The organism is Haladaptatus sp. CMSO5, assembly GCF_036689885.1.
GTDB lineage: Archaea > Halobacteriota > Halobacteria > Halobacteriales > Halococcaceae > QDMS2.
Genome location: NZ_JBAHVW010000002.1, coordinates 173,015 through 223,694, shown reverse-complemented (window position 1 = coordinate 223,694; position 50,680 = coordinate 173,015). Strand labels below are relative to the sequence as shown.

Here is a 50,680-nt window from a genome sequence, read left to right as displayed (position 1 = left end):
GCGATGCCGCCGTTCGCCTGGATGTAGCGAATCTGGCCGGTGAAGCCGTGGTCCTCAAGGTACTCGTCGACGCGTGCGACGTACTGGTCGAGCGTTGGCTTCACGTAGGCGTTGACGACGGTCGTACTCGTCCGGGTGTACTCTCTGATTTGCGGGAGGACATCCACTGAAAGCGAGGTGTACACGTCGGGGAGTTCCTCTGCGAGAATCTCGCGCACCCGCTCTTCGTGAGCGGGGTTTTCGAACGACCAGACGAGCGAGACGGCGACGGCGTCTACGTCTTCCTCGCGGAAGTGTTCGATTGCCGCGTACACGTCGTCTTCGTTCAGCGGTTCGTGTTCCTCGCCGCCAGAGAGCATGCGCCCGCGGACGGGCATTCGGAGATGGCGTGGGACGAGCATTTCGGCCATCGGGTAGGCCGTGTCGTAGCGGTGGCCGTCCTCTTTGTGGCCGAGGCGGATTTCGAGCGAATCCTCGTGGCCCGCCGTACAGATGAGGCCGGTTTTCGCGCCAGTGTGCTCGATGAGCGCGTTGGTCGCCACGGTCGTCCCGTGGATGATGATGTTGATAGATTTGAGCAGCCCCGACACGTCGGTGTCGAGGTCGTCTGCAATCAGTTCGATGCCGTCCATCACCGCACGCGATGGGTCGTCGGGCGTCGAGGGCGTCTTGTAGACGTTCAGCGTGCCGTCGCCCGCGAGGACGAAGTCCGTGAACGTCCCGCCGCTGTCGATACCGAGTCGGTACATCAGTTCTCACCCTCCGCGCTCGCGCGCAGCGTTGCTGTCTTTTCCATATCAATCGTCCCGTCGTCGTTCACCGCGACACCGTACTCTTCGGTCGCACCGAGTGGCGTGACAATCCCGTTTCGCAGGTCTTCTTCCACCATCTCGACTGGGCGGGTCTTCGGGTCGCCCACACCGCCGCCGCCGGGGTTGTAGTTGATTGCGCGCTCGCCCGGAGAAACTTCGATGATGGTGTTCTCACGATACTCGTCTACGTCGCCGTCGGCGTGCAGATGCTCAACCCGCCCGAGTTTCGGCTCGGTGAGCGTGTTGTAGGAACCGAGTGCGTTCGGCGTCTCGTTTTTCCGCCCTTCGCCCCACATGATGACCTGCATCTCGTGGTCGCGGGGTTCGACCTCCCAGATGGTGCCACAGCCACCGCGGTGGTGGCCCGCACCGCCACTGTCCGGGCGCAGCCCGTACTGGTGAAGGATGAACGGGTACATGTGCTCCATAATCTCGACGTCACCGCTCGACAGCGCGCCGAAACAACAGAGCGGGCCCCGAGAGTGCCAGCCGTCGTCGTCGTTCGACGCGCCCGCACCGCTGATAATCGACGCGAGCACCATTGTCGTGTACGGTTTTCCGCTATCGGGTTTCGTGCCCGCAATGTTCACGCCGCTCGTGTGACCCCACGAAGCAACTGCTCGGTCAGGAACCGCATGTTCGAGCGCGGTACGGACGGCGTCTGTGATGGTCTCACTCGGCGTCGTCGTACAGTTGACGTGCGGTGCCGGTGACTGCGCGTTCGTCATCGTACCCGGTTCGCCCACGTCCGCGGTGATGGGCCGGTAGAGCCCCTCGTTGTACGGTGGGTCGAGTTGCATGAACATCATGAATCCGAGGTAGATGCCGCTGACCGAGTTCGCCTCATACGAGTTGATGTAGTACGGTAGCTGTGGTGGCGATTCGAGTTTGACATGCGCCTCGTCGCCGTCGATGGTGACGTGTGCCGTGATGTCTATTTCGCCAAGACCGTGGCCCGAGTCTTCGAGCGGCACCGTCCCGGTGTAGGTGCCGTCAGGAATCGTCATCATCTCTTCGCGCATCTGTTCTTCGGCGCGGTCGAGTAGCTGGTCGAAGCAGGCGTTTACGGTGTCTGCGCCGTAGCGCTCGACGAGTTGGACGAGGTGGCGTTCACCGATTTGAACCGCACCGAGTTGGGCGTTCAGGTCGCCCTTCCAGTCTTCTGACGACCGCACGTTTGCAAGCAATAAGTCGCGCACGTCAGTTCTGAGTTCGCCACCGTCCCAGAGCTTGATGGGCGGAATCCGGAGGCCTTCTGCGTAAATTTCGGTCGCCTCGGGATTGTAGCCACTCGGAACTGGCCCACCAATGTCCGTGACGTGGCCCTTCGAGACGGTCCAATACATGAGTTCGTCGTCTACGAACACCGGCTTGTACATACAGCAATCAAGAATGTGACTGCCCTTGTGCGCCGGGTCATTGTGGTACATCACGTCGCCGGGTTTTACGTCATCTGCGAACCGCTCGATGATTCCTTTCGTCGCGGGCATCAGACTGCCGAGGTGGATGGGAATGTCCTGCCCTTGAATGAGCATCTGGCCTTTGGCGTCGAACAGCGCGTTCGAGTAGTCGCGGGCGATGTTGAGCACGCTCGACCGGGCGGTGTGCATCATCGTCGTCGTCATCTCCCGCTGGGCCGTCTCCAGTGCGCCCTGGACGACCGAGAGGGTAATGGGGTCTATCTCTCTTTGTTTCACAGTTAATGACTCGCATACTCCTAAATAGGTTTAGCGGCGCACGCAACCCAAAAGCAGTGTATCGATTAGTTGCCTTGTTGGTACAACTCGCCGTAGCCTTTGATGAGTTTTGGCTCGGGTGGTTTGTACGTCATGACCTTGCTCGTGGACTTGCCGAGTTGCACGAGCGACTCTGCGAGCACGGCGGCCGCGCCGACGCTATCGACCACGGGAACCGGAAGTTCGGCTTCGAGCGCCTCGTCTAAGCCACCCATCCCGGCACAGCCGAGGCAGATAGCTTCTGCGCCGTCTTCTTCGATTGCCTGCCAGCTCACTTCGAGGAGGCCTTCGACGGTGGCCTCGCGCGCCGTCTCGGTCTCGATGACAGTGAGGTCGGTACACCGGACGGAGGCACACTGCGATTCGAGGCCGGTCTTTTTGACGGCGGCTTCGATGAAGTGTTTCGCCCGCGGGAGGATGGTCGCCACCGAGAACGTCGCACCGAGCATGTTCGCGACGTACATCGAGGCCTCTGCGATGCCGACGACCGGCTTTTCGGTCACTTCTCTGCAGGCTTCGATACCGGGGTCGCCCCAGCAAGCGACGATGAACGCGTCGAACTCTTCGTCCGTGTCGTTCAGGATTTCTTCGACCAGTCCGGGCACAGCGAGGTAGTCGTCGTAGTACGATTCGATGCTCACTGGCCCGCGCTCGGGCGAGACGGCGACGACTTCGGTCGTGTCTGCAGTGTAGCGGTTTGCGACCCGACCGATGTTTTCGGTCATTTCGAGGGTCGTGTTCGGATTGATGGCTTTGATTTTCATGTGCTTGCCAGTCACGGGCGGTTGCCCATGCGCTGTGTTGACAATTGAGCCAAGAGCAATAAATCGTTCGTGCGCCGCGTTACTCGTCTTCGAGGTCTGCTGGCTGGGTCCCGATGCCGTCTGGCCAGCCCGTCGGCTTCGCGGCGCTTGGCTGTGCGTACTCGCGTTTGAGCACCATCGGCGTGCGTTCGAGCGAAAGGACGAGGTCGCCGTCCTGATTGTAGGCGCGAAGTTCGACGGTGACCATCCCGACGTGGTCGCGCGATTTGCTCTCGCGTTTTGTGAGCACTTCGCTCTCTGCGAACAGGGTATCGCCGTGGTACACCGGGCCGTGATGCCGGATGTCGTCGTACCCGAGGTTCGCCGTCGCGTTCGCGGAGATGTCGATGACGCTCATGCCCACCGCGAGTGCGATGACGAACGTGCCGTCTACGAGAATCTCGCCGAACTCGGTCTGTGAGGCGTACGCCTCGTTGAAGTGCATCGGGTTCAGGTTCATCGTGATGTTCGTGAACCAGATGTTGTCCGTCTCCGTTACTGTGCGGCCGTAGGGGTGCTTGTAAATGTCGCCAACTTCGAAATCTTCGTAATACCGTCCCTGCCATCCAGCTACCAGTCGCCGTGCGTGTGCGCTGTCCTCTGTCATCTGTGTCACTCCTACCCACGCTGGCCTGCTATAGGAGGTTTTCCATCGTGACAGTGCTTAGCCCGTCCAGTCGAATGCCGTTTCGGTGTCGAGCGGAATGTGGCCGCCGTCGGCCGTCGCCTGTGTGAGATACTCACGGAGTGCGTCGCGGTAGTCGGGATGTGCGCAGTTTTCGATAAGTGCGTCTGCCCGCTCGCGCGGCGAGAGCCCGCGCAGGTCAGCCACGCCCTGTTCTGTTACAATCACCGAAAGGTCGTGTTCGGTGTGGTCTACGTGTGGGACGGCGGGGACGATTCTCGAAATCGCGCCGTCTTTCGCCGTCGAGGAGAGCGCAATGACCGCGAGCGTGCTGTTGCGGCTGAAGTCGCCGCTGCCGCCGATACCGTTTATCATGTGTCGGCCGCCAAGGTGCGTCGAGTTTGCGTTGCCGAAGATATCGACTTCGAGCGCGCTGTTCACGCCGATGACGCCGAAACGGTCAATGAGCGTCGGGCTGTTCGAGATATCCGCATTTCTGACGATGACCGACTTCGCGTATCGGTCGATGTCCTCGAACAGCCGTTTCTGGCCGTCGGCACTCAGTGCGAGCGACGCTGCGCTCGCAGAGGCGAGGCTGTCTTCGTCAATCATATCGAGCAAGCCATCTTGGATGACCTCGCCGAAGTACGAGACGGTGCGTTCGCCGAAGTCGAAGCTCTTGAACGACGCCATGAGTGCATTACCGAGACTCCCCACGCCGAACTGCAGATTTACGTCGGATTCGTACAGGGGATTCACTTCGATTTCGGTTTCGAGGAATCCGGCCAGATTCGCGGCGATGTCGCGATCTACGTCGTTTGGCGCGCGAAACTGGTAGGGTTTGTCCGGGCGGTCTGTCTCAACAACGAAGTCGAGTTTTCCCGGGTCGAACGAAATCTTCGCCGCACCGATTCGGTCGCCGGGGCCGTCAATCGGGATGGGTTCGCGGTTCGGGGGCAACTCTCGTTCGTACACGTCGTGAAGCGCAGCCAGAGAGAGGGGCTGGGCGTGGTTGAGTTCGACGATGAGTTTCTTCGCACTGCGAACGTACGAGAGCGTGTGGCCGATGGAGGTGGTTGGAATGAACCAGTCTTCGCCGACGGCGACGGCTTCGACGATGGCGACGTCCGGGTCGCCAAAGTGCCCTAACAACACCTCATCCCCGAGTTTGGAGATGTGTCGGTCGTGAAAGGCGATTGTTCCGTCGTTGACTGCGGCGCGAGCGCTTGCGGTCGCCTGATACGGAAACCGGCGGGCAATCGCGCCCGCCTCCACGAGGGCGGTGTCGATTTCGTCGCCCACACTCCCCCCGCTGATCAGGGTGAGTGCGAGGTCACGGCCGCTTTCTGCAAGGGCGAGGGGGACCGCTTTCGGATACCCAGCGCGGCCAAACCCACTCACAACGACCGTGGCGTCATCGCTGATACTCGCCGCTGCCGCCGCAGGCGACCCGCTCGGTAGCTGTCCCGTCTTGCGTTGTAGATTGCGTGTCATTAGTGTCTCTCTGTCGCGGCGGTGGGCGGACGAGTTTAGCCACTGTTCGCCACTCGGCCGTGCGATTGTTATGCATAGTCAGTGCGAATAGGGGTTAAGCGTTTGTGTCGAGCCAGATTCTACGCAACCCTCGGGGCAAGGTAGCAAAGTGCATAGATTTATTGATGCCCACACAAAGCAACGTCCGATGGTGGACATTCCGACCGATACGGTCGAGTTATCGGAGCAACAGCGATTGGTACGAGACAGCATACGCGACATCTGCAGCGAGTTCGACGACGAGTACTGGCGTGCAAAAGACGCGAACAACGAGTATCCACAGGCGTTCGTCGACGAGTTGGCTGCGGGCGGTTGGTTCGGCATTCTCATCCCCGAGGAGTACGGCGGCGTCGGGATGGGGACACCGGAAACCGTGGTAATGATGGAGGAGATTGCCGCGAGCGGCGGCGGGTTTGCCGCAGCACAGGCCATCCACGGCGGGATTTACAACAGCGTCCCGCTCGTGAAATACGGCAGCGAGGCGATGAAAACCGACCTCTTGCCCAAAGTCGCCGCGGGTGAGAAGGCGATTCAATCGCTCGGGTTGACGGAGCCGAACGCTGGGTCTGATTCGACCTCTATCGAGACGACGGCCGTGAAAGAGGGAGACGAGTATGTCATCAACGGCCAGAAAATTTGGATTTCTCGCGTCGATGCGAGCGATTACCTCGTCGTCGTCGCCCGGACGACGCCGAAAGCCGAGGTTGAAAAACGCACTCGCGGCATCTCGCTGTTTCTGGTCGACATCTCGGAGGCAGAAGCGGCGGGGCAGTTAGAGATGAAAGAAATCGACAAAACTGCGAGCAACGCCGTCCACGCTTTCGAACTCTGGTTCGAGGGGCTTCGCGTTCCGGCGGAGAACCTCATCGGGGAGGAAGACAAGGGCTTCTATCACCTCTTAGACGGCCTGAACGAAGAGCGGCTGGTTATCGCCGCAGAGTGTCTCGGGCTTGGCGAACTCGCAATCGACCGCGGCGTTTCCTACGCTCGCGAACGCGTGGTGTTCGACCGACCAATCGGCTCGAATCAAGCGATTCAACACCCGCTCGCAGAAGCCTACGCGCGCGTCCAGGCGGCCAAACAGTTGACCTACAGCGCTGCGAACATCGCGGAGAAGGCCTCGGGCCGAGAAATCGGTGCTCAGGCGAACATGGCGAAGTTCCTCGCCGCAGATGCCGCATTCGAGGCCGCCGACGCGGCGGTACAGTGTCACGGCGGCTTTGGCGTCGCCCGCGAGTACAACGTCGAACGCTACTTCCGGGAAGCCAGACTGACCCGCCTCGTCCCGATTACCCAAGAACTCGTCCTCAACTATGTTGGGACGAAAGTGCTCGGATTGCCACGTTCGTACTGAGTTCAACATTTGCGTCGCATCGAACACCGACAAGCAAGAGTGTTCAGCGATGCCGAACAGACCGCTGTCTGATGTGGGCCCACACTATGTACGAACAGCATCCTCAGTTCCGATGTAGAATGGTGGCACCGTTCTATCAATCTCAATATTTGCGGAATTTGTTCGAAAAAATCGGAGATATGCATAGCGTTATCCATCCACATTCCGTTCAGTACTGCCGAACACGAAGGTAGGCGATTTGGTGCAGCCAGCGTGTTAATTTGGCACAGTCAGGGCGGAAACCTTTTGTCCATGTGTGGTATGGTTTTCCATATATATGCCCAAAACGCCCACTACAACCGATAACATCAAATCGGTAGAAACGGCGTTCGCCATCATGGAACTGCTCGCAGAGAGCCAACAGACCGGGGTGACCGACATCGCCACGGAGCTTGAGCTCGCAAAGAGCACCGTCCACAACCATCTCACGACCCTGAAGAATCTCGACTACGTCGTCCGTGAGGGGGAGAAATACCGGCTGAGCTGGCGTTTTCTCAAACTAGGCGAGGAAATTCGGGACAACCACCCGAAGTATCGGCTGTTTCAACGGCACACCGAGAATCTAGCGTCACACTTCGAAGAGCGCGCTCAGTTCATTGTCGAGGAAAACGGCAAAGGTGTCTACCTGTTTCGGGAGACGGGAACGCACGCGGTCCGAACCGATTCTGGCGTCGGAAAGCGCATCTTCCTTCACTCCACTGCCGCGGGCAAAGCGATACTGGCCCACCTGCCCGAATCACGAGTACACGACATCATCGAAACGTGGGGGCTACCACCAGTGACCAGCTATACGATCACCGATCGCGAGGAGCTCTTGACAGAGCTGGGGACGATCAAAGAACAGGGGTGCGCGTTCAACCGCGAGGAGAATTTAGAGCGGCTGAACGCCGTGGGAGTTCCCGTGAGAGACCCAGATGGTGGCGTAATCGGGGCGATGAGCGTGTCCGGCCCGTCTCACCGTCTCAAAGGCCAGTATTTCGAACAGGAGATTCCAGACTTTCTGCTCGGGTTGGCGAACGAAATCGAACTGAACCTGGCCTATCCGCGCTAAGGGCGCAGAAACGTGACATTCTCGTATCGCCAACCCATTAATTGTAATGTTCGAATGGTATTCTAGTTCAGTACTGGCGAACAGCATACAAAATTGTGAAAAACCGCTGCACATACACATTTAGTTCGTGAATCGCCGCAATAGTTCCAGAAGTCGTTGATGTGTAACAGAAGTACTGTTGTGATGGAAATGCTCATGAGGGTTGCGAACAGAGAGTAGTTACGGATGGCAAACACGAACGAGTCGGAAGACGGCACGCGAGCAGGTCGGCGGAGTAAGGTTCATCGCAAGCTCGCGAAGTACGGACTCGACGACATGGGAGAGGAACTTGCCGCACTGTGGACGGCGACGGGCGACGACCATTGGAGTCTGCGGGATTTAGCAGACCGTGCAAATCGGGCGATGCTCAAGCAAGCGATGACTGACGCGGGAATGCAACCCGTCGATGACGAAGTTGCGACAGCGTATCAGGTCTTGACCAACGACGACACGAGCAGCGGGGATAAACTCCGCATTGAACGCCGCCTCAAGCGCCAACAGGTGCCAATTGACGACCTCACCCGTGATTTCGTCTCGTATCAGGCCGTGCGGACATATCTCACGAAAGTTCGCGGTGTCGAATATGACCGGGACCATGGCGATCGCCTCGAACGGGAATCACAGAACATCCAAAAGCTCCGTGGGCGCACAGAAACGGTCACCCAGAGTAAACTTGCCCAACTCCGTAACACCGACAGACTCTCGCTGGGTGAGTTTCGCGTGATGGTCAGCGTTCGCGTGTTCTGTGAGGACTGTGGCGGCCAGTACGAAGTCGCAGAACTTTTAGACGACGGTGCATGTGACTGTGAAACGACCGACTGAAACGCCCCGGCGGTCGCGTTCTTGAGAGGAGAGCAGAGACGTGTCACATCGAGTGTGCCAAACAGCATCCCAAGGGGGCAGTCTCTCGCTCAAAGTACCCTCAAGACTTAAGATAACTCGCCGTTCAGTGTGTTATAAGAATGAGCGTTGAACAACAAACGAAGGAAAAAGCGAGTATTCACGTTGAAAATATCGGTGGGATTTCTGAAACCGATGTCACATTCTCGCCCGGGGTCACCATTCTTGCTGGTCGAAACGCGACCAACCGCACGTCGCTCTTACAGGCCATCATGGCCGTTTGCGGGAGCGATAACGTCTCCGTCAAGGGCGACGCAGATGAGGCCTACGTCGAACTCACGATTGGGGATGAAACCTACACGCGTACACTCTCGCGTCACAACGGTGTGGTGAGTGGTGATGGAACCCCACATCTCGAAAATCCCACGCTCGCAGACCTGTTTGCGTTCTTGCTCGAATCGAACGAGGCGCGCAGAGCCGTCGCCCTCGGTGAAGACCTCCGCGAACTCATCATGCGCCCGGTCGATACAGAGGAGATTCAAGCCGAAATCTCTCGGCTCGTTGCAGAGCGCAAGTCGCTCGAAGACGAACTTGCAGAAATCGACTCGCTCAAAGGAAAGCTGCCAGAGCTCGAAAGCGAACGCACGCGCCTCGAAGCCCAAATCGAGGAGAAAAAGGAAGCACTCGAAGCCAAAGAACAAGAGATTGAGACGATAGATGCAGACGTAGAAGAGTCGCGTGAGGAGAAAGAAAAGTTCGAAGAAACGCTCGACAAACTTCGCGGGAAGCGCTCCTCGCTCGATGACGTCCGCTACGACCTTGAGACAGAACAAGAAAGCCTCTCTGCGCTCAAGCAAGAGCAACACGAACTCGAAGACGAGTCACAATCCCTGCCGGACGCGCCGGTCGGTGAAATCAACGACATCGAGTCAGATATCGAACGATTGCGCGGAAAAAAACAGACCATCGAAAGCGAGCTGACGGAACTCCAGAGCATCATCCGATTCAACGAGGAGATGCTCAACGGGACGAACCGCGAACTGCTCGACGCGCTGAGCGCAGAGCGTGACGGTGATGGGTCGCTCACCGACAAGCTGCTCGAAGCCGACGCAACGACGTGTTGGACCTGTGGCAGTGCGGTCGAAACCGACCAGATAACGTCGACGGTGAGCCAGCTCAAAGATTTAAATCGACAGAAGATCAGCGCGACAAACGAGATTCAGTCGGATTTAGACGAATTGAAAGCAGAACGGAGCTCCCTCCAGCAAAAACAACAGCAACGCGAGCGGGTCGAACGTCGCCTCGCGGAAATCGAAGACGAAATCGAAGACCGAAACGAGAGCATCGAAACGCTGAGAGAGCGGCGTGAGGCGCTGACCGAAGAAATCGAGCAGATAGAAGAAACGGTCGATGACGTAGAAGACGACTCCTACAGCGAGATTATCGAGGTTCATCGCGAAGCCAACCAGCTGGAGTACGAACTCGGCAAGCTCGAAAACGACTTAGAGCGTGTCGAAGACCAGATTTCGACGCTCGAATCGCGCATCAGAGAGCGCGACAGCCTCGTTTCGACCCGCGAATCGGTGCAAGCCGACATCGAAGAGCTACGGACGAAAATCGAGCGCATCGAAGAAGAGGCAATCGAAGGCTTCAACGAGCACATGGACACAGTGCTCTCGATGCTCGATTACGCCAATATCGAACGTATCTGGCTCGAACGTATCGAACGTGAAGTGCGCGAGGGGCGACGGAAAGTCCAAAAAAGCGTGTTCGAGTTGCACGTCATCCGGAGCACGGCCTCCGGTGCAACCTACGAAGACACGGTTGACCACCTGAGCGAAAGCGAGCGGGAGGTGACAGGCCTCGTGTTCGCCCTCGCTGGCTATCTCGCCCACGACGTTCACGAGACCGTCTCGTTCATGTTGCTTGACTCGCTCGAAGCCATCGACTCAGAACGTATCGCGTCGCTTCTCGAATACTTAGACGACTACTCAGAGTACCTCGTCGTCGCGTTGCTCCCAGAGGACGCGGCCGCCGTCAGCGACGACTACCAGCGCATCACCGAAATCTAACGCCTCGAATTTTTCCCCGTTTTCAGCCACCAGTTGGCTAACAACAGTACGCCTGTTATGTATGTCGTGCAGTACGGCTATTTTCGTGGTACTCGCCACCATCGTTCAGGAATCGTTCACCATGACGAAATTCTATGAATGAGCGATGTTCAGCTCTATTTCATTGACAATGCTCAACAATAGCTGTGGAAATGTTTCTTCCATCGGCTCTCCTTTCATGCGGTGGCTAGGACCTGAGACAACGCACGCCCCAAGCACTGTTTCATCAGGGTCAGTCATCGGGGCCGCCACCGCGTACAAACCTTTCGTGCTTTCGCCATAGCTGTAGGAAATCCCGCGTTCACGAATCGCTGTGAGTTCTTCAAACAGGGCTTCGCGGTCCGTGATGGTCGAACTCGTGGCTTTCGGGAGCCCCCACTTATCCACGATGGCCTCCACGCGCTCTCGCGGTAGCTGTGAGAGAATCGCCTTCCCCGAAGCGGTTTGGTGGATGTACATCCGAGTCCCCGGCCGCGTTTTCGAGGGAACGCCGTTCTGTCCTTCTTCTCTGTAGAGGACGACCGATTGCCCGTACTCTTCGGTCATGTACTGCGAAACCTCGCCCGTTTTGGCAGCCAGCTCTTGGAGTTTTGGCTTGATAATGTGCGCCCCGGGAAATCGTGAGCGAGTGTGGCCACCGAGGTCGAGAAATCGGAAGCCGAGTCGGTACTCGTTGCCCGTCTTTGTCACGTATTCGTGGGCGACGAGCGTTGCCAGATGTTTGTGTGCGGTGCTCTTTGAGACGCCCGCGTGGGTGGCGATGTCCGTGACACGCGCGGCTTCTAACTGCTTTACCGCGTCGATGATGGCAAAGGTCGTATCCAGACTCTTAATCGTCGCTGTTGTCGGGTGGCGAGCCGATGTGTTTGGCGGGGCGTCGGTCATGTGTGCTGGTCACACGCACCGACACAAATAATTTACTCATGCGAAACGAACAGGTCAATTCGATTCGAGTGAGTGAATATTCTCGGGTTCATGCACCGAAAGTCGCTGAATCGTTTCGTATTGGGTCGCTACGGTCACCAATGGGTTGCCTTCGACGATTTCAACAACGACAGCCCACCGAGCCGGCTCTGTACGATACGAAGCAGAACGAGCCCTCAGCCGAGCGTGATGAGCACCACGCCGACGACGGTGACGACTGCACCGATGAGCGTACTCGGGCGGGCCGCTTCGCGCTCACCGAGGAGGAAAATACTGAGCGCGACGGTGAACAGCGGGCTCGAATTGAAAATCGGAACCACGACGACGGCGTCCGCCCGCGAGAGCGCGGTGAAGTACGCGCCGATGGCGACGGTCCAACACACTCCGGTGAGAAGCAGGTAGTTTCGTGCCTTCCCAGAGACGGCCCGTCGCAGTTGACTCGAATCAGTGTACAGTGAGATGACCACGCCGACGAGCAACCCGGCGGCGAAGTTGAGGGTGAGCGCCGGTAAGAGGGGCGTTCCAAGCACTGAAAGCCCGAACTTTCTGATGACGGGCGTGACGCCGAACCAGAGAACGATCACAAGCGCTAGAATCGCCGTCGTGGTGGTGTCTGCGGTCGGTTCGGTGGGTTCGGCTTGCGGCCTACGAGTCAGCAAGATGAGTCCGAGAACGACGATGACGATGCCAACGGCGAGCGGTGGCGAAAGCGTTTCACCGAGAAAGAGCACGGAAAACACGGCTGCAGTCACCGGGCTCGCACTCTTTACGGCGTGGGTCACGCCCGCACCGATTTTACCGATAACGTGAGACAGCATGAACCGGCCAAGCCCCGACCCCAGAATCCCACTTGCGATGAACACGCCAACCGCCTCCGGTGAGAGGGTGGGAATGCCCGACAGAAAAACGAACGGGAGTAAGAGAACGACGCTCACGAGCGTGGTGGCCGTCACCAACACTTCGGCGGACGCGTCTGCGAGGCCCCGTCGGGCGCTCACGTAGCCGACCGACGAGATGAGTGCCGCGCCGAGCGCGAGGAGTTCTCCAGAGAATACGGACGGGAGTGCTCCCACTCAGATAACTCCGTCTGCGCGCAGCTGTTCGCGCGCGGCGTCGTCGTAACCGAGGTCTGAGAGTACTTCATCCGTGTGTTCGCCAAGACGCGGCGGGGCCTCGGCCGCGTCTGTGTCGAGCGACGAGAAGTTGACCGGGTTCGCCGGTGACTTGAACGTGCCGAGGTCGGGGTGTTCCATCTCTGCGACCATGTCCTTGGCTTCGATGTGTGGGTCGTCGATAAGGTCGCCCACCGAATTGACAGGCGTACACGGCACGTCTTCTTCACCGAGGATGGAGAGCCACTCTTCGGTCGTGAGTTCTGCGAAGATGTCGTCGAGAATCGCATCGAGTTCGCCGCGGTTTTCGACGCGGTCTGCGAAGGTGGCGTATTCGGGCAGGTCGATCCACTCTTCGTGGCCGATTGCTTTGCAAAAGCCTGGCCAGTGGCGTTCGCTGATGACGCCGACGATGATGTAAGCGTCTGCAGTCTCAAACGCTTGATACGGCATCAGGCTCGGGTGGCGCGTGCCCATCCGTTGGGGGTTCTCGCCGGTGGCGAAGTAGTTCGTGACGTGATAGAGGAGGAACTGAAAGCTCGTGTCGAGTAACGCGAGGTCGATATATTGACCCTCGCCCGCCCGTTCGCGGTGATACAGCGCGGTCATGATTGAGTAGATGGCGGTCATCGCACACGAGATGTCACAGATGGAGATGCCGACCCGCGCCGGCTGGTCTTCCGTGCCGGTGATGCTCATCATGCCCGACTCGCCTTGGAGGATGATGTCGAACGCCTTTTCGTCTGCGTACGGGCTGTCGTTGCCGTAGCCGGAGACGTCACAGTAGATCAGGTCCTCGGTGAGTTCGTTGAGGGTGTCGTAATCGGCGGCGAACTCCTCGTCCTTGCCGGGGGCGAAGTTCTGGATGAACACGTCCGCCTCCGAGACGAGGTCGTGGAGGATTTCTTGGCCCTCGGCCGAGGTGAGGTCGAGGGTCAGGCTGCGTTTGTTGCGATTGAGGCTGACGAAGTACGCAGAGAGTTCGTCGCCGTAGGCTGGGGAGTACGTCCGGGTGAGGTCGCCGTGACCAGGCCGCTCGATTTTGATGACGTCCGCGCCGAGGTCGCCAAGCGTCTGAGACGCCAGCGGCCCCACGAGTGCCTGCGTCGCGTCGACGACCACGAGGTCGTCAAGCGGTTGCATACAACCCATGTGTAGGCTCCTCCGATATAACTCATGGCACTCGCTCCCACGGAGCAACACTTAATAGGCATTTGCGGAAATCGGCGGGATGATGCAACACACGAGACAACCGCGACGCACGCCCGCCGACCACACGAGGGTGCCGTAGATGCGCGTCGGTGACGCCGTCGTCAAAACGCTCGCTGCAGGCGGTATCGATGCCGTGTTCGGAATCCCCGGAAAGCAAACCCTACCGCTGAATCAGGCGATGGCCGAAAACGGCATCCGCTACGTGGTCGCGCGCCACGAAACCGCGGTCAGCCATCAGGCGTGGGGCTACGCCGAGACGACTGGCCGCCCCGCCGCGACCGTCGTGATTCCCGGCCCGGGCGACATGAACGCGATGAACGGACTCAAGAACGCGCTCAACGACTGCACGCCGCTCGTGCACATCGCCGTCGAGACTGAACCCGAGGTGCGCGGTGGCGACGGCATTCACGAAACGCCACCGGACACCTACGACAACGTGGTCAAAGCGAACCTGCTAGTCGAGACGCCACAGAGCGCGGTCGCGGTGGTCGAACGCGCCCTCGAAGAAGCGACCTCGCATCCGAAAGGTCCCGTCCGCGTCGGCATCCCGAAAAACTTCCTGCCGATGGATGTGACCCAAGCGACGGCCGATGAAGTGACGGAAACCACCACCGACCGCGAGAATCCGTCACTCGACGACGCGGTTTCTCTCCTCGCAGAGGCTGAGCGCCCAGCCATTCTCGCCGGCGGTGGCATCAGAGCGAGTGGGGCGTCTACGTCACTCAAAGAGCTTGCCGCGCACATCGACGCACCTGTCGTCACGACGTACAAGGGGAAAGGAACCTTCCCCGAAGACCACAACCTCTCTGCGGGTGTGCTCTGTGGCGGGACGAGTCCAGAAGTCGCAGCCGTGCTCGAATCAGCCGACACGCTGCTCGCCGTCGGAACGGACTTCGACGCCGTAGCGACCGGGAAGTGGAAACACGACTTCCCCGAGAAGCTGATTCACGTCACCTACCACGCAGACGACATCGGGACGGGCTACGACCCGGCGGTCGGTATCGTCGGAGACGCAGACCGGACCCTTCGGGCGCTCGTGGACGCGCTCCCAGCGAAGCACGGCGATGGCGCAGAACGCGCCACCGCCGCACGCGCGGCAGACCAAGAGCGATTCGACGCGCTGGTGAACGACTCGGATGTACTCACCTCCGTCGAAGCCCTCCAGTCCATCCGCGACGGCATCCCCCGCGACGCAATCGTCACCGCGGACGCCGGTGGCTTCCGTATCTGGACGCTCGTCTCGTTTCCGGCGTACGATGCCCGGAGCTACGTCAACCCCGGGTCGTGGGCGACGATGGGAACCGGCCTCCCCTCCGCCATCGGCGCAAAGGTGGCCAACCCAGAACGCGATGTGGTTTCGCTGAACGGCGACGGTGGGCTGATGATGTGCATTCACGAACTGCACACCCTTGCCGCAGAAGCCATCGACGTGACGGTGGTCGTGTTCACGAACCACGATTATGCGATTATCAGCGAGGAGGCGGCCCGAAGCTACGGCCTTTCTGACGGGGCGTACGGCTGGGGCGACGCCCCGATTGATTTCGTCGCACTTGCGGAGTCGATGGGACTGACCGGACGGCGTGCAGAAACGTCGACGGAGATTCAGGCGGAACTCGACCGCGCACGCACGAGCGAGGGCACAACGCTCATCGAGATTCCGACCGACCCCTACGAGCCACAAGCGAGTGAGTGGATGACGAAATCTGACTAGAAACTGGACGTTTCAAACCTTCCCGAATAATGAAGGGGAACACTTATGTGGCACGATGAGACGTTTAGACTATGGCTGACATTAGCAGGCGCAATGCGCTGAAGAGTCTGGCAGGCGTAAGTGCACTTGGACTGGCTGGTTGTCTGGGTAGTATTGGTGGCAGTAGCTCGGGCGAGGGCGATGGAAACGGCGGCGGGGGTTCGACCTCGCTCGCCGTTGGCGTTCCGGGCAGCAGTACGACGACGGGACAGGCAAGTCAAGCGTTCCAGCGCGTCGTGAGCGAAGAATCCGAGACGATAAGCTGGAACACCCAAGAGACGGGTGGCGACCCAGCGAGCATTCGACAGTACGACCAGGGCAACTTAGACGCGTTCACCGCGGGCAACTTCGTACTGGCTCAGGCGATGGCAGACCAGCCACCGTTCGAAGAGCAACCGGTCGAAAGTCTCCCATATCAGGGGTTCATGATTGCGACGCTCCACCTCCACTGGATGGCAGTGGAAGGCTCGGGCATTGAGACGACCGACGACCTCATCGGGAAAAACGTCTGGCCGCTCCCCCCAAGTTGGGGTCTGCGTCAGATGACCGAAGCCGTGCTCAAGAACGCCGGTGTCTGGGAAGACATCGAGCCGAACGTCGTGGACGCGGACACGGGCGACATCGCGGGGGCAATCGAAGAAGGCCGTGTCGACGCCATCGTCGCCTACGGCGCGAACTACGTGAACCTCCCCGGCTGGGCAACCGAAGTCGACGCCCGGGCGAATCTCCACTCCATCGAAGTCACTGATCAGTTCAAAGAAGGCATCAACAAGACGGCAGGGACGAGCTTCCAAGAAGTCGATACCTACGGCTGGGAGCAGGACGTCGGCTCTGACACGATGGGAACGTGGCCGTCTGCGTTCCAGTTCCACTTTGCAAAGGACATGTCCGTGGACGTTGGCTACGAACTCGCCAAACTCAGCCACGACCACTACGAACAAGTCCGTGAGGGCCAGCCGTCGTACCTCGACCACTCGAAGTTCGAGAACATGACCGACGGCTATCTGCCAGACGCACCGGTGCATCCGGGCGTGGCGGACTTCCTCAAAGAGAACGACGCGTGGAACGACGACTGGACGCGTGGCGAACCGCAAGCCTGAGGCGTTCTCATGTCGGAACACTCACCGCTTCGCTCTCCACTAACCCGCTCCCGAGAGCACATCGGGAACAACGCACTCACCGTGCTGTCGGTGGCGCTCTGGGTTGTAGTCATCAGCTATGCGTATACGCAAGCGATCCCACGGGCCCAGTACGGTGTGCTGTTCCTCGGCGGCGGTATCCTCGTCTATCTCGTCTCTGAACTGCTGGCACTCGAAGACGGAGCATACCTCGACTTGCTCCTTCTCGGTGTCTCGGGGATCGTCTCAGTCGTGACGACTGCGTATGTGTATGTAAACTACGACGTCCTCTCGACGATTCGGACGGGCTACGCGCTCCCCCACGAGTACTCACTGGCGGCGGTGTTCACCGTCGTCATCCTCTATCTGACCTACCGCGCGTTCGGCAGAGCGTTCCTTGCCGTCATCGTCCTCGCGCTAATTTACGCCGCCTTCGGGTATCTGTTCCCCGGACTGCTCAAACACGGCGGGTTCAGCTTAGACCGCATCGTCAACCTGCTCGTGCTTGAGTACGACGGCTTTTTCGGCTCGATTACGCAAATCGTCGCCGCATGGGTCGCGCTGTTCTTGCTGTACGCAGGACTGCTTCGCGCCTTCGGTGCGTTCGACATCATCATGCGCATCGCGTTCCGTGCGGCAACGTTCGTCAAATCCGGCGTCGCGCAGTCTGCGGTCATTTCGAGCCTCATCATCGGCTCGATTAACGGCGCACAGACGGCGAACGCCGCGATGACCGGTTCGTTTACCATCCCGCTGATGAAGCGCAGCGGCATGAAATCGGAGACTGCAGGCGGCATCGAAGCCGTTGCCTCCTCTGGCGGACAAATCATGCCACCAGTCATGGGCGCGGCCGCATTCGTGATGGCGTCGCTGCTCGGGATTACCTACATCCAAGTCGTCATCGCGGGCATCATTCCCGCGCTCATCTTCTTCGTCTCGGTCTCCATCGGTGTCCACTACATGAGCGTCCGCCAGCTCACCGCTGCCGACCTCGACATAGAGTCACAGATAGACGAACTGAACGAGGGCTTCCACCCGCTGGTGGAAGCCGCACGCTTCGGAATTCCGTTCGCGGTGCTCATGTACGCCCTCGGCATTGCACAGTTCACCGTGATGACCTCTGCGCTCATCACCTGCGTGACGATGGTGCTCACCGGCGGTGGGATTCCCATCGCGCTGAGCATTTTCCGCGAGCAAGAGTCCGTCGGCGAGACGGTCAAAGAGAATGCGGCCGCGACGATTCGCGGACTTCGCTACGGAGCCATCTCGATTGCGCCAATCGCCATCATCATCGCTGCCGTAAACGGTATCGTTGACCTGCTGATGGCAACGGGCATGCCAAGTAAGTTCTCGCTCGCACTCATTGGGATTTCGGGTGGTGTCATGGCAATCGGCGTCGTCATGGCGATGATTATCTGCATCATCCTCGGGCTTGGAATGCCAACGGTCGCCGCGTACACGATTGTCGCGTTGCTCATCGCGCCGACGCTCGTGAGCGACTTCGGCGTGCCGAACCTCGCGGCGCACTACTTCGTGTTCTATTCGGCGATTTTATCTGGCATCACGCCACCGATTGCGATTGCGGTGGTGGTGGTGACCGGCATCGCCGAGTCGAACTTCTGGAAGACGAGTTTGGAGGCGCTGAAGCTCTCAACACCGCTGTTCGTGTTGCCCTTCGCGTTCATCTACAACCCCGAACTCGTCCTCGGTGGGTTCACGCCTGAAACCATCGTCTCCGGAACGCTCGCCATCCTTGGAGCCATCGCGATTACCCACGGCCTCAACTACTACGAACGACCGCTGTCGAGTCGCGCGATTGGCCTCGTCACGCGTGCTGTGTTCCTCGTGCTTGGTGTCGGGGCGATGGTGTATCCAAACGTCATGGTTCGCGTCGGCCTCGTCGCCACCGCGATTGTCCTCTACCTCGTGCAACTGCGCGTGCCCTCGACGACGATTGGGCAGGCAAACGCAGTGGCCGAGAAACAGCACTAACCCCTCCTTTTCCCTGTCGAATGGAAACAGTTTACACACTCCCCGATGACCTTCAGGTATGCGAGAGGTGTATCTCGTTGGTGCGGGCCAGTCAGACTTCGGCTCGTTTCCAACTGAGTCCTATCGCTCACTGTTCAAGACGGCGTTCGAGCATGCGCTCGACTCGACCGACGGTGAGCTAGACAGACGACGTATCGACGAGGCGTACATCGGGACGCTCGGCGTTGGCGGTCGCCAACTCGGGTTGGTCGGTCCGAGCGTCACCGAACACGTGGGCCTCGATGGAACCTCGTGTACGCGCATCGAGAACGCGTGTGCGGCGAGCGGCGTGGCGCTTCGACAGGCCATCCTCGCCATCCGCGCAGGAGCCGCGGACACGGCGCTCGCGGGCGGGGTCGAAGTGATGAACGACATGAGCAGCGACCGCACGCGCTTCTGGCTCGGCGTCTCCGGCGAGACCGAGTGGGAGCGCATGGCCGGGACGACGTTCGCGGGCGTCTACGCCCAGATGGCAGACGCGCACATGGGCGAACACGGAACGACGCGCGAACAACTCTCTCACGTCGCCTACAAGAATCACTCGAATGGCGCGAAAAATCCACACGCGCACCTCGGTTTCGAGTGCTCGCTCGAAGACGCTATCGAGGGGACGACGGTCGCAGACCCGCTGAATCTCTACGACTGCTGTCCCACCTCGGATGGCGCGAGCGCAGTTCTCCTCGCCAGCCGCGAGGTCGCAGAAGAACTCACCGACAACCCGATTCGCGTGACCGGCAGCGGGCAGGCGAGCGGGCGGGTTGGACTGTTCCAGCGACCGACGCTCACGGGCATTCCCGCGACCGAAAAGGCCGCGGAACAAGCCTACGAGGAAGCAGACTGTTCGCCAGAAGACATCGACTTCGCAGAAGTCCACGACTGCTTCTCGATTGCCGAACTGCTGGCCTACGAAGGCCTTGGCTTCTGTGAAGAGGGAGAAGCCGGACCGTACATCGAATCCGGTGCGACGATGCCGGACGGGGAGCGCCCAGTAAACCTCTCTGGTGGCCTCAAGAGCAAGGGACATCCGATTGGCGCGACCGGCACGGGTCAGGTGGTCGAAATCTACAAACAGCTCCGCGGTGAGGCGGGTGACCGACAGGTGGACGGCCTCTCAAGGGGCCTCACCCACAACGTCGGTGGCTCCGGCGGTTCCGTCGCCGTCCACGTCTTCGAGGAGGGATGGGCATGAACGTCGAAAGCGTCGGCGCGTACATCCCTCGCTACCAAATTACGGCAGAGACCATCGGCGACGCCCTCGGCGGCTTCAGCGCCCGCGGCGTCGCAGAAAAGCGCGTGCTCTCGGGCGACGAGGACACAGTCACGATGGCCGTCGAAGCCGCCCGCAAGGCGCTCGCAGACTCGGCACACAGCCGCGACGACCTCACGGCATTGGCCTTCGCAACCACGACGCCGCCGGTTGACGAGGGCGACGTTGGTGTACAGGTCGCAGAGATTCTCGGTCTCTCTCGGGATGTCGAAATTTCGGTGCACACGCAATCGACACGCGCCGGAACGCGCGCCCTCCTCAGCGCGCTCAGAGCGGACGGTCCAGCGCTCGCCGTTGCGGCGGACTCCCCGCAGGCCGCCCCGAACGACGGCCTCGACCACGCCGCAGGCGCAGGCGCAGTTGCGTTCGTGGCCGCACCCGGCGACGTGTCGGTCACCGACGTTGCGAGCTACGCCCGCGAGTATCCCGGCACGCGCTTTCGCCAACGCGGAGCGAGTTCGAGCGAAGCGTACAACGCGACTGGCTACGAGCGCGACGCCTACATCAAAGCCATCGCGGGCGCGGCGAGCAATCTCGAATCAGTCGCCGACGCGGTTGCGCTCACCGCACCTGACGGAAGTCTACCGTCTCGCGGCGCACGCACGTTATCGGGAGACGTTACGCCGTACCACGCTGCCCGGACGCTCGGTGACCTCGGCGCGGCGAGCGCACTCTTCTCGTTGCTCGCGGCGTGGAACGACGGCGAAGATGAGGTAACCGTCCTCAGCTACGGTGACGGCGCGGGCGCAGACGCACTCACGTTTACTGGTCGCCTCGACGGTGATTGGGCGCGAGAGGCGGTCGATATCTCGTATGCACAGTATTTGCGAAAACGCGGTTACCTCGACGTGGAGGGTGAGAACTGATGGGAGCCTACGTAAGCATTCCAACCTGGTGGCAGCAACTTGATAGCCGATACCGACTCGTCGTGGGTCAGTGTCCCGACTGTGAAGCGTTCAATTTCCCGCCCGAAGGTGCGTGTGCGACGTGCGCCTCGGTCGCGGCGTTCGAGCGCATCGAACCGGAAGGTACGGGCACGATTGTCGCCCACACCGTCATCGAAGGCGGCGCACCTCCCGAATTCGAAGCACTGCTCGAAGCCGAAGACGCAATCGGCGCGGTGCTCGTCGAACTCGACGAGGGCGTCAGAGTGCCGGGCATGTTGACCGACTGCGACCCCCACGAGTTCGCCCGCGGCGACCGCGTAGAAGCGGTGGTCAGAAAGATGTTCGAACAAGAAGGCATCGTCCGTTACGGCGCGAAATTCCGCCCGATTTAGAGGTAGACCCCATCCGGGTCTAGCTCCTCTCTGATGAGCCTGAGTTCTTCGGCAGTCGGTGGCTCTGTTTCGCTCACGTCGTCTCCAAACTGCAGTTCCCAGCCCGTGGCTTCTTGGACGGCTTCGCGGGTGACGCCGGGGTGGAGCGATTCGACCACCATCTCGCCGTCTTCGAAGCCCATGACGGCCTTGTCGGTGATGACGGCTTCCGGGCCGCCGCGCAGGCCGTGTGCTTCGCGGCCGCCTTCGATGTAGCCCGGACTCGTGATGAAGTCCACTTCTTCAGGGAAGCGCTGGCGCTGGTGGGGCGTGATGATGAGCGTGCGTTCGACGTTGCTCGCAATCTCGCAGGCCCCGCCGCTTCCGGGTAGGCGCACCTTCGGGTCGTCGTAGTCGCCGATGACTGTCGAGTTGATGTTGCCCCGGCGGTCGATTTGCGCCCCGCCGAGAAAGCCCACGTCGATGCGTCCGGCTTGGAGGTAGTAGCTAAACCCACCCATGAGCGACTCGATGCTCGCTGCGCCTGCCGCGAGAACGGGGTCGCCAATCGAAAGCGGGAGCGAATCAGGATTCGAGTCGATGGTTCCTGATTCGTACACCATCTGCAGGTCAGGGGCGTGGGTTCGCTTTGCGAGGTTACACGCAAGATTCGGCACGCCGATGCCGACGAGCACCGAGTCGCCGTCTTCTAGCTGTCGCGCCGCCGCCGTCATCATCAGTTCCGTGTCTGTGTAGTCCATTAGTTTCCACCCATGTTGATTGGCACGCCGTAGTTGTTGCCCGCTCCGAGCGAGAGCACGCGGTCGGTCGAGAGTTTGCGCACGTACTCGGCTCTGTCTTCGACGCCGTACACCCACTCATCGAGCCACTCGGTGAGCGACTCGTGGGTTTTCGAGATGTCGTCCCACTCGATGTAGGCCTCGTTGTCGCGGTCGTAGTAGCCTTGGGCGTACGAGGGATGGGAGGCGAACGGTTCTTCAACCACGAAATCAACGTCGTCGGCCGTGATGAGCGTCCGATTTGGGTCCGAGCGAATCACCGATTCGTCTACGAGTTCTTCGACGCTCAGAATGACCGTCTTCGCAGCGAGGGCGGCCTCTTTTTGCTCGCCGGGAATCCCCCAGAGGTGGGCGTTCCCAGATTCGTCTGCACGCTGTGCGCGGACGACGGTCACATCAGGATTGAGTGGTGGCACGGCGTACACCGTCTCGTCGCTGAACGGAGATTCGACCGGTCTGATGTTGTCGTTGACCTTCGGCAGGTCGGAGCCAGCGAACGTCTTGAGCGGGATGAACGGAAGCCCCGTCGCACCCGCGTAGAGGCGGGCAGTCGTACCGTAGTGGCTGTACTCTTCGAGGTCGATTTCGTTCGGAACGCCGTCTTCGACCGCGCGGCGGAACGCGCGCAGGCTCCCAACGCCCGGATTCCCGGCCCACGAGAACGTTGCCTTGCGGACACAGCCCGCGGCGATGAGCTGGTCGTAGACGAGGTCCGGAGTCGCGCGGATGACTTCTAAGTCGCGGTACTCCTGTCTGATAATTTCGTGACCGGCGGCAAAGGGAATGAGATGCGTGAATCCGGCCAGATAGATGCTGTCGCCATCGGATAGCGCCGCAGAGATCGCGCTAGCCATGTCTGTGAGTGTCGCCATTGCGTTCGTACTCACACTCCGGGGAGGGACCAGTATAACTTTTCGCATGGTACATGCCGACAAGACTGTATGACTGGAGTGTGAGAGTCAGCTATGCCACTTAGCGACGTCCGCGTCATAGACTGCGGACAAGTGATCGCCGGACCGCTCTGTGCCACCTTTCTCGGAGATATGGGGGCGGACGTGGTCAAGGTCGAACCGCCCACAGGGGAGACCTATCGCACCGAACGCCGCCAACTCAATGGCGAGCCGTTCAGCCCACCATTCGAACTCTACAACCGGAACAAACGCGCGCTTGCCCTCAACCTCAAACATGATGACGGACTCGCTGCGCTCTACGACCTCGTCGAAGTGGCCGACATCTTCGTCCAGAACTGGCCACCGGGCGTCGCAAAACGGCTTGGCGTGGACTACGAGACACTGCGCGAGTTGAACCCAGATCTCGTCTATGTCCACATCACCGGCTACGGCGAGACAGGGCCCATGGCGAACAATCCGGGATTGGACACACTCGTCCAACATCTCTCCGGATTCGCCCAACTCCACGGCTATCCCGACAGCGACCGGCCGCCAATCCGCTCACAGTCCTCGCTCGCAGATTACTTTGCGGCCTACAGCGGCGCGCTGAGTGCGATGGGGGCGCTCAGGGCCGCAGACCGCGGCGAAGGTGGGCAGCTAGTGGATGTATCGCTGCTCGAATCGCTCGCCCACAACATGGATGCCGCCTACGAATACTACAACAATCTTGGCGAGAAACCCCGCGCAGGCGGTCGGAATGCCTTCTTCGACCCCGACATGCTCTACGGTGCGGCCGCCGCCGCAGATGGTTACATCTGCGTGGGACTCTTGCTCTACTCAGACCGAATTTGGGAAGGGCTGTGTACGCTCCTAGACCGCCCCGACCTCTTCGCAGACGAACGGTACGCGACGGATGCCGGGCGAATGGCGGACGCAGAGAAATTAACCGGGCTGTTCGAGGAGTGGCTCTCGACCGTCCCGGCAGAAAAAGCGGTTGAGACGCTGAACGCCCACAACATCCCAGCAGCACGGTCTCAAACCATCGCAGAGGCTGCGGCGATGGAGCAGTACGCCCACCGCGAAACGTTCGTCACGATAGACCACGACCGCTTTGGAGAACTGTCGTTGACGGCATCACCCCTCTCACTGTCACGCGATGAGATTTCGGTTCGCCGTCCGGCCCCCAGACTCGGCGAACACAGCCGCGAGCTACTCGCTGAACTCTACGACGAAGAGACGGTCGAGAAACTATTCACGGACGGCGTCATCCACGAATCGGGTTAATCCGTCTGCTCAACCGTCGCGCTTCCCGTGATGACGGTTCGCCCATCGTCGGTTTCCGCGGTGAGCGAGAGTTCGTAGCTTGCCGTCGAGTCTTCGGAGACTGCCACGACTTCGCCGGTTGCGATGACCGAGTCGCCCGGCCACACTTGGCCAGTAAAGCGCGTTTCAAAGCGTGTGATACAACCAATATCGAACCATTCGGTGAGCACATTCGAGAGAATCCCGGCGGTCAGCATGCCCTGACCGAACACGCTCTTGTTTCCGGCGCTGGTTGCATGCGGTTCGTCGTAGTGAATCGGGTTGAAGTCACCGCTCGCGCCAGCATACCGGACGAAATCCGGACGAGAGAGATCATCGACGCGAATTGTTGGGCCCTCGTCACCGACAGCCAACTCACGCATCGTCGGCCTCCGAGATGGCCTGTCCCGTTTCGATGCGGGTAGTTTCGCTTGTGAGTACGAGATCTCCGTCGCGGTCTACGAATCGAGTTTCGTAGCACGCAAAGGTCATCGTCCCCGCACGGTTGCTCTCGCGTTGGTACACGTCGGTGAGCGTCGTCTCTCCGTTTAACTCGTCTCCGGCGACAAGCGGTCGTTCGTACTCGAACGCCTGTTCGCCGTGGACGATGCGCGACGGCTCGAAACCGAGGTCGAAGCCTAGATTTTCGTCGATTCCCTCCGGACGGTTGTGCGGGAAGTAGGAGGTCTTTGCGAAGGTGAGCGGTGCGACCACGTCAGCATACCCCTGCTGGCGGGCCGCCTGGACGTCCGTGTGAATCGGATTCGTCGCATGAATCGCCGCTGCGAATTCGACGATTTTTCCGCGTTCGACGCGAAATTCCTGTACCGTCTCGCGGGTTTCCCCGACGAGTGATTTGAGCGCTTCGAGCGCTTTAGTAGGCATCCGAACACCTCTCGGAAGCTGGGTCCGAACCCGGCGAAGAACGTGTGTAATACGCACGGCTGGGTCGTGAATTGTTCCACGACGACACTGGATGCATATGGCAACAACGGACAACAGCGAGATAAAACCTGACCAAGCGAGAGTTCTCCGACCAGCACCGTCGCCGTGAAATGGGCACGGGCCACTGCGAGCGAGAAGAGGAAATTAATACGCACCGCAACAAAAAGGGAGTAGCAATGAACGACGACATCCCCGCCACGCGATATAAAGTCGGGCGGGTGTTGGCCGAGTACGACCTTCCGCAGTTAGCTGAAGAACTGCCAAGCCGCTGGCTTGGAGAAAACGGCGACCAGCAAAGCCTCCGGTCACTCGCTCATCAAATCAACCGACGCATTCTCGAAGCAGCGATGGTAGAGGCTGGGATGACGCCGCTCGAAGGCGAGGTGGCGAACTATTACCGACTCCTCACAGACTCCGACGTGAGCAGCGGTGACCGGACGCAGGCACAGCGTTCGCTCGAACGCGACGGCGTCGACGTCGAGACCGTTTTGAACGACTTCGTCACCCACCAAGCGGTACATACGTTCCTCCAGAAGTACCACGACGTAGAGCGAGCGGTGACAAAAAAAGATCCTCGAGAGACAATCGAACGGTTGCGTGGCCGATTACAGGCGGTCACCCGAGACGCCGTCGAGAGTTCACGCACCGAGGATTCTATGAGTTTTGAGGACTTCCTCGTTGTCGCCAACATCGAAGTGATCTGCAAAGTGTGTGGTGAGCGCGTCGAAGCGAGCGAGGTTCTTTCAGGGGCGACCTGTGGCTGCGGTCAGACGCCGTTCGCTGCCGAGTGAGTACGGTTTCCTTTTCGCACGCAGTCAGCGGGTTAAAACATCGGAAATAGTGGTGTGCCACGTTTCAGCGAAGCGACTACCGCAGAATTGGCGTCGAAGTATGTCGGATCCACCGTCGATGTGCCAAAGACGACGGCAGAGAAACCGACGAGCAGCCGAAAGTTTCGCGGGCCTGCAGGCTAAAAACAGCGGAAATTGTGGTGTCAACTTTCAACAGACGTGTTCACACGCCCCAATATCAGATCGGGATACGCCACTTTCAGAGTACGGCCAGACTGTTGTGAGAGAATATCCAAACACCCCAAAATAATTAGTAGTTTTTGGAGCCCACAGTATTTTGAAAGTAAAAATCGAGTGGTTTGATAGCGGATTGTTCGCCGGAACCATTTCGCACTATCAAGAGAGAACGTTACGAATGGCGTATTAATTTTAATATTCAGCCAGATATCAACTTAACTCTCAAATTACGATGTTTTTGAAGTAATTCTAAGAATGAATACGACAATGGCGAAGAGGAATTTTCAACGCACTACAATCAACTGATTGTGATGACAACGAACTCATCATCATCTAGATATAGTAAAGATAGTTATAAAATCGGATGGTGAGCCAGCACGCTACTTGTGCTCACGATACGCTAGAGTTTCCACTCACGCACAAATTCGCGACAGCCACAAACAGCAGGGACGTTACGGCGATTGTGGAGACACGACAGTCCACTCGCCGGGGTTAATGGTGTGTCCCTCGAACGAGGAGTGTTCGGGGTAGGTCGTGACCACCAGATACGTTGCCCGTGATTCGAGATATTCGACGAGCGTTTGGAGGTTTTCGTCCGCAAGCCCGCCGAGATTGTCAACGAGCATGATGGGAACCGTGTCCGCGACATCGAACGCTTCGTAGCCTGCAAGCGCGGCCACCAATCCGAGTAGTTCGACCTCGCCCTCGCTCAGGGCATCGAGACTCGCCTCGCGCCCGTCGCGGGCGACGACCAAATCGAAGGTGCTGGTCAGCCGTGCGGTTTCGAACCCGACCGCAAAGCGCGGGATGAGTTCCTGCATCGCCGCCTCGAACGCCTCTCGGGTGCGCTGTTTCAACGCTTCTTTTCGCGTGCGAAGGGAGACGATCTCCTCGTCGATTCGATCGCACTCTGCTTGCAAGGTGTCCTTTTGCTGTGCCTGGGTTTCGAGCGTCTCTCGCTGTTCACGTGCATCTTCGAGGCGCGCTTCTGCGTACTTGATTTCACCGTCCACGTCAGCCAGTTTGTCGTCGTCTTCTTTGACGGCCTCAGAGAGCGACTCGATGTTCGATTCGAGTTCTGTAAGGCGAGATTCGGCCGTTTTGAGGCTTGCCGTCCGCTCTTCAAGTCTGCGCTCTAAGTCTGCACGCTGGTCTTCTAAGTCTGCGACGCGCTGTTGTGCCTCGCGGAGCTCTTCTTTCCGCGATTGGAGTTCGTTGAACTGCGCTTCGTGTTCGTTTGCTGCTTCCCAGAGGCTCGCCACGCGCGATTGGAGCTTGTCTACGTGCTCGTCGAACGCAGCACGGGTCGCGTCGGTGCCACACGTCCAACAGGTGGCGCTGTCTGCTGGCAACTCGTGGGTGACCTCGGTGATGAGGTCGAGGCGGTTTTCGTCGAGAATCCGCTTCGTTGGCGCGTACACCGATTGCAACAACTCTGCGTCACGACGCCGTTGTTCGTACTGTTCGCGGTGGGTTTCGAGTTCCGCTTCGAGGTCGTCTGGCGTCTCTGGAATCGTGAGGTCGTCTCGTTGCTCGCGTATCTCAGCGAGCTTTTCTTCGGTTCGTTCGACCGTCCGTTCGAGGCGGTTGATCTGGTTTTCGACGCGGTCGCGCTCTGCTTTTGCGTTCGCAAGCTCGTCGCGTTTGCCATCGTCTCCTTCGGTCTGTCCATCTCCGAGGTCACTTCGTTTGCCCCGCAGTGAATCAAGTTCGTCTTCGATACTCGCAATCTGCTGTTCGACCTGCGGCAGTTTCTTCGAGGCGGAATCTGCGCGCTCCAGTTCGGCTTCGACCTGATTGCGTTCTGCTTTAAGCGTCGCAATCTGCTCGTCTATGTTCTCGAAATCGAGCGGGCGCATCAGGACGGCTTCCATGTTTTCGCCGTTTCTGACCGCCTGTCTGACCGCGTTATCCTCGTCGAGAAACGCATAGAGGCGGGCCGCAGTTTGCTGTTGTTCGGTGGTGAGATACGGGGTTCCCTGACTCACGACAGTCCCGTTCTCCCGGGTGAGGTCAACGCGGGCGGTTTTCTCCTCGGTTTCGAGCGTCACGTCGCCTGCAGTCTCGCCTTCGGTCAACACCGTTTCCGTCCCCATCGCAGTCTCGATTGCGGTGAGGAGACTCGACTTTCCTTGCCAGTTCGAGCCGCGAACCGCGTTGATTCCGGGTTCGATGGTTGCCTTTCCTGTGCGAATACCTGCGATGTTCGTAATCGTAAGTTTCCAAGTCATGATTATTCTGAGGCGACAGAGGCTTGCAGGTGGTCTTTGCAGATGAATCCACGGTCTAAGGCATCCTCAAAGGGGATGCGCGTCATGCAGTGTGGACAGCTCAACAACACCTGCATTTCGACTTCGGCGGTAGACGCCCCGGGCAAGCGCTGTTTCGTATCGAGCGAACTGAGCGCTTCGCTGACCTTCGAGGCGCTTACGTGCTTTGCCACGTTGACGCTTTTTTGCTCCCACTCAGTTTTGGCCGTTTCAATCGGCTTCGTCCCAGAGAGACACTCTTTCAGGTGTTGGCGCATCGTACTCCACGAGATGAGGTCGGCTTCGAGCAGGTCTGCATTGATGCCATCTGCGCGCATGTCATCAAGCACCTCCTCGCGGACGATGTCGTCTCCCCCCGTGAGCGCCGCATAATCGCTCTCGACCCGTGAGCCGGTCACCTCTCTGCCATGTTCGTCGTAGACGCGCGTGAGCAGTCGTAAGTTGAACCACTTTGCAAGGCTGCGGTAGCCTGCAGGCTCATCGCCGTCTGCACCAGTCCACCTCGTCAGCAAATGCTCGTCAAGCGACCCGTACCGAAGGAGCGCCGCATCTAAATCATATCTCTCGGCAACAATGTCAAGCTTGCACCGAGTTTGGGTAGCCATTACCCCATGTTTGTTTACAATCTGTATAAATCTGACTCAAAGGGGAGAAACGAGCAACTCGCTTGCGACGTCCGACGAGCGGACTGGTTGACCAACAAACGGGATAGCACGACCGGCTCAAAGAGCATCCAGCAGACATAATTCTTTTTAGCGACTCGGCCGAATCACTCTGTGATATGGTACCAATAGTCAACTCCAGTGGAACGTCTCGTCCGCCGCAGAGATACGCACAAGGTGAGCGATTCATATGATCGACGAGCGAACAGTCGTCGTCAGAACCCTAGCTGACTTGCCATCGTTCGGGAGCGGCGACCTCTCGAGTCAGATACTCGCAGATGAGACCCTCGGCGTCGAAAACGTCGGCGTCGGCGTCGTGACAATCGCCCCGGACGCACGCGGGTCGAGACACGTTCGGGAAGTCGAAGAAATCGTGTTCGTCCTCTCTGGAACCGGGCGCATCGTCACCGACGACGACAGCCACGATCTTGCGGCCGGGCAGGCAGCAATCATCCCGCCGGGCGTGCATCACTACCACGAGAACACCGGCGACGAGGAGTGGAAGAAGTTGTGGATTTTCGCCCCACAGGGTCCGGAAAAGGCGATTCGAGCGCGAGGTGAGTGAGATGCCAGACCTCCTCATCGAAAATCTGGGTTCGGTCGTGAGTGGAAACCTCGATGACCCTCGACGCAGCGTCGAGTCGGTGTACGTCGAAGATGGGTACATCCGCGAACTCGATGCGACGACGACCACCGCAGACACCGTTCTTGACGCGAACGGACTCACGCTCACGCCGGGACTCATCGACTCGCACGTCCACCCCGTTTTCGGGGATTTCACGCCGCGCCAGAACACGATTGGCTGGTGTGAAAGCTACCTTCACGGGGGAATTACGTCGATGATTTCGAACGGCGAACCCCACCTACCGGGCCGTCCCCGCGATGTCGAAAGCGCGAAAGCCCTCGCCACGCTCGCGCGAAAGTCGCTCGAAAACGACCGACCCGGTGGCGTGAAGGTGCGTGGTGGAACCCTCATCCTGAGCGATGGGATGACCGAAGCCGACATCGAAGACGTGGCACAAGAGGGCGTCGAACGCCTGAAATTCCTCATGCCCGTCGAAGACCGGACGCTTGGCAGAAACCTCGTCGAGTGGGGACACGACCACGACATGATTGTGCTCATGCACTGTGGCGGCACCAGCCTCCCCGGCGTGAAATCGACGGATGCTGACCTGTTCATGGACATCCGACCCGACATCGCAGCGCACGTAAACGGTGGGCCAACCCCGATTCCGGACGCGGAAGTCGAGAAACTCGTGACCGAGACAGACCTCGTGTTGGACATCGTGCTCGCCGGAAATCAGCGCGTCGCCGTCGATGTGCTCGAACTGGCCGCAGAACGCGACGACCTCGCCCGCGTGCAGCTCGGGACTGACACACCGTCTGGGACCGGCGTAACGCCACTTGGCGTTCTCCTCCAGTCGGCCATCCTCGCCAGCATGACGAGCGTGTCTGCGGCAGAAATGCTCTGTCTCGCCACCGGAACGACGGCAGCCCATCACGGCCTCGAAACGGGTGAGATTGCAGTCGGGAAACCTGCAGATCTCGTCTTGATGGGCGCACCGAAAGGCGGGCCGAAAGACACCGCACTCGACACCCTCGCCCACGGGGAGTACCCCGCCGTGGACAAGGTGTTCGTAGACGGCGAGCTGCTCGTAACGCGGAGTCGGAACACAGCCCCCGCAAAGCAGGCTGCGGAGGTGCGCCCATGACCCCAGACCTCTCCATCAGAAAGCGTGTGGTGACGGTCGAAGAAACGCACAAAGATGGCGAACACGACCTCGATACGCCCGTGAAAAAAGTGGCCGCTATCGCCGTCTTCGAGAACCCGTACGCGGGACAGTGGAAAGACGACCTTGGGGCCTTGACTGACTGGGGTGAACAGTTGGGAGAGACGCTTACCCGCGCGGCTGTCGAGCAACTCGGCGGCCCCGACGAAGTCGAGAGCTACGGGAAGGGTGGCATCGTCGGCGGTGACGGCGAACTCGAACACGTCGCCGCGCTGCTCCACCCAAAACTCGGAACGCCACTTCGCGCTGAAGTGGGCGGTGGTGAGGCAATCATCCCGAGCGCGAAAAAACGTGGCGGCCACGGCACCACGCTCGACGTGCCAACCCACTACAAAGACGAAGCCTACGTGCGGACGCACTACGATGCGATGGAGGTGCGCGTCCACGATGCCCCGCAGCCAGACGAGCTTCTGCTCGCTATCGTCGTCACGAACGGCGGCCGCCCACATCCCCGTATCGGAGGCCTCCAGAAAGAAGAAGTCGAGTCGCGTACCGACTGAGAAAATTCGGGATTATTCGTACGCAGGAATCCCCGTCAGGTCGTGGCCGAGGATGAGGGTGTGGATGTCGTGGGTTCCCTCATACGTGTACACCGTCTCCATGTTCGCCATGTGGCGCATCGGTGAGTAGTCGGCGGTAATCCCATTCCCGCCGAGCATCTCACGGGCAATACGTGACTGGTCGCGCGCCATCCGGACGTTGTTGCGCTTTGCCATCGACACGTGCTGGGGGCGCATGTCACCGCACTCTTTGAGTTCGGCCAAACGGAACGCGAGCAACTGCGCGGTGGTAATTTGGGTGGCCATCTCCGCGAGTTTCTGCTGTTGGAGCTGGAAGCGTGCGATTGGCCCCCCGAACTGGTCACGGTCGAGCGCGTACTGGCGGGCGGTTTCAAAGCAGTCACGTGCCGCGCCGATTGCGCCCCAGGCGATGCCGTAGCGCGCCTGGGTGAGACACGAAAGCGGCCCCTTCATCCCGCGAACACCGGGGAGGACGTTGTCCTCGGGAATGCGCACGTCGCTCAGCCCGATTTCGCCCGTGATGGAGGCTCGAAGTGAGAGTTTTTCGTCGATTTTGTTCGTCGTCACGCCGTCGCGGTCGGTCTCGACGAGGAAACCACGAACCGGCTTCTCCGGGTCAGACCGGTCGCGCGCCCAGACGATTGCCACGTCTGCGATGGGCGAGTTCGTAATCCACGTTTTCGCACCATTGAGAATGTACTCATCGCCGTCTTTTTCGGCGTACGTCTCCATCGCCGTCGGATTCGACCCGTGGTTTGGCTCGGTCAAGCCGAAACAGCCGATTGCTTCACCGCGACCCATATCAGGAAGCCATTTTTCCTTCTGTTCCTCGCTGCCGTAGGCGTGGATGGGATACATGACGAGTGCCCCCTGCACACTGGCCATCGACCGGAGTCCGGAGTCGCCCGCTTCGAGTTCCTGCATCAACAAGCCGTAGGCGGTTTCGTTGATACCGGGGAGGCCATAGCCGTCGAGGTTTGGGGCGAAAAAGCCGAGTTCCCCAAGCTGTTCGATGAGTTCCGTCGGGAACGTCCCCTCTATGTAGTGGGTTCCAATATCTGGTTTGACCTCTTTTTCGACGAATTCGCGAGCGGTCTCCATGACCATTCGCTCTTCAGAGGAGAGACCCTCCTCTAGGCCGACAAAGTCTAACATACATCATGGATTTGTGTGCTGTGTAATAATCGTACCGGCACCCCACGCGAATCGTGTCAGCCCGGTCATGCGTCGGTCTGACACCGGTTGGGCGGTGAGTCGCGTGCTGGATCCAGCGCCTATATTTATGCCATGCCACGTTCAAACATAGCACATGCCTTCGAGCGAGCGGAGCGAAGACGACGCACCGACCGAAGCGGTTGACGAAAACTACGTGTTCGACCCGGAAGAGACGACGTTCACGCTCACTGACCGACACGCCGTGTCGAAATTCGACGTAAAAGACATGGAGAAAATGGACATCCTGTCTGTCGAGCTGACGGAGAAAGACGGGAAAACGGTCGTCACCGACTGTACCATTGATATGACCGCGTTTGCGTCGGTCGTTGGCGAACTCGACGTTGTCGAGCGAAAGATGGGCAACGACTGGCGAGAAACGAGTTGGAACCCACGCGTTCGGCTCAAATACCTCCGGTAGACGCGAGTATCTACGTTGCGACGCTACTTCTTCGGCGATTGTTCGTAGCGGTCTGGATGGGACATCGAATCCATCTGCTTACCGTGGAAGGCGTAGGCTGCCTCGAACTTCGCATCGACAATTTCCCAGACGCGCGCTTGGGTTTCGTCATCGACGGCATATCGCGCCAAAATCTTCTTCCCGAGGTTGATGTGGTTACCCTCATCGATTTTTGCCTTGTGGATGACGTCGCGCGTCCGTGGGTCGACGATGTCTTTTTCCATGATTGCCTTGAACGCCTCTGCGAGGGCGGGTTCGCCCGCGCAGTTAAGCGCCGTGATGATGCTCAGTGGGTCGTCCCAGTCTGCGGTTCGTTCGAGCAAGAACAGGTCTTCTTCGGTGGGTTGATAGTGAGTGAGATTCGGGTCGCCACCGAGTTCTTCGACCCGCCGAGAGAACAGCTTTGAGTGTTTCACTTCGTCTCTGATTTGGTCGCCTAATCCGAGCAACACGTCTGCGTCAGTCTGGTCTAAATTTCGCGCGCCGTCGTAGAGCATCGACATTGCCCGCACCGGTGGCAACACGCCAAGGTAGAACTCAGACCACATGAACCCCTGAAGCATTGGAATGAGGTCGTCACCGGTTATCGTGTCGTCCGCATCGAACACTTCGTCTGCGAGTTTCTTCCCCCGCCGATTTGACTCCGCGATGACTTGCTTTGCAAACTCTTTGCTATCGACTGCCATGACATGTGTTACAATTTCACGTAGCGCCTTAGCATTACCGGAGACGCCAGTTTTCCGTCGTCTTCGCCCCGAACACACTCAATCGAACTGGTCGTCCGCCCACTCGGCTTCCGCCTCGGTGAGCAGTCCATCTGCGACCCAGTCATCAAGGTTCGAAACGATAGCGAGGTCGTGTTCTGCGCTCTCCTCTGTAATCTGAACCCACTCTGGTTCCTCGATGAGTTGGAGGTAGTAGAACTCGGTGTAGATATCGCTCTCTTGAAAGCCATAGCGGATGGCTTCGATACGGTCGCGCGCGATGGCGCTTCGACCGTAGTGGACGTCAACGAGGATGGGACGTTCGCCCGCCGGAAGGTAGGAAGGCGGAACCGTGCCGTCGTCAGCAACCTGCCGGACGAGGTACGCCGTCTCGCTCTCTCGCGTGATTTCTACGTCGCCGTCCCACGCTGGGGGAACCACGTCGGCAACACTCAGTGTGGCTGTGTCGAGTCGCTTTCGCATACGCCGTTATTCTCTGAGCAGGCGCTTAACTATGCCCCTTGGTAACACAGTCTCCCCAAAATGAAAATTGTCAGGTATAAAAACACACCCTAATGGTGTTACGTCGTCGCTGCTCCTGTGGGAAAAGCGCGATACCAGAATCCACGGGACTACTCGGCTTCAGTGTATCGACGTTCGACGCAGTTTCGCCGTCAGAAGCTCTCTTGGGTGAAGTCCACCTCGGCTTCGGTTGGCGCTTCGTTCAGTTCGAGTTCGGCCACCGTCTCTAGCTCCGTGCCAGAAATCCGGCTGATGTACCGGTTCATGTAAGCTTGATGGTCGGCTCCCCGGATGAACTTATCACCCTGTGGGAACTCCATGCTTTCTGTGACCGACGGGCTGGTTTCGAACCACTCGATGAACGATTGGTGGTCGTCGCTCGACTGCCAGCCGGACTCCATGACGGCTTTGACGATGAACGACAACGCCTCGTAGGCGACCCAGTACTGGCGCACGAGATTTTCTTCTGCGCTCTCGACTTGGGCGACCTCTCGGAGGTGAGCGTTCGCCTCCGAATCGAGTGCCGGCGGCAACCCCGTGAGAAACGATGCGCCCTGTCCGGCCGATTCGATGTCCGCAATATCGACACCTTCAATCGAGGAGATGTCGCCAAAGCGCTGGCCGGGGACGTTCAAGTCGGCGCTCTGTTGCAGGAAGTTAATCGACGACGGAAGGATGAGCGCGCTGAACAACACCTCAGTCTCGTCCGGGACCTTGTTCAAGTAGGAATTCAGGTCGGTCGTCCCGATGGGCACAGGAATCTCCGCGATGATTTCTCCCTTACCCGAGAGGAACTCTTTGAGCGCGGCGAGCCACTGCTGGCCGAACGCGTAGTCTTGATACACAACCGTCCACTTAGTGCCAAGGTTTTCGACCGCCCACTCGACGCCGAGGTAGGCCTGCTGGGTGATGTTGTGTGCCGTCCGCACGACCCAGCGGTTACCATCGGCTCCCGTCGTAGACGGGGCAGAGCCACTCGGGAAGTACGGGACTTTCAGCTGCTTTGCGAGGGGGTTGGTCGCCAGATTGACGCCCGACGAGAACGACCCAATCACGAAGTCTGCTTCGTGTTGTTGGGCAAGCTTTCGGAACGCGGTTGCCCCCTGTTTGCCGTCTGTCGCGGTGTCTTCGACGACCAATTCGAGGTTGAGGCCGTTGTCGGCGTCGTTGAGTTCTGCGACGTAGCCGTTCAACACGCGTTCGAACCAGAAGCCGTAGGTCGAAAGCGGGCCTGTGAGGTCGGCTTGAAGGCCGAGTGTGATTTCCGCATCACCAGACGAGCCACCACCGCCGCTTCCGCCGTCGTTCGACGCGGTCGTGGAATCGCCACCGTCTCCGTCGCCACCGCCATCACCGCCGTCACCGCCGCTGCCCGTACAACCAGCGATGCCCGCAATGCCGCCAACACCGAGTGTTCTCAGAACTGTTCGTCTGTCGATAGTATCCCTGTCTAACGTCATGTTCCTCTCCTTGCCCGCTTATCGCATGTTCGACCCGTCACCACGAATGTGAATCGTTATCGTGGGTCATGGACCTATGTCTCATCCTTGGAGAGAAACTATATAATTGTTCGGTGGAATGAGCCAGAAAATCGACGGGTTAGCGGCTCAACGAAGCGATTCTGCGAGTTCACGGACGCGGTCTACGAGCAACTCGCCGTCGTCTAAGATGAGTTCGTCATCGAGTTTGACCGTCGGCTTCGTGACGAGCCCGTCTAAGTGGATGTTGCTCTGGAGGACCCCGCCGAGGCTCGTGTCGTCGCCGATGGCGAAGTGAACCGTGCCGCGTTTCTTTTTGTCCTCTGCGAGGTTCCCGATGAGCCGTGCGTCCGGGTTCGTCCCGATGGCGAACTCAGCGAGGTTGCCCGCGTTCTCGCCCGCTTCATCGACAATCGCTTGCAAGGTTGCTGCGCCGCTGCCACCTTCGATGTCCGTCACCGTGCCGTCTTCGAAGGTGAGGAGAATTGGTTCATCGAGATGGCCGACGTTGTCCATCGAGTAGTCGATGGCGACGGTGCCGTTCGTTCCCGGTTTTTGTGGGCACGTTGGCGATTCACCCGGTGGGAGTGCCGAGAAGCCGTACTCGTGGAAGTAGCCGTCAAGCGAGAACGCAGACGACCCATCCAAGTTCATCTCGATGTCGGTGCCCGCCGGACTCGTGACGTGGGCGCTCTCTGCGGCGTCAAGAACGTCGCGGACGGCGGCCGTCACCTCACGAAGGTCTTCGAAGTCCGTGTTCATGCCGCCTTCTATCATCATCTCCTCGGTGACGCCCCGAAGAACGATGACGCGCGTGCCAGCCTCCGAGGCGGCGAGGCGAGACTGGGTGTGCGTGATGGCGTGTGTCGTCGCCGTCACCGCAACGTCCGCCTCCTTCATCGCCGCCGCGACCGTCGCGGGTGGCTCGTTGCCGTGGGCGTCGAGGCGGGGCATCACCGTAAACATGGCCGTCGCGCCAACGGCGCGGGCCGCGTTGGTGATTGCCCGGCCAACGGACACCTTTTCGGGATCTGAGATGACGAGCACTTCCTCGTCTGCGGTTACGTCTGAGAGGTCTTCTACGATACGTCGTGCGACTGGACTGAGTTCGAAATCAATCATTTGAGTTTTCTGATGGGGGTGGGGTGTCCCAGAGCGCGCGGCTCAGTGGACGCCTAAGTAGTGTTCGAGCAGCGATTCGTCTTCGCGCAGTTCGTCCGGGGTAGCCTGCTCGTGAATGCGACCGTTATCCATGAGGTAAATGCGGTCTGAGATGTCGAGCACGAGGTCGACGTTCTGCTCGACGATGACGATGGTGTAGCCAGCGTCTGCGATGTCGAGCGTGATGTCGGCGATTTCCGGGATCAGCGCGGGCATCAGCCCCTCGGTCGGCTCATCGAGCAACAGGAGTTTCGGGTCGCGCATCAGCCCGCGGGCCATGGCAACCATCTGCTGTTCGCCGCCGGAAAGCGTGCCCGCCCGCTGATTGAGGCGTTCTTCGACGCGCGGGAAGCGCTCGTAGATGCTTTCGAGACGGCCGTCTGCGAGGTTGCCCGTTCCGAGTCCCATCCGGAGGTTTTCTGCAACCGTCAGCTCCGGGAACATCCCGCGGTCTTGGGGCACGTAGCTAATCCCACGGTTTGCGATGTTGTACGGCTTGTCGCCGGTGATGTCCTCACCGTCGAACGAGATGGTTCCGGATTTCGGCGGGACGAGACCCATGATGGACTTCATCGTCGTGGTCTTGCCAACGCCGTTTCGGCCAAGCAAGGCAACCACTTCATCGCGGCCTGCCTCGAAGCTCACGTCGTGGAGGACGTGGCTCTTGCCGTAGTACGAGTCGATGTTGTCTACGTCTAATATCATCTACTGGTCTCTCCCGAAGTACACTTCCTGAACTTGTTCGTCGGTGCGAATGTCGTCTGGCGTGCCCTCTGCGATAATCTGGCCGTGGTGCAGGACGGTCAGGCTATCGACGACGCGCATCACGACTTCCATGTCATGTTCAATGAGCATTATGGTTATCTCCCCGTGGAGTTCTTCTAACAGCGCCGTGACCTGCGACGTTTCGCTCGCTGACAGCCCTGCGGTTGGCTCGTCTAACAACAGCATGTCGGGGTCACTCGCGAGTGCGAGCGCGATTTCGAGCACCTTCTGGTCGCCGTGTGAGAGGTTTTCGACGGTCGCCTCTGCGTGCTCTTCGAGACCGACCCGCCGCAGGATTTTGAGGGCCTTCTCGTGGCCTTCGGTGTCTGCGTCGTAGCGCGAAAACGGCGTCAGTATCGGCTTCTGGCCGTTGATTGCGCCGAGCACGTTTTCGATGACGGTCATGTCCGGGAAGACGCTCGTAATCTGGAACGCGAGCGACATCCCCTGTCGCGCAATCTTGTGTGGCGGAACGTCGGTGATATCGTTGCCCTTGAACCAGATGGTTCCCTCGGTCGCGTCGAGTTGTCCCGAGAGCATCGAGAAGAACGTCGTCTTCCCGGCACCGTTCGGGCCGATGAGCCCGCGTATTTCGCCCTCGTACATCTCGAAGTCAACGTCTTCGACAGCGGTAAAGCCCCCGAAGCGTTTGGTGAGGCCCTCCGTTTTGAGGACGACAGTCTCATTCATTGCCGGGCACCTCCCGTGAGGAAGCCGACTCAGTTTGCTCCGCCGAGTCGTCGCTCAGCACCCGTTCTTTGACCCGTTTGAGCAGGCCAAGGAGGCCCTCCGGTTCGAGGATGACCGTAGTGACGAGCAACACCCCGATGAACAGCGGATAGGCGTCGGTGAGTTCGCTCACCTGGTTTGCGACCAGTTCGATGAGCGCCGCGCCGACGACCGCGCCGATGAGCGTCCCCCGCCCGCCGATGAGCGTGAAGATGATGGCGTCACCGGAGACGGTAAGCGAGAACTCAGAGGCACTCACGAAGCCGCTGATGTACATCGAAAGCGCACCGGCGAGTCCGGCAAACGCCCCGCTCAGCATGAACGCCGAGAGTTTGTACAGCGTCACGTTGTAGCCAAGCAGCCGTGCGCGCTTTTCGTTTTCGCGAATCATCCGGTAGGCAAGCCCGACCGGCGAGGTCGTCACGCGGTACATCAAGAACAGCGAGACGACCAACACGACGAGGGTGAAGTAGTACCTAAACATCGGGTCGAACAAGGTAAACTCACCGAGGACGGGGAGATTCACCATCGGGACGAGCACCGTGAGTCCGTCCGTGCCGCCGGTCAAGCCGGTCAGCGACGACGCGGCCAGATGCGCGATGAGCGCGAGCAGGATGGTCACGATGACGAAACCGTGTGAGGACACCCGGACGGCGATGAGGCCGAGGCCGATGGCGACGATGCCAGTGATGATGAACGCAATCAACAGCGACGTGATTGCGCCGATGGCGTAGTCGTTGATCGCGAACGTCGCGGCGTAGGCACCGACGCCGAAGAACACCGAGTGGCCGAAGCTCAACAGTCCGGTGTAGCCATACAGCAAGTCGAACGACGCACCGTACAGCCCGAGTGCGAGAATCGACGCGCCGAGGAATAACCCGAACTCTCCAGCGACGAACGGGACAATGGCGGCGGCGATGAGCAGGAGCACCCAGATGGCATGGCGTGGTTTGAGCGTTCTGCCCGCAGTCGAGACAGCGGTACTCATATGGCCCCCTCCTCGAAGACGCCATCAGGGCGAAGCAGCACGAAGACGATCATGATGACGAGCGTCAGGATGCGCGCCTCGACCGGCGCGATGAACACGGCGCCGAAGTTTTCGAGGAACGCATACAGGAGACTCGCCACGAGCACGCCTTGCAGCGAGCCAAGCCCGCCGACGATAACGACGATGAACGCGACGGCGAGAATGTCGAGGCCCATGAGGTGGTTGACGCTCACGATGGGCGCGAGCAACACACCGGCGAGGGCGGCAAAGGCCGCGCCAAGTCCGAAGGTGAGCATGTACACCTGCGAGGTCGGAACCCCGAGGGCGCTTGCGGTCTCTAAGTCTTGGCGCACCCCGCGCATCCACATCCCCATCCGCGTGCGGAACAAGAACGCATAGAGCAGGGCGATGAGCAACACCGAGACGACGGCAACGACGATCCGGTAGGCGGAGTACGAGAGGCCGGCGAACTGAAGCGTCGCCGTGATGGGTGCCTCGATGGTGCGCGTCCCCGGCCCGAAGGTGAGCAATGCGAGTTGCTGGAAGATGAGCAAGAAGCCGAACGTGGCGATGAGCGTAATCGAAATATCGTCTTCGATTGGGCGCAACACCACGCGTTCTAAGACGACGCCGATGACAGCCACCGCGATCGGGGCGATGAGCAACGCGAGGAAGAAACTCCCTGTGGCATCGACGACGAACCAGCCAGTCACCGCGCCGAGCATGTACAGCGACCCGTGAGCCATATTGACGATTTCGAGCAGGCCGAAGATGAGGTTCAACCCAAGAGCAATCAGGGCGATGGTAATGCCCCACGACAGCCCGTTTATCAATGCAATCGTGAGGTCGCTTGCGAGCGCCATGATTCAGAACGACATCGCAGAGAGGTCACTCTGCGCGTCGAATGTTGGCTCGGACACTTCGATGTGCTCCGCGACGGTCAGCTTCCCGCCTGAAATCTCTTCTATGTACATATCCATAAACGCTTGGTGGTCAGTTCCGCGGAACAGCTTTTTCCCCTGTGGGTAGGCATTCGACTGTTCGACGCTCGGACCCGTTTCGAACCACTCGATGAACGCTTGGTTGTCGCTTTCAGAACTCCATCCAGTTTCGGTGACGGCGTCTTTAATCCACGAGAGCGCCTCGTACGAGACGAAGTAGTGGCCGCCGTTTAGAACCTGGTCGGATTCATCGACCCGTGCAATGTCTCGCAGGTGGCGGTTGTACTCGTTGTCCGCCTCTTCGAGCCGCCGCGGGAGCATCGTCACGTATGCCGCGCCGTCTGCACCCGCATCGAGGCCGCTCACGTCAACGCCCTCGACGGAGGCGATTGGGCCGAGACGTGCCCCGGGCGTTCCGAGGTCTGCGCTCTGTTTGAGGAAGTTCAGTGCCGAGGGGCCGACCAGCGCATTGAACAGGACTTCGGTATCGTCAGGTACCTTGTTGAGATAGGAGTTCAAGTCGCTCGTGCCGACCGGAACGGGAATTTCGGTGAGCACCGTACCCGAGCCTTCGACCTCGCGTTTTACCCACTCGGTGTACTGCTGGCCAAAGGCGTAATCCTGGTACATGATGGTCCAGTTTTTGCCCAGATTTTCGAGGCCGTACTGGACCGCGAGGATTGCCGCGTGGTTCGTGCTGTGGTTGTTGCGAATCGTCCAGCGCGTGCCGTCTGCGCCCGTAATCGACGGCGCTTCGCCAATCGGGAAGTACGGGACTTTCAACTGCTTTGCAAGCGGGTTCGTTGCGATGCTTACGCCCGAGGACTGCGACCCGATTACGAAGTCTGCGCCCTTTTGTTGGACGAGTTTACGCATCGCTTGGACGCCCTGTTTGCTGTCGGTGGCCGTGTCTTCGACGACCAACTCGACTTCCGCGCCGTTGATGCCGTCGTTGGCGTTGAGTTCTTCGACGTAGCCTTCGAGGACGCGCTTGTGCCAGTAGCCGTAACTGGCGAGGACGCCCGTCATGTCGGCTTGCAGGCCAATGGTGATTTTGTCGGGGCCGCTTGCGCCGCCGTCTCCACCATCGCCGCCGTCACCGCCATCGCCACCGTCGCCACCATCGCCATTGTTCGACCCTCCGGTACATCCTGCGAGCCCGACGAGTGATGCGGCGCCGAGCCCTCTCAGGGCGCTACGCCGCGAAATACTGCGATTCGATACGCTCTGCCTTGCATTCGGCTTGCCATCTGGTGCCATGGAACACGACCAGATTTCAACTATTCCCACATAAGTGTTGCCGCATACTCACCGATTTTCGCATGTTTCAGCGCGAAATAATCGTTCACCCCCCGAGCGACCCCGGTAGTTTTAAATTTCTGCACAAGGTCGGTTTGCGTGGTGGTCGTGTGAGATATTATCAACCAGAGACAGTCTCAGCAGCGTCGAACCTCCTCCAAGACGAGCCGGGCGCGAAGATAATCGCCGGCGGGCAGAGCATGATGCCGCTGTTGCGACAGGGGATGGTCAAACCCGACGCGCTCGTAGACATTACGCGCGTAGAAGAACTCCAAGGTAGCGTCGAGCAGACAGAGTCAACCGTGCGCGTCAGCGCGTTGCTGACCTACCAAGAGCTGCTCGAACACGAGGTTACAGCCGAGTTGCCGCTGTTGCGAGACTCGCTCGAAGCGATTGGCGACGTACAGGTCAGAAACGCGGGGACAGTAGGCGGCGGTGTCGCCCATGCAGACCCCGCCCAAGACTTCCCGCCCGCCTTGCAGTGTTACGGCACGAACGTCATCATCACCGACGGTGAGCAAGAGCGCACCCACGACATCAACGACTTCTTCATCGACTTCTACTTCACCGAACTCGCGCCCCACGAAATCGTCACCGGCATCGAGATTCAGCGCCCACCGGAACGAGCCGGTGGCGCGTTTGCAAAACACGCCCGGACGCCGGGTGGCTTCTCTGAAGCAGGTGTTGCGGCACTCGTGACGCCCAACGAATCCGGTGACGGCTACGAAGACGTGGCGCTTGCCTACTGTGCAGGCGCACCCGTCCCGCGGCGAGTGCCCGAGGCGGTTGAGGATGCCCTCACCGGAGCACTCACGAAAGACGCAATCCGCGAGGCGGCAGACGCAATCGTCGAAAGCCTCGACAACGTCGGTGACGTGGGCGATTACGACGAATCGTACAACGAACACATCTTTCGCGTGCTGACCAAGCGCGCACTCACGACGGCCGCCGAGCGCTCGGCTGGCCCGGAGGTAGACCTATGAGCACACACGACATCGAAGCTGAACCGAACGAAATCACTCTTGAGCTAAACGGCACCGAACAGTCGTTACCCGCCATCCCCGGCGTCCCGCTCAGAGATTCGCTGCGCGAAGCCGGGCTGACGGGAACGAAAGACAGCTGTGAGGTCGGCAAGTGCGGAGCCTGCACCGTCCTCGTAGACGGCGTCCCAGTCAAGTCCTGTCTGGTGCCCACCCATCAGGCGAAAGACGCTGCCGTGACGACAATCGAAGGCCTCGCCACGGACGGCGACCTGCACCCGGTCCAAGAATCGTTCATCGAGGAGTTCGGCCTGCAGTGTGGCTACTGTACACCCGGCTTCGTCATGTCCACCGTGGCGCTGCTCTCCCAGAATCCCGACCCAACGCGCCAAGAGATTCGAGAGTTCCTGAAAGGCAACCTCTGTCGGTGTACGGGCTACACGAAAATCTTCGACGCGGTGGAAGCGGCAGCAGAAAAACAGCGATAAGCCAGTCAGCACTCAGGCTTCTTACTCCCAGATATCGATGTCGAGCGAGGCGACGACGCGTTCAGCCGAGAGCGGGAGCTTCGTGATGCGCGCACCCGTGGCGTCTTTGACGGCGTTCGCAATCGCCGGGCCAATCGGGATGAGCGCAGATTCGCCGACGCCTTTCGCGCCGTAGGGGCCGTCTCCGTCGGGGGCGGATTCGACCAATTTCGTTTCAATCGTCGGCGTGTGAAGGCTCGTCGGGATGTGGTAATCCATGAGCGAGGCGTTGAGAATCTGGCCTTGGCCGTCGAACTTGACGCCCTCCATCACGGTGTGGCCCATGCCCATGATTGCGCCGCCTTCGATTTGCCCCTCTACGAGCGACGGGTTGATGGCCCGACCCACGTCGTGGGAGGCGATGATGCGCTCGACTTCGATGACGCCCGTTTCGATATCGACCACGACCACCGCACCGTGGGTGGCAAACGAGAACGTCGGGTAGGGTGCGCCCTCGAACGTCGAAAGGTCGAAATCGAAGAGTGGCCGGCACGTCCCGGTTCCGGTGATGAGATGGCCCTCGTGGGTACACGACCGGGACACCTCCTCGAAGGCGAGTTCCTGGTCGCTGTTTTTTGCAGAGACGACGCCGTTTGCGACCGACAAGTCACCGGGCGACACCTGCTCATCGAACTTTTCAGCGAACATCGTGGCAGCGTGGTCAAGCACCTTCGAGAGGGCGTTGCTCGCCGCATCGCTCACGGCGTTTCCGGAAACGAACGTCTGGCGACTGGCGGAGGTTTTCCCGGCTTCGGGGGCTGTCGTGCTGTCACTCACGAAGCGCACGTCTTCGACGGCGAGGCCGAGCGTTTCGGCGGCGATTTGCGTGAGCGCGGTCTGCGAGCCCTGCCCGATTTCCGAGACGGCGCTTTGGACGGTGGCACTGCCATCGGGGTGGATTTCACAGAAGGCGCTGGAGGGGTGATGGTGGCCCGTTTTCCCACAGCCGTACCACATGCTCGCCACGCCGACGCCGCGCCGTTTTGCCGGGTCGTCGGGTTGCTCAATCGTGAGCGCCGCGAGTGCGTCGCCCACGTCGTCGATGGTTTCCAGCAGGCCGACCGCCTCGATTTCCTGGCCCGTCGTCGTGACCGGCCGCGACCCGTCGAAAGCGTTCTTCCGGCGGAGCGCGACGGGGTCCATGTCGAGTTCGTCGGCCACAGAGTCGAGAATCGACTCGATGGCGAACGTCGTCTGGAACATGTCGAACGAGCGCATCGCGCCGCCCCACGGCTTGTTCGTGTAGACCGCACGCCCGGAGGCGCGGACGGCTTCGACGTTGTAGGGGCCGGTGCAATGGACGAGCGCGCGAACCGCGACCGCGCTCGAAAACGAAACGTACGCGCCGCCGTCGACAGTCACGTCGGCTTCCATTGCGCGAATCGTTCCGTCCGCGTCGGCGGCGACGCGATAATCGAGGTGGAGGGTGTTGCGCTTGACCGTCCCCTGAAACTCCTCGTCGCGCTTGTACTGGACGCGAACCGGGCGTTTGGTCACCCACGAGGCGAGCGCGGCGTAACACGGTTGGTTGTGTTCGAGCTTCGAGCCGAAGCCGCCGCCGACCGCCGGGCGGTTCACCTCGATATCGCGCTCGCGGATGCCGAGCACGCGCGCGATGTTCGCCCGGTCGCCGTGGGGATGTTGGGTGCTCGTCCACACCTCGACGGAGTCATCGTAGGCGCGCGAGGCGACGCTCGCCTCCGGTTCGAGCGCGACGTGGTCTATCATCGAGGACTCGTAATCGTCTTCGACGACGATGTCTGCATCCGCGAAGGCTGCGTCCGGGTCGCCGCGGTCGAAGGCGTACTCATCGATGAGGTTGCCCGACTCGTGGATTGGCGCTGCGTCGTCTGCGAGTGCTTCGGCTGCGGTAATCGCCGCATCGAGACGCTCGTACTCGACGTCGATGGAGTCTGCGGCGCGGCGGGCGGTGGTCGGGTCTTCTGCGACGACGATGGCAACGGGGTCGCCAAGATACCGTACCTTCTCGCCGTTGAGGAGAGGTTGGTCGGGGGTGATGACGCCGATGTTCGACTCGCCCGGGATGTCCTCGGGGAGGACGACATCGATGACGCCGTCCATCGAAAGGGCGTCACTACAGTCGATGTCGAGGACGAGCGCGTGGGCAACGCTACTGCGAACGACCTGCGCGTGGGCCAAATCGTCGAAGGGGATGTCCGCGGTGTAGTCCATCTGCCCCGTCACCTTCCCGAGGGCGTCAACGCGGTGGTGTGAATCCCCCACCGGCCCCGGCGGCGCGGTGTCTGCGTGCACCGCTGGGTCTCGCTCAGTGTCTTGCTGACTCATACCACACACGATTCGACCCGTCTGCATTAAGCTATCGCCAATTGTCAGTTCAGGCACCAAGCTATATGTGCCCAACCCACAGAGTGAGAGTCGTATGCGGATACGAGACCTTTCCATCGCAGTCGACGAAGAGACGAGTGTCCCACCGAAACTCCCGACGTTCAGACAAGGGCGGGTCGTCCGCCACGAGGAGTCGAACTACGAGAGCGACTTCATGGCGACGACCACCCACATCGGGACGCACATGGACTCGCCCTACCACTTCGACGCAGACGGGCGGAAAATCGGTGACATCGACCTCGAAGAGACCATCCGGCCGACCAAGCGAGCCGACGTGCGCGACATTGCAGAGCCGAACGCCGAGATTACCTTAGAACAGGTAAAAGAGCGCCTGCCGTCGCCCGTCGAAGAGGGTGAGTTCCTGTTCGTTCACACCGGGTGGTCGGACAAACACGTGAACACGCCCGAGTTCTACGGCAACAACCCGTACTACGCAGAAGACATCGCAGAGTACGTCGTGGAGACAGGTGCCCGCGGACTCATCACCGACGCCGCCATCGACCCCGGCGACGAGGGGTACCGCAACCACTACACCTTACTGGAGGCGGACAAAGTCATCGTCGAGAACGTCGTCAACTGCGACGGACTCCCAGACGAGTTCACGACGTGGGTGATTCCAATGCGGCTCAAAAACGGCGACGGCGCACCCGCGCGAGTGTTCGTCGTCCTCGACGAGGAGTGAGATGGTGCGCGTTGCCACCGTGCAGTTCGAAGCCGGGCCGGATGCGACGCCCGAAGCAAACGTCGCGCGTGCAAGCGAGGTACTCAGAGCCAATGTCGCAGACGTAGACCTCGCCTGCCTCCCGGAGTATTTTGCGACGCCATACTTCCCGAAGGAGCAGGATCCGGAGTCGTTCGACTTCGCCGTAACTGAGGAGAGTCCGCTCGTTGAGACGCTCTGTGAGGTGGCAGCCGAAATCGAGACGGCACTCATTCTCCCCATCTTCGAGAAGGGTCACCCCGGCGGCCGCTATTACAACACGGCGCTGGTGGTGAGCAAGGCTGGTGAGATTGTCGGCAAGTATCGAAAGCTCCACCCGTTCCAGCGACCGGGCTACAACGAGACATACTACTTCTCGCCGGGCGACCTCGGCGCACCCGTGTTCGAAGTGGCAGGACTGTCGGTCGGCGTCATGATTTGCTACGACCGCCACTTCCCCGAGATTGCGCGGGTACAAGCGCTGCGGGGGGCGGACATCGTGTTCGTGCCGACGTGCAGTTTTGGCGAGGAGAACCGCGATGCGGTCTGGAGCGCCGAACTGAGGGCGATGGCCGTCTCGAACTCCGTCTACGTCGCGGGCGTGAATCGGGCGGGGACGGAAGGCGGCAGCACGCACTTTGGCGCGTCGATGGTCGCAGACCCGACCGGCGAGGAGCTTGGGAGGCTCGGTCCGGAGCCAGACACGCTCGTTGCAGAGGTCGACCCGAGCCACGTCTCGCAAGTACGGCGAACAACGAAACACCTAAACGATATTCGTGCGGAGTTGTTACCAGACCTCGATAGGTTGTAAGCGCAACCGATTTTTGTTCTAAATTGTGATATGAAAACACGCCCTAAGGGCGTGTGTTTTATTGTCAGAAGTTTGAGTGTATCCGGGGGTGTGCGAACCTGACAATCCGCTCACAGCGGGGAGGCGAAGAATTAAGTGAATGCTAGAGAGTGGTTCTCAGTATGAAGTTCGAGGGAGAGTTCAGCGTAGCAGCAAGCCCTGAAGAAACGTGGGAGTTCCTGCTCGACCCAGACCAACTCGGTTCGTGCATTCCAAACTGCCAAGACGTGACCGTCATCGACGACGAAACGTACACCGCAACAATCGGCATCTCGATTTCGTACATCTCGGCGACGTTCGACACGAACGTCGAGATTGCAGAGCAAGAAGAAGAGGAGTATCTGAAAGTCCACCTGACTGGCGACGCCTCGGAAGGCGATAGTCGGATGGAAGCCACCGGCGAGATGTGGATGAGCGAACGCGAGGATGGCGGGACGGACATCAAGTACGTGAACGCCGTGGACGTGACCGGCCGGGTGATGAACATGGGCAGTCGCATCGTCAAAAGCGTCGGCCAGCGCCAGACGACAAAGACCGTAAACAACATCCAAGAAGCACTCGGCACGCCGAAAGCCGAAGTCTAATCGGCCTCGATTTTTCGAAAATTCGTAGGAAAGCAGCGATCGCGCTAAAAGTCGTGACCGCTCAGGCGTCGTTGTCCGAATCGACCGCCTTCAGAATCTCTTCTGGCGTGAACGGGATGTGCGTCAGTCGCACGCCGGTCGCGTCTTTGATAGCGTTGCCAATGGCGGCCGCACTCGGGATGAGGACGGCTTCACCGACGCCTTTCGCGCCGTAAGGACCTTCTTCGTCGTGTGTTTCAACGATTTCAGTGTGCACCTCAAGCGGGTGCTCGGTCGAGAACGGCACCTTGTAGTCGAGCAGGTTCGCGTTCTCGAAGCGGCCGTTGTCGTGAGTTAACTCCTCGTAGAGCGTCGAGCCAATGCCCATACTAATGCCGCCTTCGAGCTGTCCTTCGACCATCTTCGGGTTGAGCGCGCGGCCCACGTCGTACACCGAGGCGAACTGGTTGAAGCGCACCTCGCCGGTGTAGCGGTTGATTTCTAAGTCACAAGCCTGTGCGCCGTGAGTGTAGAAGGCGGTGAGTCGGTCGCCATGGCCCGTCTCGGGGTCAACGTTCTCGACCGGCGAGTGCCACGTCGCCTTCCCGAGAATCTCGCCGCCCTCCATCAGGAAGCCACCGCCGCCGAACACCGTCGGCTCGAACAGTTGGTCGAAGGTGATTCCGTTGTCACGGTCGCCTTCAACGTACACCAACCCGCCGTCGGTCTCCAAATTCTCGGGTTCGGCGTCGAGTTTGACGGCGGCGTGTTCGTAGAGTTGCTCTTTGGCGTCGATACAGGCCTTTCGCACCGCGTTGCCCGTGTTGAATGTGAGCCGACTCGAAATCGAACCGTCGTCGTAGGGCGTAACCTCCGTGTCGCCCTTGAGCACGCGCACGTCGTCTAAGTCAACGCCGAACTCCTCTGCGGCGATCTGGGCGAGCACGGTCATCGAACCGGTGCCGATCTCCTCTGCGGTGGTGCGCACCTCGATGCGCCCGTCTTCGTGTACCTTGACGAACGCGCTTGAAGCGGTTGGCGCCATGCTGTACTTGCTCCCCTGTGCGAGGCCGACGCCGCGAATCCACTCGTCGTCGTCGCTTTCTGCGCCGTCCATCTCGACTGCCGCTGCCGCGCGGCGCAGGCACTCTTTCGCGCCCATGCTCTTCATCTGTTCTCCCGCCGGGTTCACGTCGCCGGACTCCATCGTATTTTTCTCGCGGAATTCGACCGGGTCCCAGCCCTGGTCCATGATGGCGTCTTCGACCAGCGATTCGATGGCGAAAATGAGCTGTGAGTTCCCGAAGCCGCGGAACGACCCCGCGACGGGCAGGTTGGTGTACACCCCATAGGAGTCGAATTTCAGGTGGGGGATGTCGTAGGTCCCGACCGCAGCGAACCCACAGTTGCGCGTGACGAGGAAGCCCGTACCGGCGTAGGCACCGCCGCCGAGGTAGGCTTGGGTTTCCATCGCCACGAGGCGCTGGTCGTCGGTGACGCCGATTTTCAGGTCGATTTCGAACGGCGTGCGGTAGGTGCCCTCGATGAACTGGTCTTGTCGGGAGAAGGCGAGTTTGACCGGCCGCCCGTCGGTGTGTTGGGCCACGGCGGCCGCAATCGGCTCGGTGACGCCCTCTTTTCCGCCGAAGCTTCCGCCGACGTAGGGCACCTTCAGGTGCACCTTCGAAGAGGGCACGTCGAACGCGGTTGCGAGCATGTTCTTCACGCGGTAGGTCGTGTTCGTCGAGGTCCAGACGCGGAGTTCGCCGTCGGTCGTCCACTTCGCGACGGTGACGTGCGGTTCCATCTGGACGTGGTGCATCATCCCCGTCGAAAACGAACCTTCGTAGATGTGGTCTGCTTCGTCGAAGCCAGCGTCGATGTCGCCGGTGCGAATCCGGTGGTTCGCGTGGAGGTTCGGCCGCTCGGGGTCGAGCCGTGGTTCGAGCACGCCCGTCTGTTCGTATTCTCCGAGTCCTTCGTGAACGACTGAGGGTGGGTCTTCAGACAGTGCTTCTCGCGTATCAAAGACAGCAGGGAGTTTCTCGTATTCAATATCCACCGCGTCAGTGGCCTTTCGCGCGAGCTCTTCGCTCTCTGCGGCGACGGCGACGACGGCCTCACCCACGAACCGAACCTTCTCTTTCGGGAGGATAGATTCATCGAGAATGCCCGCACCGTAGCGCCCGTCAGGTACGTCATCGCCCGTGACGACCGCGTGGACGCCGTTCATCTCTTCTGCCGCACTCGTGTCGATATCGAGAATCCGTGCGTGGGCATGTGGGCTTTTGACCGTCTCGACGTGTAACATCCGCGGGAGGTCAATATCGTAGGTGTACTCGGCCTCGCCGACGATTTTACTGACGGCGTCGAGGCGTTGCCGTGAGGAACCGACCACCTTCGTATCGAGATTTGTGGAGTCCTCACGGTGACTGGCCACTGGCTCTTGTTGACTCATACCAACCGCGTATTGAATGGTACGCCATATAATGTTTGGTACGAACCGACAAACCAGTTGTCGCGCCGACACGCGACGGGAGTGGTGTCACACATCGTGACGCTCGCGCCGTGTAACAACTGGATGAGATCACCAGGAGGGGTCGCCTCCGCG

47 protein-coding genes are annotated in these 50,680 nt (G+C 59.9%); 21 read left to right on the top strand and 26 right to left on the bottom strand.

Going from position 1 to position 50,680, the window contains the following annotated elements; genetic code table 11:
* The 5 genes from V5N12_RS16425 to V5N12_RS16405 all read right to left on the bottom strand — a co-directional run.
* The coding region (locus tag V5N12_RS16425) for a hydantoinase/oxoprolinase family protein (RefSeq protein WP_332900313.1) at window positions 1-749 on the bottom strand (749 nt) is incomplete at its 3' end.
* Window positions 749-2,509, bottom strand: a complete 1,761-nt coding sequence (gene capB / locus V5N12_RS16420) for a caprolactamase subunit beta (RefSeq protein ID WP_332900312.1) — start codon at window positions 2,507-2,509, stop codon at window positions 749-751. The genes V5N12_RS16425 and capB, both read right to left, overlap by 1 nt.
* Before the next feature lie 65 nt (window positions 2,510-2,574).
* Entirely contained in the window at window positions 2,575-3,327 is a 753-nt protein-coding gene (locus V5N12_RS16415; protein ID WP_332900311.1) for an aspartate/glutamate racemase family protein, read from the bottom strand.
* A gap of 64 nt (window positions 3,328-3,391) precedes the next feature.
* Entirely contained in the window at window positions 3,392-3,958 is a 567-nt protein-coding gene (locus V5N12_RS16410; protein WP_332900310.1) for a MaoC family dehydratase, read from the bottom strand.
* Window positions 3,959-4,015: 57 nt separating this feature from the next.
* On the bottom strand, window positions 4,016-5,470 hold the full coding sequence (locus V5N12_RS16405) for an acetyl-CoA hydrolase/transferase C-terminal domain-containing protein (RefSeq protein WP_332900309.1): 1,455 nt from the start codon (window positions 5,468-5,470) through the stop codon (window positions 4,016-4,018).
* A 187-nt stretch (window positions 5,471-5,657) separates the two neighbouring features.
* Here V5N12_RS16405 and V5N12_RS16400 point away from each other — a divergent pair, with 187 nt between their 5' ends.
* From V5N12_RS16400 to V5N12_RS16385, 4 genes are all read left to right on the top strand, one after another.
* Entirely contained in the window at window positions 5,658-6,863 is a 1,206-nt protein-coding gene (locus V5N12_RS16400) for an acyl-CoA dehydrogenase family protein (RefSeq protein WP_332900308.1), read from the top strand.
* A gap of 316 nt (window positions 6,864-7,179) precedes the next feature.
* A complete protein-coding gene (locus V5N12_RS16395; protein ID WP_332900307.1) occupies window positions 7,180-7,953 on the top strand; it encodes an IclR family transcriptional regulator in 774 nt (257 codons plus the stop codon).
* A gap of 225 nt (window positions 7,954-8,178) precedes the next feature.
* Entirely contained in the window at window positions 8,179-8,814 is a 636-nt protein-coding gene (gene rdfA, locus V5N12_RS16390) for a rod-determining factor RdfA (RefSeq protein WP_332900306.1), read from the top strand.
* A gap of 140 nt (window positions 8,815-8,954) precedes the next feature.
* The gene (locus tag V5N12_RS16385; RefSeq protein ID WP_332900305.1) at window positions 8,955-10,904 is read left to right on the top strand and encodes an archaea-specific SMC-related protein; all 1,950 of its coding nucleotides are present in this window, start codon (window positions 8,955-8,957) and stop codon (window positions 10,902-10,904) included.
* A 132-nt stretch (window positions 10,905-11,036) separates the two neighbouring features.
* Here V5N12_RS16385 and V5N12_RS16380 read toward each other — a convergent pair whose 3' ends face one another.
* From V5N12_RS16380 to V5N12_RS16370, 3 genes are all read right to left on the bottom strand, one after another.
* Window positions 11,037-11,828 carry an IclR family transcriptional regulator gene (locus tag V5N12_RS16380; RefSeq protein ID WP_332900304.1) on the bottom strand — a complete coding sequence of 264 codons (792 nt, stop codon included), beginning with the start codon at window positions 11,826-11,828 and terminating at the stop codon, window positions 11,037-11,039.
* Window positions 11,829-12,043: 215 nt separating this feature from the next.
* On the bottom strand, window positions 12,044-12,940 hold the full coding sequence (locus tag V5N12_RS16375) for a DMT family transporter (RefSeq protein ID WP_332900303.1): 897 nt from the start codon (window positions 12,938-12,940) through the stop codon (window positions 12,044-12,046).
* A complete protein-coding gene (locus V5N12_RS16370) occupies window positions 12,941-14,122 on the bottom strand; it encodes a CaiB/BaiF CoA transferase family protein (RefSeq protein WP_332900302.1) in 1,182 nt (393 codons plus the stop codon).
* A 148-nt stretch (window positions 14,123-14,270) separates the two neighbouring features.
* Between V5N12_RS16370 and V5N12_RS16365 the strand changes: the two genes are divergently transcribed.
* The 6 genes from V5N12_RS16365 to V5N12_RS16340 all read left to right on the top strand — a co-directional run bounded on the left by V5N12_RS16365 (window position 14,271) and on the right by V5N12_RS16340 (window position 21,636).
* Window positions 14,271-15,902: a thiamine pyrophosphate-binding protein gene (locus V5N12_RS16365; RefSeq protein WP_332900301.1), complete on the top strand. Its 1,632-nt coding sequence runs from the start codon at window positions 14,271-14,273 to the stop codon at window positions 15,900-15,902.
* Between the two features lie 71 nt (window positions 15,903-15,973).
* Entirely contained in the window at window positions 15,974-17,041 is a 1,068-nt protein-coding gene (locus tag V5N12_RS16360) for a TAXI family TRAP transporter solute-binding subunit (protein ID WP_332900300.1), read from the top strand.
* A 9-nt stretch (window positions 17,042-17,050) separates the two neighbouring features.
* Window positions 17,051-19,051 carry a TRAP transporter permease gene (locus tag V5N12_RS16355; protein WP_332900299.1) on the top strand — a complete coding sequence of 667 codons (2,001 nt, stop codon included), beginning with the start codon at window positions 17,051-17,053 and terminating at the stop codon, window positions 19,049-19,051.
* Window positions 19,052-19,109: 58 nt separating this feature from the next.
* Entirely contained in the window at window positions 19,110-20,279 is a 1,170-nt protein-coding gene (locus V5N12_RS16350; protein ID WP_332900298.1) for a thiolase domain-containing protein, read from the top strand.
* Window positions 20,276-21,223, top strand: a complete 948-nt coding sequence (locus tag V5N12_RS16345) for a hypothetical protein (RefSeq protein WP_332900297.1) — start codon at window positions 20,276-20,278, stop codon at window positions 21,221-21,223. The genes V5N12_RS16350 and V5N12_RS16345 overlap by 4 nt, the downstream gene beginning before the upstream one ends.
* Window positions 21,223-21,636 carry a Zn-ribbon domain-containing OB-fold protein gene (locus V5N12_RS16340; protein ID WP_332900296.1) on the top strand — a complete coding sequence of 138 codons (414 nt, stop codon included), beginning with the start codon at window positions 21,223-21,225 and terminating at the stop codon, window positions 21,634-21,636. The genes V5N12_RS16345 and V5N12_RS16340 overlap by 1 nt, the downstream gene beginning before the upstream one ends.
* Here the strand turns inward: V5N12_RS16340 and V5N12_RS16335 are convergent.
* Window positions 21,633-22,376, bottom strand: a complete 744-nt coding sequence (locus tag V5N12_RS16335) for a CoA-transferase subunit beta (RefSeq protein WP_332900295.1) — start codon at window positions 22,374-22,376, stop codon at window positions 21,633-21,635. The two genes, V5N12_RS16340 and V5N12_RS16335, sit on opposite strands and share 4 nt — an antisense overlap.
* Window positions 22,376-23,269, bottom strand: a complete 894-nt coding sequence (locus V5N12_RS16330; protein ID WP_332900294.1) for a CoA transferase subunit A — start codon at window positions 23,267-23,269, stop codon at window positions 22,376-22,378. Before V5N12_RS16330 ends, V5N12_RS16335 begins: the two co-directional genes overlap by 1 nt.
* 111 nt (window positions 23,270-23,380) lie before the next feature.
* Here V5N12_RS16330 and V5N12_RS16325 point away from each other — a divergent pair, with 111 nt between their 5' ends.
* The gene (locus V5N12_RS16325; RefSeq protein ID WP_332900293.1) at window positions 23,381-24,589 is read left to right on the top strand and encodes a CaiB/BaiF CoA transferase family protein; all 1,209 of its coding nucleotides are present in this window, start codon (window positions 23,381-23,383) and stop codon (window positions 24,587-24,589) included.
* Here V5N12_RS16325 and V5N12_RS16320 read toward each other — a convergent pair.
* Both V5N12_RS16320 and V5N12_RS16315 read right to left on the bottom strand, forming a co-directional pair.
* The gene (locus V5N12_RS16320) at window positions 24,586-24,990 is read right to left on the bottom strand and encodes a MaoC/PaaZ C-terminal domain-containing protein (protein ID WP_332900292.1); all 405 of its coding nucleotides are present in this window, start codon (window positions 24,988-24,990) and stop codon (window positions 24,586-24,588) included. The two genes, V5N12_RS16325 and V5N12_RS16320, sit on opposite strands and share 4 nt — an antisense overlap.
* Window positions 24,983-25,492, bottom strand: coding sequence for an FAS1-like dehydratase domain-containing protein (locus tag V5N12_RS16315; protein ID WP_332900291.1), 510 nt, complete (start codon window positions 25,490-25,492; stop codon window positions 24,983-24,985). Before V5N12_RS16315 ends, V5N12_RS16320 begins: the two co-directional genes overlap by 8 nt.
* Before the next feature lie 236 nt (window positions 25,493-25,728).
* On the opposite strand from V5N12_RS16315, the gene rdfA (V5N12_RS16310) reads away from it, so the two are divergent.
* Window positions 25,729-26,343 carry a rod-determining factor RdfA gene (gene rdfA / locus V5N12_RS16310; protein WP_332900290.1) on the top strand — a complete coding sequence of 205 codons (615 nt, stop codon included), beginning with the start codon at window positions 25,729-25,731 and terminating at the stop codon, window positions 26,341-26,343.
* Between the two features lie 689 nt (window positions 26,344-27,032).
* Here the strand turns inward: rdfA (V5N12_RS16310) and V5N12_RS16305 are convergent.
* A complete protein-coding gene (locus V5N12_RS16305) occupies window positions 27,033-28,811 on the bottom strand; it encodes an archaea-specific SMC-related protein (RefSeq protein WP_332900289.1) in 1,779 nt (592 codons plus the stop codon).
* A gap of 2 nt (window positions 28,812-28,813) precedes the next feature.
* The gene (gene rdfA / locus V5N12_RS16300) at window positions 28,814-29,455 is read right to left on the bottom strand and encodes a rod-determining factor RdfA (protein WP_332900288.1); all 642 of its coding nucleotides are present in this window, start codon (window positions 29,453-29,455) and stop codon (window positions 28,814-28,816) included.
* A 247-nt stretch (window positions 29,456-29,702) separates the two neighbouring features.
* On the opposite strand from rdfA (V5N12_RS16300), the gene V5N12_RS16295 reads away from it, so the two are divergent.
* The 3 genes from V5N12_RS16295 to V5N12_RS16285 are packed head-to-tail and all read left to right on the top strand — an operon-like array spanning window position 29,703 to window position 31,802.
* The gene (locus V5N12_RS16295; protein ID WP_332900287.1) at window positions 29,703-30,077 is read left to right on the top strand and encodes a cupin domain-containing protein; all 375 of its coding nucleotides are present in this window, start codon (window positions 29,703-29,705) and stop codon (window positions 30,075-30,077) included.
* Between the two features lies 1 nt (window position 30,078).
* Window positions 30,079-31,224: an amidohydrolase family protein gene (locus V5N12_RS16290; RefSeq protein ID WP_332900286.1), complete on the top strand. Its 1,146-nt coding sequence runs from the start codon at window positions 30,079-30,081 to the stop codon at window positions 31,222-31,224.
* Window positions 31,221-31,802, top strand: coding sequence for an amino acid synthesis family protein (locus tag V5N12_RS16285; protein ID WP_332900285.1), 582 nt, complete (start codon window positions 31,221-31,223; stop codon window positions 31,800-31,802). Before V5N12_RS16290 ends, V5N12_RS16285 begins: the two co-directional genes overlap by 4 nt.
* A 12-nt stretch (window positions 31,803-31,814) precedes the next feature.
* On the opposite strand, the gene V5N12_RS16280 is transcribed toward V5N12_RS16285, so the two are convergent.
* A complete protein-coding gene (locus V5N12_RS16280; RefSeq protein WP_332900284.1) occupies window positions 31,815-32,978 on the bottom strand; it encodes an acyl-CoA dehydrogenase family protein in 1,164 nt (387 codons plus the stop codon).
* Between the two features lie 154 nt (window positions 32,979-33,132).
* On the opposite strand from V5N12_RS16280, the gene V5N12_RS16275 reads away from it, so the two are divergent.
* Window positions 33,133-33,456 carry a hypothetical protein gene (locus V5N12_RS16275; RefSeq protein ID WP_332900283.1) on the top strand — a complete coding sequence of 108 codons (324 nt, stop codon included), beginning with the start codon at window positions 33,133-33,135 and terminating at the stop codon, window positions 33,454-33,456.
* A 23-nt stretch (window positions 33,457-33,479) separates the two neighbouring features.
* On the opposite strand, the gene V5N12_RS16270 is transcribed toward V5N12_RS16275, so the two are convergent.
* The 9 genes from V5N12_RS16270 to V5N12_RS16230 all read right to left on the bottom strand — a co-directional run bounded on the left by V5N12_RS16270 (window position 33,480) and on the right by V5N12_RS16230 (window position 42,043).
* On the bottom strand, window positions 33,480-34,181 hold the full coding sequence (locus V5N12_RS16270; RefSeq protein WP_332900282.1) for a ferritin-like domain-containing protein: 702 nt from the start codon (window positions 34,179-34,181) through the stop codon (window positions 33,480-33,482).
* A 78-nt stretch (window positions 34,182-34,259) separates the two neighbouring features.
* Window positions 34,260-34,682: a hypothetical protein gene (locus V5N12_RS16265; RefSeq protein ID WP_332900281.1), complete on the bottom strand. Its 423-nt coding sequence runs from the start codon at window positions 34,680-34,682 to the stop codon at window positions 34,260-34,262.
* Between the two features lie 191 nt (window positions 34,683-34,873).
* Window positions 34,874-36,181 (bottom strand): ABC transporter substrate-binding protein, encoded by a 1,308-nt coding sequence (locus V5N12_RS16260; protein WP_332900280.1) that lies wholly within the window; start codon window positions 36,179-36,181, stop codon window positions 34,874-34,876.
* A 147-nt stretch (window positions 36,182-36,328) separates the two neighbouring features.
* Window positions 36,329-37,321 (bottom strand): aminopeptidase, encoded by a 993-nt coding sequence (locus V5N12_RS16255; RefSeq protein WP_332900279.1) that lies wholly within the window; start codon window positions 37,319-37,321, stop codon window positions 36,329-36,331.
* 42 nt (window positions 37,322-37,363) lie between these two features.
* Complete coding sequence (locus tag V5N12_RS16250) at window positions 37,364-38,065, bottom strand: ABC transporter ATP-binding protein (RefSeq protein WP_332900278.1); 702 nt, start codon at window positions 38,063-38,065, stop codon at window positions 37,364-37,366.
* Window positions 38,066-38,815 carry an ABC transporter ATP-binding protein gene (locus V5N12_RS16245; protein ID WP_332900277.1) on the bottom strand — a complete coding sequence of 250 codons (750 nt, stop codon included), beginning with the start codon at window positions 38,813-38,815 and terminating at the stop codon, window positions 38,066-38,068.
* Window positions 38,808-39,842 (bottom strand): branched-chain amino acid ABC transporter permease, encoded by a 1,035-nt coding sequence (locus V5N12_RS16240; RefSeq protein ID WP_332900276.1) that lies wholly within the window; start codon window positions 39,840-39,842, stop codon window positions 38,808-38,810. Before V5N12_RS16240 ends, V5N12_RS16245 begins: the two co-directional genes overlap by 8 nt.
* On the bottom strand, window positions 39,839-40,705 hold the full coding sequence (locus V5N12_RS16235; protein WP_332900275.1) for a branched-chain amino acid ABC transporter permease: 867 nt from the start codon (window positions 40,703-40,705) through the stop codon (window positions 39,839-39,841). The genes V5N12_RS16240 and V5N12_RS16235 overlap by 4 nt, the downstream gene beginning before the upstream one ends.
* A gap of 3 nt (window positions 40,706-40,708) precedes the next feature.
* A complete protein-coding gene (locus V5N12_RS16230; RefSeq protein ID WP_332900274.1) occupies window positions 40,709-42,043 on the bottom strand; it encodes an ABC transporter substrate-binding protein in 1,335 nt (444 codons plus the stop codon).
* Window positions 42,044-42,192: 149 nt separating this feature from the next.
* Here V5N12_RS16230 and V5N12_RS16225 point away from each other — a divergent pair, with 149 nt between their 5' ends.
* Both V5N12_RS16225 and V5N12_RS16220 read left to right on the top strand, forming a co-directional pair.
* On the top strand, window positions 42,193-43,065 hold the full coding sequence (locus V5N12_RS16225; RefSeq protein ID WP_332900273.1) for an FAD binding domain-containing protein: 873 nt from the start codon (window positions 42,193-42,195) through the stop codon (window positions 43,063-43,065).
* Window positions 43,062-43,550 (top strand): (2Fe-2S)-binding protein, encoded by a 489-nt coding sequence (locus tag V5N12_RS16220; RefSeq protein ID WP_332900272.1) that lies wholly within the window; start codon window positions 43,062-43,064, stop codon window positions 43,548-43,550. Before V5N12_RS16225 ends, V5N12_RS16220 begins: the two co-directional genes overlap by 4 nt.
* 21 nt (window positions 43,551-43,571) lie before the next feature.
* Here V5N12_RS16220 and V5N12_RS16215 read toward each other — a convergent pair whose 3' ends face one another.
* Complete coding sequence (locus tag V5N12_RS16215) at window positions 43,572-45,896, bottom strand: xanthine dehydrogenase family protein molybdopterin-binding subunit (RefSeq protein WP_332900271.1); 2,325 nt, start codon at window positions 45,894-45,896, stop codon at window positions 43,572-43,574.
* Window positions 45,897-45,990: 94 nt separating this feature from the next.
* Here V5N12_RS16215 and V5N12_RS16210 point away from each other — a divergent pair, with 94 nt between their 5' ends.
* From V5N12_RS16210 to V5N12_RS16200, 3 genes are all read left to right on the top strand, one after another.
* Window positions 45,991-46,638: a cyclase family protein gene (locus V5N12_RS16210; protein ID WP_332900270.1), complete on the top strand. Its 648-nt coding sequence runs from the start codon at window positions 45,991-45,993 to the stop codon at window positions 46,636-46,638.
* A 1-nt stretch (window position 46,639) separates the two neighbouring features.
* On the top strand, window positions 46,640-47,467 hold the full coding sequence (locus V5N12_RS16205; RefSeq protein ID WP_332900269.1) for a carbon-nitrogen hydrolase family protein: 828 nt from the start codon (window positions 46,640-46,642) through the stop codon (window positions 47,465-47,467).
* Window positions 47,468-47,628: 161 nt separating this feature from the next.
* Window positions 47,629-48,090 carry a CoxG family protein gene (locus V5N12_RS16200; RefSeq protein WP_332900268.1) on the top strand — a complete coding sequence of 154 codons (462 nt, stop codon included), beginning with the start codon at window positions 47,629-47,631 and terminating at the stop codon, window positions 48,088-48,090.
* 61 nt (window positions 48,091-48,151) lie between these two features.
* Here V5N12_RS16200 and V5N12_RS16195 read toward each other — a convergent pair whose 3' ends face one another.
* Window positions 48,152-50,527: a xanthine dehydrogenase family protein molybdopterin-binding subunit gene (locus V5N12_RS16195; RefSeq protein ID WP_332900267.1), complete on the bottom strand. Its 2,376-nt coding sequence runs from the start codon at window positions 50,525-50,527 to the stop codon at window positions 48,152-48,154.
* Window positions 50,528-50,680: the final 153 nt, after the last annotated feature.

Excerpts from the sequence above, each read along its gene's own strand:
- V5N12_RS16410 (WP_332900310.1), bottom strand. The coding sequence starts at position 3,958 with ATGACAGAGGACAGCGCACACGCACGGCGACTGGTAGCTGGATGGCAG.
- V5N12_RS16405 (WP_332900309.1), bottom strand. The coding sequence starts at position 5,470 with ATGACACGCAATCTACAACGCAAGACGGGACAGCTACCGAGCGGGTCG.
- V5N12_RS16400 (WP_332900308.1), top strand. The coding sequence starts at position 5,658 with ATGGTGGACATTCCGACCGATACGGTCGAGTTATCGGAGCAACAGCGA.
- V5N12_RS16395 (WP_332900307.1), top strand. The coding sequence starts at position 7,180 with ATGCCCAAAACGCCCACTACAACCGATAACATCAAATCGGTAGAAACG.
- rdfA (WP_332900306.1), top strand. The coding sequence starts at position 8,179 with ATGGCAAACACGAACGAGTCGGAAGACGGCACGCGAGCAGGTCGGCGG.
- V5N12_RS16385 (WP_332900305.1), top strand. The coding sequence starts at position 8,955 with ATGAGCGTTGAACAACAAACGAAGGAAAAAGCGAGTATTCACGTTGAA.
- V5N12_RS16380 (WP_332900304.1), bottom strand. The coding sequence starts at position 11,828 with ATGACCGACGCCCCGCCAAACACATCGGCTCGCCACCCGACAACAGCG.
- V5N12_RS16370 (WP_332900302.1), bottom strand. The coding sequence starts at position 14,122 with ATGCAACCGCTTGACGACCTCGTGGTCGTCGACGCGACGCAGGCACTC.
- V5N12_RS16365 (WP_332900301.1), top strand. The coding sequence starts at position 14,271 with ATGCGCGTCGGTGACGCCGTCGTCAAAACGCTCGCTGCAGGCGGTATC.
- V5N12_RS16360 (WP_332900300.1), top strand. The coding sequence starts at position 15,974 with ATGGCTGACATTAGCAGGCGCAATGCGCTGAAGAGTCTGGCAGGCGTA.
- V5N12_RS16355 (WP_332900299.1), top strand. The coding sequence starts at position 17,051 with ATGTCGGAACACTCACCGCTTCGCTCTCCACTAACCCGCTCCCGAGAG.
- V5N12_RS16350 (WP_332900298.1), top strand. The coding sequence starts at position 19,110 with ATGCGAGAGGTGTATCTCGTTGGTGCGGGCCAGTCAGACTTCGGCTCG.
- V5N12_RS16345 (WP_332900297.1), top strand. The coding sequence starts at position 20,276 with ATGAACGTCGAAAGCGTCGGCGCGTACATCCCTCGCTACCAAATTACG.
- V5N12_RS16340 (WP_332900296.1), top strand. The coding sequence starts at position 21,223 with ATGGGAGCCTACGTAAGCATTCCAACCTGGTGGCAGCAACTTGATAGC.
- V5N12_RS16335 (WP_332900295.1), bottom strand. The coding sequence starts at position 22,376 with ATGGACTACACAGACACGGAACTGATGATGACGGCGGCGGCGCGACAG.
- V5N12_RS16330 (WP_332900294.1), bottom strand. The coding sequence starts at position 23,269 with ATGGCTAGCGCGATCTCTGCGGCGCTATCCGATGGCGACAGCATCTAT.
- V5N12_RS16325 (WP_332900293.1), top strand. The coding sequence starts at position 23,381 with ATGCCACTTAGCGACGTCCGCGTCATAGACTGCGGACAAGTGATCGCC.
- V5N12_RS16320 (WP_332900292.1), bottom strand. The coding sequence starts at position 24,990 with ATGCGTGAGTTGGCTGTCGGTGACGAGGGCCCAACAATTCGCGTCGAT.
- V5N12_RS16315 (WP_332900291.1), bottom strand. The coding sequence starts at position 25,492 with ATGCCTACTAAAGCGCTCGAAGCGCTCAAATCACTCGTCGGGGAAACC.
- rdfA (WP_332900290.1), top strand. The coding sequence starts at position 25,729 with ATGAACGACGACATCCCCGCCACGCGATATAAAGTCGGGCGGGTGTTG.
- V5N12_RS16305 (WP_332900289.1), bottom strand. The coding sequence starts at position 28,811 with ATGACTTGGAAACTTACGATTACGAACATCGCAGGTATTCGCACAGGA.
- rdfA (WP_332900288.1), bottom strand. The coding sequence starts at position 29,455 with ATGGCTACCCAAACTCGGTGCAAGCTTGACATTGTTGCCGAGAGATAT.
- V5N12_RS16295 (WP_332900287.1), top strand. The coding sequence starts at position 29,703 with ATGATCGACGAGCGAACAGTCGTCGTCAGAACCCTAGCTGACTTGCCA.
- V5N12_RS16290 (WP_332900286.1), top strand. The coding sequence starts at position 30,079 with ATGCCAGACCTCCTCATCGAAAATCTGGGTTCGGTCGTGAGTGGAAAC.
- V5N12_RS16285 (WP_332900285.1), top strand. The coding sequence starts at position 31,221 with ATGACCCCAGACCTCTCCATCAGAAAGCGTGTGGTGACGGTCGAAGAA.
- V5N12_RS16280 (WP_332900284.1), bottom strand. The coding sequence starts at position 32,978 with ATGTTAGACTTTGTCGGCCTAGAGGAGGGTCTCTCCTCTGAAGAGCGA.
- V5N12_RS16275 (WP_332900283.1), top strand. The coding sequence starts at position 33,133 with ATGCCTTCGAGCGAGCGGAGCGAAGACGACGCACCGACCGAAGCGGTT.
- V5N12_RS16270 (WP_332900282.1), bottom strand. The coding sequence starts at position 34,181 with ATGGCAGTCGATAGCAAAGAGTTTGCAAAGCAAGTCATCGCGGAGTCA.
- V5N12_RS16265 (WP_332900281.1), bottom strand. The coding sequence starts at position 34,682 with ATGCGAAAGCGACTCGACACAGCCACACTGAGTGTTGCCGACGTGGTT.
- V5N12_RS16260 (WP_332900280.1), bottom strand. The coding sequence starts at position 36,181 with ATGACGTTAGACAGGGATACTATCGACAGACGAACAGTTCTGAGAACA.
- V5N12_RS16255 (WP_332900279.1), bottom strand. The coding sequence starts at position 37,321 with ATGATTGATTTCGAACTCAGTCCAGTCGCACGACGTATCGTAGAAGAC.
- V5N12_RS16250 (WP_332900278.1), bottom strand. The coding sequence starts at position 38,065 with ATGATATTAGACGTAGACAACATCGACTCGTACTACGGCAAGAGCCAC.
- V5N12_RS16245 (WP_332900277.1), bottom strand. The coding sequence starts at position 38,815 with ATGAATGAGACTGTCGTCCTCAAAACGGAGGGCCTCACCAAACGCTTC.
- V5N12_RS16240 (WP_332900276.1), bottom strand. The coding sequence starts at position 39,842 with ATGAGTACCGCTGTCTCGACTGCGGGCAGAACGCTCAAACCACGCCAT.
- V5N12_RS16235 (WP_332900275.1), bottom strand. The coding sequence starts at position 40,705 with ATGGCGCTCGCAAGCGACCTCACGATTGCATTGATAAACGGGCTGTCG.
- V5N12_RS16230 (WP_332900274.1), bottom strand. The coding sequence starts at position 42,043 with ATGGCACCAGATGGCAAGCCGAATGCAAGGCAGAGCGTATCGAATCGC.
- V5N12_RS16220 (WP_332900272.1), top strand. The coding sequence starts at position 43,062 with ATGAGCACACACGACATCGAAGCTGAACCGAACGAAATCACTCTTGAG.
- V5N12_RS16215 (WP_332900271.1), bottom strand. The coding sequence starts at position 45,896 with ATGAGTCAGCAAGACACTGAGCGAGACCCAGCGGTGCACGCAGACACC.
- V5N12_RS16210 (WP_332900270.1), top strand. The coding sequence starts at position 45,991 with ATGCGGATACGAGACCTTTCCATCGCAGTCGACGAAGAGACGAGTGTC.
- V5N12_RS16205 (WP_332900269.1), top strand. The coding sequence starts at position 46,640 with ATGGTGCGCGTTGCCACCGTGCAGTTCGAAGCCGGGCCGGATGCGACG.
- V5N12_RS16200 (WP_332900268.1), top strand. The coding sequence starts at position 47,629 with ATGAAGTTCGAGGGAGAGTTCAGCGTAGCAGCAAGCCCTGAAGAAACG.
- V5N12_RS16195 (WP_332900267.1), bottom strand. The coding sequence starts at position 50,527 with ATGAGTCAACAAGAGCCAGTGGCCAGTCACCGTGAGGACTCCACAAAT.